General features: G+C 40.5%; 52 protein-coding genes, 1 rRNA gene and 2 riboswitches (1 of these 55 running past the window's edge). Of the genes, 44 read left to right on the top strand and 9 right to left on the bottom strand.

What is annotated here, in order from left to right; translation table 11 throughout:
• Positions 1-134 precede the first annotated feature (134 nt).
• The 12 genes from rrf (at position 135) to ACFPA1_RS18680 (ending at position 13,220) form a co-directional block, all read left to right on the top strand.
• Positions 135-251 (top strand): 5S ribosomal RNA (rrf, locus tag ACFPA1_RS18625).
• Positions 252-474: 223 nt separating this feature from the next.
• Positions 475-2,097, top strand: coding sequence for a chaperonin GroEL (gene groL / locus ACFPA1_RS18630; protein ID WP_213145339.1), 1,623 nt, complete (start codon positions 475-477; stop codon positions 2,095-2,097).
• Positions 2,098-2,343: 246 nt separating this feature from the next.
• Positions 2,344-2,799 (top strand): tripartite tricarboxylate transporter TctB family protein, encoded by a 456-nt coding sequence (locus tag ACFPA1_RS18635; protein ID WP_213145340.1) that lies wholly within the window; start codon positions 2,344-2,346, stop codon positions 2,797-2,799.
• A gap of 15 nt (positions 2,800-2,814) precedes the next feature.
• Positions 2,815-4,341 carry a tripartite tricarboxylate transporter permease gene (locus tag ACFPA1_RS18640; RefSeq protein ID WP_213145341.1) on the top strand — a complete coding sequence of 509 codons (1,527 nt, stop codon included), beginning with the start codon at positions 2,815-2,817 and terminating at the stop codon, positions 4,339-4,341.
• A gap of 90 nt (positions 4,342-4,431) precedes the next feature.
• Positions 4,432-5,451 (top strand): Bug family tripartite tricarboxylate transporter substrate binding protein, encoded by a 1,020-nt coding sequence (locus tag ACFPA1_RS18645; RefSeq protein WP_378584666.1) that lies wholly within the window; start codon positions 4,432-4,434, stop codon positions 5,449-5,451.
• A gap of 46 nt (positions 5,452-5,497) precedes the next feature.
• The gene (locus ACFPA1_RS18650) at positions 5,498-6,985 is read left to right on the top strand and encodes a carotenoid oxygenase family protein (protein WP_213145343.1); all 1,488 of its coding nucleotides are present in this window, start codon (positions 5,498-5,500) and stop codon (positions 6,983-6,985) included.
• A gap of 229 nt (positions 6,986-7,214) precedes the next feature.
• Positions 7,215-8,201: an NAD(P)H-quinone oxidoreductase gene (locus ACFPA1_RS18655; RefSeq protein ID WP_213145344.1), complete on the top strand. Its 987-nt coding sequence runs from the start codon at positions 7,215-7,217 to the stop codon at positions 8,199-8,201.
• Between the two features lie 53 nt (positions 8,202-8,254).
• Positions 8,255-9,088, top strand: a complete 834-nt coding sequence (locus ACFPA1_RS18660) for a 3-keto-5-aminohexanoate cleavage protein (protein ID WP_213145345.1) — start codon at positions 8,255-8,257, stop codon at positions 9,086-9,088.
• Positions 9,089-9,116: 28 nt separating this feature from the next.
• Positions 9,117-9,821, top strand: a complete 705-nt coding sequence (locus ACFPA1_RS18665; protein ID WP_213145346.1) for an alpha/beta fold hydrolase — start codon at positions 9,117-9,119, stop codon at positions 9,819-9,821.
• A gap of 74 nt (positions 9,822-9,895) precedes the next feature.
• Positions 9,896-11,332, top strand: coding sequence for an NAD-dependent succinate-semialdehyde dehydrogenase (locus ACFPA1_RS18670; RefSeq protein WP_213145347.1), 1,437 nt, complete (start codon positions 9,896-9,898; stop codon positions 11,330-11,332).
• 18 nt (positions 11,333-11,350) lie between these two features.
• Entirely contained in the window at positions 11,351-12,286 is a 936-nt protein-coding gene (locus tag ACFPA1_RS18675; RefSeq protein ID WP_213145348.1) for an amidohydrolase family protein, read from the top strand.
• Between the two features lie 109 nt (positions 12,287-12,395).
• Positions 12,396-13,220, top strand: coding sequence for an IclR family transcriptional regulator (locus tag ACFPA1_RS18680; RefSeq protein WP_213145349.1), 825 nt, complete (start codon positions 12,396-12,398; stop codon positions 13,218-13,220).
• 56 nt (positions 13,221-13,276) lie between these two features.
• On the opposite strand, the gene ACFPA1_RS18685 is transcribed toward ACFPA1_RS18680, so the two are convergent.
• Positions 13,277-14,290: an alpha/beta hydrolase gene (locus ACFPA1_RS18685; RefSeq protein ID WP_378584973.1), complete on the bottom strand. Its 1,014-nt coding sequence runs from the start codon at positions 14,288-14,290 to the stop codon at positions 13,277-13,279.
• A 267-nt stretch (positions 14,291-14,557) separates the two neighbouring features.
• Here ACFPA1_RS18685 and ACFPA1_RS18690 point away from each other — a divergent pair, with 267 nt between their 5' ends.
• The 9 genes from ACFPA1_RS18690 to map all read left to right on the top strand — a co-directional run bounded on the left by ACFPA1_RS18690 (position 14,558) and on the right by map (position 23,919).
• Positions 14,558-15,538 (top strand): NADPH:quinone oxidoreductase family protein, encoded by a 981-nt coding sequence (locus ACFPA1_RS18690; protein ID WP_378584671.1) that lies wholly within the window; start codon positions 14,558-14,560, stop codon positions 15,536-15,538.
• A 92-nt stretch (positions 15,539-15,630) separates the two neighbouring features.
• Positions 15,631-16,374: a glucose 1-dehydrogenase gene (locus ACFPA1_RS18695; protein WP_378584673.1), complete on the top strand. Its 744-nt coding sequence runs from the start codon at positions 15,631-15,633 to the stop codon at positions 16,372-16,374.
• A gap of 316 nt (positions 16,375-16,690) precedes the next feature.
• Entirely contained in the window at positions 16,691-17,797 is a 1,107-nt protein-coding gene (locus ACFPA1_RS18700; protein ID WP_378584675.1) for an iron-containing alcohol dehydrogenase family protein, read from the top strand.
• Positions 17,798-17,822: 25 nt separating this feature from the next.
• Positions 17,823-18,815 (top strand): ABC transporter substrate-binding protein, encoded by a 993-nt coding sequence (locus ACFPA1_RS18705; protein WP_378584677.1) that lies wholly within the window; start codon positions 17,823-17,825, stop codon positions 18,813-18,815.
• 222 nt (positions 18,816-19,037) lie between these two features.
• Positions 19,038-19,835: an ABC transporter permease gene (locus tag ACFPA1_RS18710; protein WP_378584679.1), complete on the top strand. Its 798-nt coding sequence runs from the start codon at positions 19,038-19,040 to the stop codon at positions 19,833-19,835.
• A 1-nt stretch (position 19,836) separates the two neighbouring features.
• On the top strand, positions 19,837-20,664 hold the full coding sequence (locus ACFPA1_RS18715) for an ABC transporter ATP-binding protein (protein ID WP_378584974.1): 828 nt from the start codon (positions 19,837-19,839) through the stop codon (positions 20,662-20,664).
• Positions 20,665-20,699: 35 nt separating this feature from the next.
• A complete protein-coding gene (locus tag ACFPA1_RS18720; RefSeq protein ID WP_378584680.1) occupies positions 20,700-21,902 on the top strand; it encodes a PLP-dependent aminotransferase family protein in 1,203 nt (400 codons plus the stop codon).
• A 322-nt stretch (positions 21,903-22,224) separates the two neighbouring features.
• Positions 22,225-23,049: a dienelactone hydrolase family protein gene (locus ACFPA1_RS18725; RefSeq protein ID WP_378584682.1), complete on the top strand. Its 825-nt coding sequence runs from the start codon at positions 22,225-22,227 to the stop codon at positions 23,047-23,049.
• Between the two features lie 129 nt (positions 23,050-23,178).
• A complete protein-coding gene (gene map / locus ACFPA1_RS18730; protein WP_378584684.1) occupies positions 23,179-23,919 on the top strand; it encodes a type I methionyl aminopeptidase in 741 nt (246 codons plus the stop codon).
• 48 nt (positions 23,920-23,967) lie between these two features.
• Here the strand turns inward: map and ACFPA1_RS18735 are convergent, their stop codons facing one another.
• Positions 23,968-24,096: a hypothetical protein gene (locus ACFPA1_RS18735; RefSeq protein ID WP_277398144.1), complete on the bottom strand. Its 129-nt coding sequence runs from the start codon at positions 24,094-24,096 to the stop codon at positions 23,968-23,970.
• Positions 24,097-24,309: 213 nt separating this feature from the next.
• Between ACFPA1_RS18735 and ACFPA1_RS18740 the strand changes: the two genes are divergently transcribed.
• On the top strand, positions 24,310-25,614 hold the full coding sequence (locus ACFPA1_RS18740) for a sensor histidine kinase (RefSeq protein ID WP_213145359.1): 1,305 nt from the start codon (positions 24,310-24,312) through the stop codon (positions 25,612-25,614).
• A 37-nt stretch (positions 25,615-25,651) separates the two neighbouring features.
• On the opposite strand, the gene ACFPA1_RS18745 is transcribed toward ACFPA1_RS18740, so the two are convergent.
• Complete coding sequence (locus ACFPA1_RS18745; RefSeq protein WP_213145360.1) at positions 25,652-26,422, bottom strand: sulfite exporter TauE/SafE family protein; 771 nt, start codon at positions 26,420-26,422, stop codon at positions 25,652-25,654.
• 201 nt (positions 26,423-26,623) lie between these two features.
• Positions 26,624-27,511 (bottom strand): 4-hydroxy-tetrahydrodipicolinate synthase, encoded by an 888-nt coding sequence (gene dapA / locus ACFPA1_RS18750; RefSeq protein WP_213145361.1) that lies wholly within the window; start codon positions 27,509-27,511, stop codon positions 26,624-26,626.
• A 112-nt stretch (positions 27,512-27,623) separates the two neighbouring features.
• Positions 27,624-27,804, bottom strand: a riboswitch (Lysine riboswitch).
• Positions 27,805-28,019: 215 nt separating this feature from the next.
• Between dapA and ACFPA1_RS18755 the strand changes: the two genes are divergently transcribed.
• The 4 genes from ACFPA1_RS18755 to ACFPA1_RS18770 all read left to right on the top strand — a co-directional run bounded on the left by ACFPA1_RS18755 (position 28,020) and on the right by ACFPA1_RS18770 (position 31,879).
• Positions 28,020-28,952, top strand: a complete 933-nt coding sequence (locus tag ACFPA1_RS18755; RefSeq protein ID WP_378584686.1) for a D-2-hydroxyacid dehydrogenase — start codon at positions 28,020-28,022, stop codon at positions 28,950-28,952.
• A gap of 22 nt (positions 28,953-28,974) precedes the next feature.
• Positions 28,975-29,862 carry an NAD(P)-dependent oxidoreductase gene (locus ACFPA1_RS18760; RefSeq protein WP_378584688.1) on the top strand — a complete coding sequence of 296 codons (888 nt, stop codon included), beginning with the start codon at positions 28,975-28,977 and terminating at the stop codon, positions 29,860-29,862.
• A gap of 166 nt (positions 29,863-30,028) precedes the next feature.
• Entirely contained in the window at positions 30,029-31,045 is a 1,017-nt protein-coding gene (locus tag ACFPA1_RS18765) for an NADP-dependent oxidoreductase (protein WP_378584690.1), read from the top strand.
• A 165-nt stretch (positions 31,046-31,210) separates the two neighbouring features.
• Positions 31,211-31,879 carry a phosphatase PAP2 family protein gene (locus ACFPA1_RS18770; RefSeq protein WP_213145365.1) on the top strand — a complete coding sequence of 223 codons (669 nt, stop codon included), beginning with the start codon at positions 31,211-31,213 and terminating at the stop codon, positions 31,877-31,879.
• Positions 31,880-31,908: 29 nt separating this feature from the next.
• Here ACFPA1_RS18770 and ACFPA1_RS18775 read toward each other — a convergent pair whose 3' ends face one another.
• Positions 31,909-33,240 carry a solute carrier family 23 protein gene (locus ACFPA1_RS18775; RefSeq protein ID WP_213145366.1) on the bottom strand — a complete coding sequence of 444 codons (1,332 nt, stop codon included), beginning with the start codon at positions 33,238-33,240 and terminating at the stop codon, positions 31,909-31,911.
• Positions 33,241-33,422: 182 nt separating this feature from the next.
• Here ACFPA1_RS18775 and ACFPA1_RS18780 point away from each other — a divergent pair, with 182 nt between their 5' ends.
• The 12 genes from ACFPA1_RS18780 to ACFPA1_RS18835 all read left to right on the top strand — a co-directional run bounded on the left by ACFPA1_RS18780 (position 33,423) and on the right by ACFPA1_RS18835 (position 45,528).
• On the top strand, positions 33,423-34,400 hold the full coding sequence (locus tag ACFPA1_RS18780; protein WP_378584976.1) for a Rieske 2Fe-2S domain-containing protein: 978 nt from the start codon (positions 33,423-33,425) through the stop codon (positions 34,398-34,400).
• A gap of 131 nt (positions 34,401-34,531) precedes the next feature.
• Positions 34,532-35,431 (top strand): formyltetrahydrofolate deformylase, encoded by a 900-nt coding sequence (gene purU, locus ACFPA1_RS18785; RefSeq protein WP_213145367.1) that lies wholly within the window; start codon positions 34,532-34,534, stop codon positions 35,429-35,431.
• 118 nt (positions 35,432-35,549) lie between these two features.
• Positions 35,550-35,687, top strand: coding sequence for a hypothetical protein (locus ACFPA1_RS18790; protein ID WP_378584693.1), 138 nt, complete (start codon positions 35,550-35,552; stop codon positions 35,685-35,687).
• Positions 35,688-35,725: 38 nt separating this feature from the next.
• Positions 35,726-35,869, top strand: coding sequence for a hypothetical protein (locus ACFPA1_RS18795; protein WP_378584695.1), 144 nt, complete (start codon positions 35,726-35,728; stop codon positions 35,867-35,869).
• A gap of 127 nt (positions 35,870-35,996) precedes the next feature.
• Entirely contained in the window at positions 35,997-36,998 is a 1,002-nt protein-coding gene (locus ACFPA1_RS18800; RefSeq protein WP_378584697.1) for an LLM class flavin-dependent oxidoreductase, read from the top strand.
• Between the two features lie 293 nt (positions 36,999-37,291).
• Positions 37,292-37,693, top strand: a complete 402-nt coding sequence (locus ACFPA1_RS18805; RefSeq protein ID WP_378584699.1) for a hypothetical protein — start codon at positions 37,292-37,294, stop codon at positions 37,691-37,693.
• A 176-nt stretch (positions 37,694-37,869) separates the two neighbouring features.
• A complete protein-coding gene (locus ACFPA1_RS18810; RefSeq protein WP_213145372.1) occupies positions 37,870-38,322 on the top strand; it encodes an OsmC family protein in 453 nt (150 codons plus the stop codon).
• 86 nt (positions 38,323-38,408) lie between these two features.
• Positions 38,409-38,610, top strand: a riboswitch (cobalamin riboswitch).
• A 138-nt stretch (positions 38,611-38,748) separates the two neighbouring features.
• A complete protein-coding gene (locus ACFPA1_RS18815) occupies positions 38,749-41,037 on the top strand; it encodes a ribonucleoside-diphosphate reductase subunit alpha (protein WP_378584701.1) in 2,289 nt (762 codons plus the stop codon).
• A gap of 15 nt (positions 41,038-41,052) precedes the next feature.
• Entirely contained in the window at positions 41,053-42,090 is a 1,038-nt protein-coding gene (locus ACFPA1_RS18820) for a ribonucleotide-diphosphate reductase subunit beta (protein WP_378584703.1), read from the top strand.
• The gene (locus tag ACFPA1_RS18825) at positions 42,087-42,542 is read left to right on the top strand and encodes a flavodoxin domain-containing protein (RefSeq protein WP_378584705.1); all 456 of its coding nucleotides are present in this window, start codon (positions 42,087-42,089) and stop codon (positions 42,540-42,542) included. Before ACFPA1_RS18820 ends, ACFPA1_RS18825 begins: the two co-directional genes overlap by 4 nt.
• Positions 42,543-42,702: 160 nt before the next feature.
• The gene (locus ACFPA1_RS18830) at positions 42,703-44,412 is read left to right on the top strand and encodes a bifunctional metallophosphatase/5'-nucleotidase (protein WP_378584706.1); all 1,710 of its coding nucleotides are present in this window, start codon (positions 42,703-42,705) and stop codon (positions 44,410-44,412) included.
• Positions 44,413-44,601: 189 nt separating this feature from the next.
• Positions 44,602-45,528: a DMT family transporter gene (locus ACFPA1_RS18835; RefSeq protein ID WP_378584708.1), complete on the top strand. Its 927-nt coding sequence runs from the start codon at positions 44,602-44,604 to the stop codon at positions 45,526-45,528.
• A 139-nt stretch (positions 45,529-45,667) separates the two neighbouring features.
• Here the strand turns inward: ACFPA1_RS18835 and ACFPA1_RS18840 are convergent, their stop codons facing one another.
• Positions 45,668-46,990 (bottom strand): M14 family zinc carboxypeptidase, encoded by a 1,323-nt coding sequence (locus ACFPA1_RS18840; RefSeq protein WP_378584710.1) that lies wholly within the window; start codon positions 46,988-46,990, stop codon positions 45,668-45,670.
• A 529-nt stretch (positions 46,991-47,519) separates the two neighbouring features.
• On the opposite strand from ACFPA1_RS18840, the gene ACFPA1_RS18845 reads away from it, so the two are divergent.
• The gene (locus ACFPA1_RS18845; protein ID WP_378584711.1) at positions 47,520-48,806 is read left to right on the top strand and encodes a Zn-dependent hydrolase; all 1,287 of its coding nucleotides are present in this window, start codon (positions 47,520-47,522) and stop codon (positions 48,804-48,806) included.
• 54 nt (positions 48,807-48,860) lie between these two features.
• Here the strand turns inward: ACFPA1_RS18845 and ACFPA1_RS18850 are convergent, their stop codons facing one another.
• Positions 48,861-49,934, bottom strand: coding sequence for a sulfite oxidase (locus ACFPA1_RS18850; RefSeq protein ID WP_378584713.1), 1,074 nt, complete (start codon positions 49,932-49,934; stop codon positions 48,861-48,863).
• 268 nt (positions 49,935-50,202) lie between these two features.
• On the opposite strand from ACFPA1_RS18850, the gene ACFPA1_RS18855 reads away from it, so the two are divergent.
• The 3 genes from ACFPA1_RS18855 (at position 50,203) to ACFPA1_RS18865 (ending at position 53,356) form a co-directional block, all read left to right on the top strand.
• Positions 50,203-51,717 (top strand): zinc-ribbon domain-containing protein, encoded by a 1,515-nt coding sequence (locus ACFPA1_RS18855; RefSeq protein WP_378584715.1) that lies wholly within the window; start codon positions 50,203-50,205, stop codon positions 51,715-51,717.
• A 183-nt stretch (positions 51,718-51,900) separates the two neighbouring features.
• Entirely contained in the window at positions 51,901-52,074 is a 174-nt protein-coding gene (locus tag ACFPA1_RS18860; protein WP_378584716.1) for a hypothetical protein, read from the top strand.
• A 136-nt stretch (positions 52,075-52,210) separates the two neighbouring features.
• On the top strand, positions 52,211-53,356 hold the full coding sequence (locus tag ACFPA1_RS18865; protein WP_378584717.1) for a DUF3800 domain-containing protein: 1,146 nt from the start codon (positions 52,211-52,213) through the stop codon (positions 53,354-53,356).
• A 122-nt stretch (positions 53,357-53,478) separates the two neighbouring features.
• On the opposite strand, the gene ACFPA1_RS18870 is transcribed toward ACFPA1_RS18865, so the two are convergent.
• Positions 53,479-54,951, bottom strand: a complete 1,473-nt coding sequence (locus ACFPA1_RS18870) for a DHA2 family efflux MFS transporter permease subunit (protein ID WP_378584719.1) — start codon at positions 54,949-54,951, stop codon at positions 53,479-53,481.
• A 168-nt stretch (positions 54,952-55,119) separates the two neighbouring features.
• On the opposite strand from ACFPA1_RS18870, the gene ACFPA1_RS18875 reads away from it, so the two are divergent.
• Both ACFPA1_RS18875 and argH read left to right on the top strand, forming a co-directional pair.
• On the top strand, positions 55,120-55,665 hold the full coding sequence (locus tag ACFPA1_RS18875; RefSeq protein ID WP_213145384.1) for a TetR/AcrR family transcriptional regulator: 546 nt from the start codon (positions 55,120-55,122) through the stop codon (positions 55,663-55,665).
• Between the two features lie 139 nt (positions 55,666-55,804).
• Positions 55,805-57,295 (top strand): argininosuccinate lyase, encoded by a 1,491-nt coding sequence (gene argH / locus ACFPA1_RS18880; RefSeq protein WP_378584722.1) that lies wholly within the window; start codon positions 55,805-55,807, stop codon positions 57,293-57,295.
• Positions 57,296-57,397: 102 nt separating this feature from the next.
• On the opposite strand, the gene ACFPA1_RS18885 is transcribed toward argH, so the two are convergent.
• Positions 57,398-57,671, bottom strand: partial view of an NAD(P)/FAD-dependent oxidoreductase gene (locus ACFPA1_RS18885; protein WP_378584724.1) — the final stretch only. 950 nt of this gene lie beyond the right edge of the window; 274 of the gene's 1,224 nt are visible here — the last part of the coding sequence; the start codon falls outside the window, past its right edge; its stop codon occupies positions 57,398-57,400.

Genomic DNA, 57,671 nt, shown 5'->3' on the forward strand with positions numbered 1-57,671 from the left:
CACGGTGACGTGTGGAGCTGACTGATACTAATCGATCGAGGACTTAACCGATTCATAATTATGTAAGGCGAACTCGTTCTTATAATACTTCTTCTACATTATCTAGTTTTGAGGGAATGAAACCTCTAAAATAGTCCGGTAGCAATGGCGAGAAGGTCACACCCGTTCCCATCCCGAACACGGAAGTTAAGCTTCTCAGCGCCGATGGTAGTTGGGACGCAAGTCCCTGTGAGAGTAGGACGCTGCCGGGCAACAAAAAAAGACAACCTGAAAAATTCAGGTTGTCTTTTTTTAGCAATAATATTGTTTTTCTTAAATAATATACTAAAACGATAAATCTAAAATTTCAGAATTCTAATTGACAATTAACTTTGTAATAACTATATTTATTTTATATACGGAATTAAATTCCGGATATAAAAATTACTTTTTTAATAGATATAGTAAGAATATCATTAAATTTAGGGGGTAAAAATGGCTAAAGACATTAAATTTAAAGAAGAAGCCAGAAGGTTAATGCTGGAAGGTGTTAATAAGCTGGCTGATACGGTAAAGGTAACCTTGGGTCCAAAGGGAAGAAACGTGGTCATTGAACGAAGCTTTGGCTCACCGTTAATCACGAATGATGGAGTGACAATTGCCAATGAAGTAGAGTTAGAGGATCCTATAGAAAATATGGGAGCCCAGTTAGTAGCGGAAGTGGCTTCAAAGACCAATGAATTGGCTGGTGATGGAACAACAACGGCTACTGTTTTGGCCCAGGCAATGATTCAAGAAGGTATAAAAAACGTAACAGCCGGTGCGAATCCTGTCGGTATTCGAAAGGGAATGGAAAAAGGCGTAACGGCTGCTGTTGTAAAATTAAAAGAAATTTCTAAAGAAATAGATGATAGAAATTCGATTGCTCAAGTAGCGTCGATTTCTTCCGGTGATGACGAAATAGGAGAATTGATTGCTGAAGCCATGGACCGTGTCGGTCATGATGGTGTCATTACAATTCAAGAGTCAAGAGGATTTATGACAGAACTCCATTTTGTTGATGGTATGCAATTTGACCGGGGGTATACCTCTTCCTATATGGTTACAGATCATGAACAGATGACCGCTGTATTAGAAAATCCTTATATTCTTGTGACAGATTATAAAATCAAAATAATCCACGAGATTCTACCGATCCTTGAGGAAGTAGTTCGTCAAAATAGACAGCTTTTGATTATTTCGGATGATCTGGAGAGTGATGTGATTGGTGCGTTAGTTGTCAATCGCATGCGTGGTACATTCCATGCAGTTGCTGTTAAGGCACCAGGGTTTGGCGAACATCGAAAAGCTATGCTCGAAGATATTGCTCTTCTAACAGGAGCAACGTTGATCACGGAAGATATTGGCCTTGACTTGAAAACAACGAGTCTCACCCAGTTGGGGAATGCAGGCAGAGTAATAGTATCAAAAGACAATACAACGATCATCGATGGTGCTGGAGAAGCAGAATCCGTCAGAACCAGAGTACAGAGTTTACGGGTTCAGTTAAAGGAAACAGCTTATGAATTTGATAGAGAGAAGCTGCAAACTCGTATTGCAAAATTAGCTTCCGGTGTTGCAATCATTAAAGTTGGTGCCCATACAGAAACTGAACTGCAGGAGAAAAAGCTTCGCATTGAAGATGCCTTAAATGCTACAAGGGCAGCGGTTGAAGAAGGAGTCGTGCCGGGTGGAGGCACAGCGTTGATGAATGTTTATGCATCAGTAAACGAGGTCCTGAATACAGTTCGTGGTGACGAAGAAACAGGAGTGAAAATAATTCTGAGAGCTTTGGAGGAGCCTGTTAGGCAAATTGCAGAAAATGCAGGCGAAGAAGGCTCGGTAATTGTAGAACGATTAAAGCAGGAAGAGCTTGGAGTTGGCTTCAATGCGGCCGACGGCACATGGGGAAGTATGTTGGATTTGGGTATTATCGATCCTGTAAAGGTAACACGCTCCGCCCTTCAGCATGCGGCTTCCGTTGCCGGAGTGTTTTTGACGACCGAAGCCGTTATTTCTATTATTCCGGGAACAGAGAAACATGATGATTCCATGGGCGGAATGATGCACCATCATTAATAAGTCAGGAAAAGGGTGTAGGCATTGTTTGAACTGGTGAAAATCAATCAGATTCTCACCAGTTTTTTATTAGTATAATTTTTGATAAAATATTTCAAACATTCTAATAATTCGTTTGACAATCTATAAATTAAAGACTTATAATTGTCATATAAGGAAAACGTTTCCGTATATGACAATTGATGAGAGGGGATTTAATTGATTTTCAATCTATGAAAAGGAGCTAAAAAGAAAGGGGAGGTTAAATTGTCATTAAAGAAAACTTCACTATTTTTATTGATTGGTATCCTCATTTTGGGAGTTGCTTATTACAAAACTGCAAGTGGTTTTCACAATATAGGGGGCTCAGGAGCCGGTGATATTGGGCCAGGATATTACCCAAAAATATTGGCTCTTATTCTAATCGGACTAACGATAATAAGTATTTTCCAAACAATAATGGATAAAAAAAGCGAAATCATTAATTTAGGAAATATCAAAATGGTAGGGATTACTCTGCTGCTGACGTTAGTTTATATTTTCATCTGGGCGAAGTTAAATTTCTTTTATATTCCAACATTCCTGTATTTGTTTACATTGATTCATATTTATCAGCCAGAGAAAAGTTCAAAAAAAGTGCTGATAATGAATCTGATGTCTACTTCTGGTGTACTTTTAGGCATATACCTATTCTTCGATTTGCTGTTGCAAATAGATTTTTAAAAAGGAGGGGAAAAGATGGGAATCCTTGATTTTGATTTCAGTTCTTTGTTTACGCTTACAAATATGGTTGTCATTATAATTGGGACTATCGTTGGTCTTGTAATAGGAGCTTTGCCAGGTTTAGGCGCGACGATAGCGATCGTTTTTCTTCTTCCGTTTACCTACTCCATGTCACCTGTAGCAGCCGTATTATTATTGCTGTCAGCCTATCAGGCAGCTGAATACGGGGGATCTATTTCCTCTATCACCTTGGGGATACCGGGAACACCAGCTGCAGCTGCTACTTTAGAGGATGGTGTGCCTTTAGCAAGAAAAAAATCGCCTGGGAAGGCGCTGGGGTACTCATTGACAGCTTCTACAATAGGGGGAATCTTTGGTGCTTTATGTTTGATCTTTCTAACAGAGCCTATTGCCAATTTTGCACTTAAACTATCTGACCCTGAATTCGTATTGCTTGGGATTATGGGATTGATTGCCGTGGCTTCTATCAGTACTAGGGGGACAATGACAAAGAGCCTAATTTCGGTCGTTCTTGGTTTGATGGCAGGAACAATCGGAATGGATATGTTTGTTGGGAGCCCTCGGTTTACGATGGGGCAATTAGATTTAATGGAAGGTCTTGGCATTGTGGCTTTGCTAATAGGGTTGTTTGCGATTCCTGAAATATTAAGAGTTGTAAAAGATGAATTGCATATTAAATTTGCTTCCAACTCTAGTAATCTTTCTACAAAACTAGAATTGAAAGAGATAAAGAGCGTCGCAAAGCCAATCGGAATTGGTTCAGTAATAGGAACAATCGCTGGAATTTTACCAGGACTAGGTACGGTAGCGGCATCGTGGTTTTCGTATATCGGGGCAAAAAAAGTATCAAAAAGCCCTGAAACATTTGGTAAAGGGAACCCTGAGGGGATTGCTGCACCAGAATCCGCTAATAATGCTTCAGTTGGTGGCGCGCTCATTCCACTATTCGCTTTAGGTATTCCAGGTTCAGTAGGAATCGCCATCGTTATGGGGGCGTTCATTATTCATGGCATACAGCCAGGTCCCAGAATTTTTGCTAAAGATCCGACCTTAACATATGGAATTCTTTTTGGATTTCTCCTAACTACTGTTTCGATGTATATAATTGGAAGATTACTAACACCGTTATTTGCTAGGATGCTTGTTGTTCCTAACTCATTTCTCATGCCGATTGTGCTAGTCATCGCTCTCGTAGGCGGCTTCTCAGCCTCCACTAAATATTTTGATTTATGGTTTTCCCTAATCCTGGGTGTTCTCTCTTTTATCTTCATAATGGGACGATTTTCGATGGCTGCTTTTGTCATGGCATACGTATTAAGCCCGATAATTGAAAAGAGTTTGCGAAGAACCCTATTGCTCACAGAGGGCAGTTATTCCGCCTTTGTGACAAGACCAGCTTCACTAGTTTTATTGCTTATTATTATACTGATGCTGATATCACCGCTATTTTCAAAAATAAAGAACAGGCGAAAAGAGTCCAAGTTGGCTGAAGATAGCACAGCAGCTGCTGTTAAGGGATAAATACATGGCTGGTAAGGAGGTGTCCACCAAAACAAACGAAACATAGTTTTAGTTTGAAATGATTAAAAATTACAGAAAAGGGTGAGATGGATGAAAAAATCTATTCAATTGTTATTGTTCTCTCTGGTATTAATCCTAGCTTCGGCATGCTCAAACACAAAAGAGAGCGCTTCCCAAAACAACAGTAAAGGAGGTGATAAGGAAGCAAAAGTAGAATCAAAGTTTCCTGAAAAACCAATTAAAATGATTGTTCCTTTTGCCCCTGGTTCCATCAACGATAATAGCGCACGACTTTTAGCAAAACTTGCCGAAAAGCATCTTCCACATAAAGAATCCATCACCATCGAAAATGTTGAAGGGGGAGGCGGAATTATTGGAATGACACAATTAATGAACGCAAAACCAGATGGCTATACCATCGCATATGGAACTGTCTCCCATGTAAGCGTTCTGCCTCATTTTGGTGAAGCTTCCTTTACACATGACAGCTTCCAGCCAATCATGAAAAATACAGCTTCGATTCCAATGCTGGTAGTGAGAACAGATTCCAAATGGAATACATTCGAAGATTGGTTAAAATTTGCACAAGAGAACCCAGGGAAATTTTCTTATGCAACTACTGGACCAGGAAGTATTTCGAATTTAAATATGGTTGCAGTTGCCGAAAAAGTAGGAGTTAAGGTAAAGAACGTTCCATATGAAGGCGGTGCCCAAGGGATTACCGCATTACTAGGCGGCCATATTGATGGAGCTGTTGTTATGCCTAGTGATGCATTAGAACATATTAAAGCTGGTACATTAAAGCCTTTAATTGTATTTGGCACTGAAAAAACGGAATATGACGGGGCGGTATCACTTACAGATTTAAAGATGGAAGGTGGAATTGAAGCATTTTCAATGCTGTTTGCACCTAAAAAAATCTCAAAAACAGAATTATCCATATTAGATGAAGCTTTCCATAAAGCACAACAGGATCCAGAATATGTGGATTATGTAAAAAATAGCAATTCACAAATTTTGTATTTGGACCCAAGTAAGTCTCAGGCTGAAGCAACACGTACCTTTAAACTTGCTGGTGACCTGTTAAAAAAATTAGGGATTATTAAGTAATGATTTTTATCCATACATTTAAGCAAAATTTAGGGAGGTTACTATTTTGATTAAAATTGAAAATGAGGTAAAAATCACTATACGCGAAGATAATCTAAATCCATTTCTGAAAGATCATTTCGAACCAGTAGGAAAAGAATATACAGCTGACACTGATAGTTTAGAAGTAATTGGCGAAATTCCAAGAGATTTACATGGAGTTTATGTTCGTAATGGTCATAATCAGGTTCATGAACCAATGGGGGTATTTCATATTTTTGATGGAGACGGAATGCTTCATGCTCTTCATTTCGAGGATGGAAAGGCAACCTATCGAAACCGATTTGTCCGTACCACTGGATTTTTGGCAGAGCAGGCTGCCGGTAAATCGTTATGGCCGGGGATGCTCGAGCCTCATCTAGCTACTCGTCAAGGCTGGGGCAGTATGCGAACCATGAAAGATAATGCAGGAACAGATGTTATTGCTCATGCAGGAAAGCTATTAGCGACAATGTCACAATGTAGTGAGGCGAATCGCTTAGATCCTATTTCATTAGAAATGCTCGAATCCGACGGCTGGAATGCAACCATTGCACCTGCAGGTATATGCTCTCACTTTAAAGTAGATAACGATACTGGAGAGCTAATGTTCTTCAATTTTAGTGAAACGTATCCTTATATGTATTATGGTGTAGTCGATCAGAATAGCCAACTAAAACATTATGTTCCAATCGACTTGCCAGGTGTTCGTTGGCCGCATGATTTAGGGATCACAAAAAACTATTCCATCTTGCATGATTTGCCGTTCATTTTCGATCCAGAATTGTTGGCTAAAGGGGAGCGTAAAGTTACCTTCTTTACGGATATGCCTGCTCGTTTTGGTATTATCCCTAGATATGGTGATAACAGTAAAATCAAATGGTTTGAAGCAAGGCCTTGTTTCATCCTGCATTTGTCAAACTGCTATGAAAACGGCGATGAGGTAGTGATGGAGGGCTGTGTTACCTTTAATCCGCGAAAACCAGCGGTAGGGAAGCAGGGTGCAGATGCAATCGATAAGATGAAAAATCAATTTGACAAAAAGCAAACAGGTTATCGCATGTATCGCTGGCGTTTTAACCTTAAAACAGGAAAAACGAAAGAGGAATTCTTAGATGACGAAATAACAGAATTCCCAGTGGTGAGCAATGACTTTATCGGGAAGAAATACAGATATAGCTATAACTCTACTTTCGATAACTCCAAAGCATGGTGGCTGAGTGGTATCAAGAAATATGATCTTTTAGATGGCACATTTCAGCGCTACGAATACGGTGAGGGTAGAGTAGGCAGTGAGCCGCAATTAGCAAGAAGACTTAATGCTGTAGAAGAGGATGACGGATACTTAATTACGTTAATTACTGATATGAATGAAAATCGGTCAGAATGTCTCATTCTTGATGCGAAAGATTTTTCAATTGGACCAGTAGCACGTATTATTCTCCCACACCGAATTCCAATTGGCGCTCATTCTTGTTGGGTAGAAGGTGACCGTATTAAGGGAGAAAGAGTATAAATTTTTCAAACAAAAGAAGAACTTCAAATGGGGTTGTTTGAAGTTCTTCTTCCATCATCATCTTGTTGATAAATTTAGATATGAAAATAGGTATGGGAATTCACTTTTTTATGGTTTAGTGCTAAGAATGCTTCGTGCATGTAGGTGCTAAAGCATTTGGTAATTCCCATTTTAATTGCCAGCAGGAAGTATCATGTCTTAATAAGACATTGATATAAGGAGTGATGAAATGAAGGTAATTCTAATGAAGGATTTCGGTTCGGCCGATCATCTTTATATTGGCGAAGCAAAAACCCCTGCTGTAAACCCTGGAGAAGTATTGGTGAAAGTAAAAGCAACGGCGTTAAATCGTGCTGACCTGCAGCAACGGCGTGGAATGTATCCGCCAATACCAGGAGAGTCAAACATACTTGGTCTTGAAATGTCAGGAGAGGTTGTAGAACTCGGGGCTGGTGTTTCATCTCATTCAATTGGTGACCGAGTTTGTTCTTTATTACCTGGAGGCGGATATGCTCAATATGTAAGTGTACCAGAAGGTTTATTAATTAAGATTCCAGATACCATGACATTTGAACAAGCTGCTGCTTTTCCTGAAACGTTCCTAACCTCGTATCAAAGTCTTTTTTCATTGGGGCAATTAAGGAAAGGGCAAATAGTGTTAGTTCATGCAGGCGCTAGCGGTATAGGGAGCGCTGCACTTCAATTAATCAAATTGGCGGGGGCTACTGCGTTAATTACAGCAGGTAGTGATAGGAAAATTGAGTATTGTGTGCAGTTGGGGGCAAAGGCAGGCTGGAATTATAAAAAGGGACCATTTTTACCTTTTATTAATGAGTACACCAATGGTAACGGTGTTAATATCATTCTCGATTGCATTGGAGCTCCTTATTTTGCACAAAACATACAATCATTGGTTCCAGACGGAAAATTGGTTATCATTGGGTCTCTTGGTGAAAAGATTGTGAATCAACTGGATTTAGGAACACTTCTATTAAAAAGATTCCAGCTGTTACGAACTACCTTAAGGTCGCGGCCGCTTAATCGGAAAATCGAATTAACCAAGGAACTATTAGAGTTTTTAGGAGACCATTTTGCTAATGGAAGAGTGGTTCCGATAATAGATACTATTTTTGACTGGAAAGAAGTTAGAGAAGCCCACCAGTATATGGAAGCCAATAAAAACAAAGGGAAGATTGTGCTCCGTGTAACAGAGTAAAAGGATATTTTTAGATAAGACGTATTTATACAAATAAAAAGGGAGAGGTTTTTATGGAGAAATTGATTATTACAGTGGCGCCGACGGGGACGAATACTACAAAGATAGACACACCGTATGTACCTCTAACACCAAAGGAAATTGCCGACGAAGTTTATCTCGCCTGGAAAGCAGGCGCTGCCATCGCCCATCTGCATGTTCGTGAAGCAGATGGTTCACCGTCCATGGATGTTAATTTATATCGTGAAACTGTGGAACGTGTAAAAGAAAAATGTGGGGATGAACTGATCATTAGTTTAACTTCTGCGGGCAAGCATGGCCTGTCAGACGAAGAGCGGCTGGCGTTTTGTGAATTGGCGCCTGATTTTGCTTCATTAGATACTGGATCATTAAACCTAAGAAACATCGTTTTTATGAATTCCCCGCAATTTTTGCGGAATTTAGCTGCTAAAATGCAGAAATATCAAATTAAGCCTGAAATAGAAGTATTCCATCCAGGCATGATTACAAATGCAATAAAGCTTGTCGATGAAGGCTTGATTACGGGTGATTTGCATTTTCAAATTGTATTAGGAGCTGATGGCGGCATGCCGGCAACTCCAAAAAGCCTGCTGTATATGTTGGACTCTTTACCAGAAGGAGCAAGCTGGGGATGTGTAGCATTTCAAAATCAATTCGCAATGAATACACTGACCATTGGTCTCGGCGGCGATGTTCGAGTGGGTATGGAAGACCATGTTTACATACGGCCAGGAGTTCTTGCAAAATCGAATGCAGAATTTGTAGAACGGATTAAAAACGTTTCTTATGAATTTGGGCGTGATGTCGCTACACCAGTTGAAGCCCGAAAAATTATGAAGGTAGAACAAAAAGCGGCAAAGTTTTAAAACAAAACTATAAACAAGGAGTATTACTATGTCTGAATATGTAAAAAATCTTGTGTTAATCCCCGGGCTTAACAATACAAAACAAATTTGGGACGAAGTAATCGAACACTTGCCTTCATCGATTGAATGCTACCCGATTACTGTTCCGGCGATTGCTAACTTAGATCAATTAGCTGAGGAAGTATTAAAGGGTTTACCTGATCAGTTTCATCTTGCCGGATTTTCATTTGGCGGCTTCCTGGCACTGGCAATGTTAGAAAAGGCGCCTGAACGGATTACCGGCTTATCTCTTATTGGCACGAGTGCTGAAGGGGAGTCAGACGCTTCAAGGGAGCTTCGGAAAAAGTCCATTGCCCGTGCTAAGTCCGGTGAATATGAAGAAATGGTAGCAGCAGGTGTGAATCGGACATTTTATCCTAGCAATGTCGAAGATAAAAAGTTTCAAAAGATTAGAAAGCAAATGCTTACAGATTACGGGCAAGACCGCTATATAGCCCATGCAACTGCCACGATGGCAAGAGTCGACCGTCATCACTTATTGGAGAAACATGATATCCCATATTTATTTGTTGCAAGTGTCAATGATGTCGTTGTTCCTCTGGAGAAGACGAAGCAAATGACCAATTATGCAAAAAATGCCCAGTTTGCTACTGTCGATAGAAGCGGTCACTTAATACCGCTTGAGCAGCCTAAAGAGTTAGCGGAGTTAATGGAACCTTGGCTGGAAAAATAATCATTCCTGAAATTTAGAGAGCCACCATATAAAGCAGGTGGAGAATTCATGTAATATATTGGAGGATAAAATTCATGTATATAAATGGAAGTTGGGTTAAATCAGATCAAGTTTTAGAAGTAAAGAACCCTGCAACTGGTGAATTGGTAGATGTTGCATATCTGATTGGAGCAGAAGAAACAAACCAAGCTATCCAAGCCGCAAAGAATGCCTTCCCGGTATGGTCCTCTTTAACAGCAGAACAACGCAGCGATTATCTCTACCAAATTGTTGATAAATTGCAAGAAAAAAAGGAACATCTCGCTAAAATCATAACAAAGGAAATGGGGAAATCAATTCATAACGCACGGTATGAGGTTGGCAGTACGATTTCATTTTTCAAATGGTTTGCCGAAGAAGCAAGGCGGGTATACGGTGACGTATTGCCGATTTCAACAGCGAATAAACGAGCGCATGTTATTAAACAGCCAATTGGAGTAGTAGCTGCCGTTACACCTTGGAATTTCCCGCTTTCGATGGGTGCCAGGAAATTAGCTCCTGCACTCGCTGTTGGGTGTACTGTGATTGTCAAGCCATCATCAGAGGCGCCGTTATCATTGATTGAACTTTTTAAGATATTTGATGAGGTTGGACTTCCAAATGGAGTAGTGAATCTCGTACTAGGCCCTTCCGCTGAAATTGCGAAAACATTAATGGATAGCCAAGATGTACGCAAGATTTCATTTACAGGGTCCACGGAAGTAGGTAAAACATTAATCCGCCAATCAGCCGATACAATCAAGCGTGTTTCGATGGAGCTGGGAGGGCATGCTCCTTTTATTGTCTTTGAAGATGCCGATTTAGATTTGGCAGTGCAAGGAGTTATTTCAAGTAAATTTGCCTCATCCGGGCAGCAATGTGTCTGTACGAACCGCGTTTATATCCAGGAATCCATCTATGAGCAGTTCGCTGAGAAATTCCAGAAGGCTGTTAGGCAAATGAAGGTGGGGAACGGAATGGATGAATCCAATCAAATGGGGTCTTTAATTAACGCAAATGCCATTAATAGTATTCATGGCCAAGTAAATGATGCCCTAGAAAAAGGTGCTCGGGTACTTTGTGGAGGTGTCAGATTAACAACTGAGGAATATGCAAATGGCTATTTCTATGCACCAACCGTATTAGCTGACGTAACAGAAGAGATGGTCATTACAAGGGAGGAAACATTTGGTCCCGTGGCCCCGCTCATTCGCTTTCAAACAGAGGCAGAAGTAATAGAGAAAGCTAATAACACGAATTATGGCCTTGCATCCTATTTCTATACGAATGATTTGTCACGGATGTATCGCGTTTCTGAGAAATTGCAATATGGAATGGTTGGTGTGAACGATCCAGCACCATTCTCCATGCAAGCACCGTTTGGTGGGGTAAAGGAAAGCGGCTACGGCAGAGAAAGCGGCAAATATGGTTTGGAAGATTATCTGGAAACAAAATCAATTTCCATTATGATTAAGCAATCACCTGTTGGCTAAATGGGGAAACATGAGATCATGAAGGATGTTCACTCGCATTTTATTCCAAAAGAAGCTCTATTGTGGCTTGAGCAGCATCAGCATCTTGTTTCTGTAAGACGGGAACAGCTAACAGACGATCGGCCAGATGTCCTTATCATTAATGATACTTGGCCGTTCTCATTATCTGAAGCCTTCATTGATGAAAACCAGCATGCAGCTGCGCAAAGAAAAGCTCAAATTGACCATACATTAGTGTCACCTCTACCACAATTGTTTTTATATAATACTGACCCTGCTATTACGTCTGAATTTGCCGCAGTATACAACCAAGGGCTGATTGATATGATGAAAAGAAGCAACACTAGATACTCTGGCTTATCAACAGTTCCCCTAAATGATCCAATTAAAGCAGCATCAGAATTAAAGTCTACAATGAAAAAAGGGTTGTTAGGATCGATTATTGGCACCGGCATAGACGGTACTTTATTAACTGATGAACGGTATATTCCATTTTGGGAAGAGGCTAATCGTCAAAAAGCGATTATTTTTATTCATCCGCTTCTTAGTCAGGACAAAAGGATGAATAAAGGAAAGATGTCGACCTTAATGGGGGTTCTATGGGAGACAACAGTATGTGCTGCAGATTTATTACTACAAGGCTATTTAGACGTTTATCCAAACGTAAGGATTCTCTTGGCGCATGGCGGGGGCTTTCTCCCTTACCAGATTGGGAGAATGTCGAAGGGATACCAGCAGTGGGAATCTGTTTCAAAAAATTTAAGCGCATCTCCGGGGGACTATTTGAGAAAGTTTTGGTTTGACTCCGTACTTTGGAATGATGATGCGCTTTCCTTCTTAGTCAAATTGGCAGGTGAGGATCGAGTTGTGCCTGGATCTGACTTTCCGTTTGAGCTAAAAGATTTCCCCCCAATCAATAAGAATCTATCAGGATGGGATTCTTTAATATCATAAATACATGGAATACCCCTTCAAAATAAATGGCAGTTTTTTTTTACAGTATTTTGAGGGGGAATGTGAATTTCATATTTGAAATTGTTGTTTAATTATGGTGTAATTATGAATGGACATTCATTTAGGGAAGGTGGAAGGTTTGACAGGAATGGGTCAAAAACAGAGTTTAGTGCCTGCATTGGACTCATCTATTAAAATCTTAGAATTACTTGCAAAACAGGAATTTCATTCAGCTACACTCACTGAAATCGCGAATGCACTATCAATCAATTTTAGCACTTGTTTGAGGATCCTAAGAACGTTAGAAGAAAAAAACTATGTAGTATTGGAAAGCAGCTCGAAAACTTATTCATTAGGACCACCTCTAATTGCTTTAGGCAATCGCGCAAAGGAGATTAATAACTATATAGAAGTTGCCAGTATGTATTTAAAGGACCTTGTGAAAACGGGTTTAACTTTTGTATTAGTAAAAAGACTACGTGAAACACATCTGATGTATGTTGCAAAAGAAGAACCCCCGTTGAAAGTTCGGTTAACTGTTTCTACAGGTGATTCCTTTCCTATTACAGCAGGGGCGCTTGGAAAATGTTTTTTTGCATTTTTGCCGGAAAAGGATTCCAATGATGTCGTCACAAAGCTATTAATTGATCACCAGCTTCCTCAATATACGTCAAACTCAATTACGGCCATTGAAGATTTGAAAAAGCAAGTACCGAAAATCCGTGAAGAAGGTATTGCGGAAAGTCACGAGGAATACTCGCTTGGCATTTCAGCTTATGCTTGTCCAATATTTGATAGTCAAGGCAATATCATTTTGGGACTTGGCTCATATATGCCTAAATCGTTAATTGAGCATATCCACGAGGAAGAACTGAAAGCGATTATGAAATCGAAAGCACAGGAAATTACGCAAGCAATTAGTTCTTTAGTATAATATTTTTTCTCCTGAAAAATCCTCCCTTTATTTTAATAGGAGGATTTTTTTTATGATTATTTCATTGCTGGAATGGTAGAAGAAAAATCTTTCTTCAAGTGCTGCGTAAACCATTTAAGAGCCTCGTTACTGTATATATCAAATTTCTCGATGTAAGGTGTAAAATGGTGACCGTCAATAATCACTAATTTTTTCGGCTCACGAGCTTCCTCATAAGCAGCAAGTGTCAAATCGGTAGGTGTGACAATATCATCTGCAGCAACAAGAATGAGTAAAGGAGTAGGAGATATCATGGAAATATATTTCCCAGGCTCGTATGAACGTGAAAGATCGATGGAACGGATTGTCACTTCATTTCTCCAATTGGGTGAACGTTTACCAGCCTTTAAATACCACTTTACAGCTTCTTCATTTTGATAAATCCCTTGTTCGTCAGTAGTTTCAGCAACAATCTTTTTATAAGCAGGCTTTCCACCAAGCATTCGATTTTCTCGATCATCATAGAAAGTATTTAACAATGTTGGCACCTCATCAGGCTGCACTCTTCTAAGTGCCGCTTGTGAACCGCTAACCGTAGGAACCTGCGCAACAACACAGCTGATTCTTTTGTCCATAGCGGCAACTTGTAAAACATGACCTCCGCTGTAGCTCGTTCCCCAGATCCCGATTCGTGAACGATCAATTTCCTTCAATGTACAGATAAAGGTAATGGCATGCTGAAAATCAAGTACCTGCTCATAGGGATTGATTTCCTGCCTTGGAAACCCATCGCTATCCCCAAAATTCCTGTGATCATAAACAAGAACGGCAAAACCGTTATTGGCAAAATGCTCAGCAAAAGCATCTAGGTACATTTCCTTTAGCGATCCATATCCATGCGACATAATGATAGCAGGAAAATTCTCTTCACTAGTATTAGGGGTGTAAAGCCAGCCCCTTAACATGGCACCTTCTGCATTAAATTCAATATTAATTCTATTAAATAATGATGGACTTTTCATTAGTAAGGCCTCCCTATAATTGTAGTTAATATGTCCGATTTTTCTAAAAATTGTATATAAATAATTTATACTTCATTTTATTATATTTGTAAATTGTTTTTATATATAAAAAATTTATAGTATGACTTTTTTTTAGAACGATTAATTTCCGTGTTCAAGCAAACTATTTTATTAATCAGAAAATATAGAATATAATAATTATATGGATTGTCCTTTTTATTAAAATACTGACTGGTTAGTATTTTAATAAAGTACAGTCTAGACACCTTCAGAAAATAAACTAATTTTCAGCAATTTTATTTTGAAAAAATTATATTTTTTTAGGAGGAAGTAGAAATGAGAAGTTGGATTGTAAATGAATTAGGGGATCCGAAAGATGTGTTAAACCTGGAGGAAAAATCTGTACCTGCCCTTGAAGAAGGAAAAGTGTTAATTCAAGTGGAGGCATCCTCTCTTAACTTTTTCGATATATTGCTCTGCCAAGGGAAGTATCAGGAAAAGCCGCCTACCCCGTTCACGCCGGGTGCTGAGATTTCGGGGATTATCAGGGAAGTGGGGGAAGGAAGCCGGTTTAAGGTAGGACAGCGAGTTATAGCCACACCTCCACTGCCAAACGGGGGATTATCTGAATGGGTCAGTGTACCTGAGAATTCTGTTTATGTCATTTCCGAGAAGATGTCTCCTAGCGAGGCTGCATCAATGTTTATTACATACCAAACTTCTTATTATGCTTTATACCATCGTGCTAATCTTCAAAAAGGGGAAGTTCTTTTAGTACATGCCGGTGCCGGCGGTGTGGGATCGGCTGCCATCCAGCTCGGTAAGGCAAGAGGGGCGAAAATCATCGCCACTGCTGGTGGACCGGAAAAGGTTCAATTATGTAAAGAACTTGGCGCAGATATTGCCATCGATTATTTGACCGAAGATTTTGTTGATTTTGTGAAAAAAGAAACTAGCGGGCGCGGTGCAGACGTCATCTATGATCCGGTTGGCGGTGATGTTTTTGACCGTTCCAGAAAATGTATTGCTTTTGATGGACGTCTCTTGGTCATTGGATTTGCTGGCGGACGCATTCCGGAAGCCCCTGCGAATCATGCCTTAATTAAAAATTATTCAATCGTCGGAGTGCATTGGGGCTTATTCCGCCGATTGTATCCGGAGAAGGCGGTCGAAATTCATGAGGATTTAATGAAACTCTATGACCAAGGCTTAATCAAGCCTCTCATTTACCGTGAATTTGATTTTACGGATGTTCCTTCCGCATTGGAAGTTCTCGGTGACCGTCAAACTTATGGGAAATTGGTTGCACTGCCATAATGAAATAGTTAAGACAAGACGCTTTAGATAGATTTTACCCGATGATATAAGCAGGAAGTGTGCCTAAATAAAATGGAAAAAGGGTGAAAAATATGCGTTTAAAAGATAAGGTAGCTATTATAACAGGAGGCGGCGGAGGGATTGGCAGAGCTACAGCAATTCGCTTTGCACAAGAAGGAGCCCGGTTGGTCATTGCCGATTATAGTGAAAAAGCGGGAGCAGAAACCGTTCAGCTGGTCAATGAAATTGGCGGCGAGGCTAAGTTTATTCAAACTGATATGACCAAACCCGAAGATGTACAGATTATGGTTCAAGAAACCATAGATACTTATGGCAAATTAGATATTTTATTTAATAATGCTGGTGTAAAAAGCGGCGAGAGTAAGATTCCAGATGTTTCGTTTGAAGAATGGCAGCAGGTGTTTGATGTAAATACAAATGGAGTTTTCTTAGGCTTAAAATATGCCATTCCCCAGATGTCTTCAGGCGGTTCCATCATCAATACAGCAAGTATTGCCGGCATCAAAGGTCAAAAGCTGGTCGCGGCTTATTCTGCATCAAAAAGCAGTGTAATGGCCCTTACGAAAACAGCGGCAACTGAGTTTGGGAAAAAGAATATTCGTGTGAATGCGATCGCTCCAGGAATCATTGATACAAATATGGTTGAAGATTGGAAGAAAACAAAAAAATGGCCTGTGTTATCTACAGCAAATGCACTGAACCGAATTGGTTATCCTGAGGAGATTGCTAACTTAGTTTTATTCCTTGCTTCAGATGAAGCATCCTTTATTACCGGCGAAACGATCGTAATTGATGGAGGTACATTGAACTTGTGATTTGTGTGTAGAACTTAGATTGATATTCGATAAAATATCTTGCGTTAGTAAACTTCCATTTTGGATTTTTACTAGCGCTTTTTTAAACTCTTTTTCAAAAAATCACCTTTGCAAAGTTCATATGGAGACTATAAATATTATCAGAATAATGAAAATGGAAAATATATCAAGAAAGTTAAATGCGTGAATAATTATAAATTGAACGTTATAAAAATAAGTTTTAGAAAATTCCTATAACTATATTGACATAAAATGGACAAACATTTATATTAGTAGAATATTATTCAAGCTCAGGAACTAAAAGGGGAAATTGTAAATGAAAGTAATTGTCGGCCCGGGTCAATATGTCAGAAACCCTGGGATTCTAGCAGATGCAGGATTATACATAAGAAACTTTGGAACAACCGCTATTCTGATTGGCGGGAATATCAGTCGCCAATTAATTGAGGAACCATTACGACGAAGTATAGAAGAGCAAGGGATCAAGTTGAAACAGTCTCTCTGGTATGGTGGTGAATCCTCCCAATCGAATATTGATAGGTTAATAGAACAATTAAAACCTGAAACCTTTGATGTTCTGATTGCTACAGGCGGAGGTAAAGCATTGGATACTGTGAAAGCGGTGGCGTATCAATTGGAGAAACCGCTCGTGGCTATTCCAACAATTGCAGCCACTTGTGCTGCGGCAACACCCATCAGCATCATTTACAGTGATGAAGGGGAGTTTCTTGAAATCAGCCGCAAAGCCAAAGCACCGGAAATCGTGATTGTCGACTCGAACGTCATCCTTGAAGCACCTGTCCGTTATTTAGTGGCTGGAATCGGTGATACATTGGCCAAATGGTTTGAAACGAAATGCTCGATTAAGAAAGCTGTACCAAACGCCATCAACCAAACAGCTATTGCGATTGCGGGGCAGCTTTATCAAACCTTGCTGAAAACGGGAAAAGCAGCTGTTCAATCAATTCAAGAGCAAACACTGACCAAAGAATTAGAGGACATTATTGATGCCGTCATTTTAGTCAGCGGTAGTGTCAGTGGCTATGGCGGTGATGATTGCCGGACTGCAGCAGCCCATGCGATTTACTCAGGGTTGACCATCTTCCCGGAAATACATGATACCTATCACGGCGAAATTGTCGCTTTTGGTATTTTAGCGCAGCTTTGTATGGAAGGATTTGAAACTGGAGAGGTAAGGTCTTTAATCGAATATTACCAAGAAGTTGATCTGCCATATACGTTGCAGCAAATGGGAATAAAGGAATTAACCGCAGAACAATGGAAACAGCTAGGTGAAATAACTGTGACCATTGAAGATATGGAGAATATGCCATTCGCAGTTACACCGGAAATGGTTGTGACATCTGTTCAAAAAGCAGATGAAATTGGAACAACAATGTTAGCTGCTACAAATCAAAGATAAAGAAAATCTTAGGGGGAATTTAATTATGAAAAAATGGCTAGTTATGCTTTGTTCAATCATGTTAGTACTAGCATTAGCGGCTTGTGGGAAAGACGAAGCTGCAAGCAGTGGCTCAAAGGAAAAGAAATCATCAGAACCGTTAAAGGTAACATTGCCTACCTGGACAGGTTATGGTCCATTATTTTTGGCAAAAGAAAAAGGCTTCTTTAAGAAAAATGGCGTCGATGTGGATCTTTCCATCGTTGAAGGCTTGGGAGAGCGTAAGCAGGCATTAGCCAGTGGCAAAATCGACGGCATGGCAACAGCATTAGATGTTCAAGTAACACTTGCTGCAGCTGATATTCCGGTGCAAGTTGTTTGGTTATTGGATGATTCTTACGGCGGGGACGGAATTCTTGTTAAAAACGACATCAAAGATGTAAAAGATTTAAAAGGGAAAAAGGTTGCGTTTGAAGTGGGCTCTACCAGCCATATGCTTGCTTTAACCGCATTGAAGCAAGGCGGCTTAACTGAAAAAGACGTGGAAGTAGTTCAAATGTCTGCAGGTGATGCTGGTGCCGCTTTTGCAGCAGGCAAAGTGGATGCCGCTGTAACTTGGGAGCCATGGTTATCAAAAGGATCTGAAGCAAACGGCAAAGTTTTATTATCAACAAAGGATCTTCCAGGAATTATTGTAGATACCATCAGCTTTAAAGAAGATGTCATTAAAAACCGTCCAGACGATGTAAAAGCATTTGTTAAGGCGATGGGTGAAGCAATGGCTTACTGGAAAGAGCATAAAGATGAAGCAGACGAAATCATGGCAAAAGGATTAAAGATTGATACAAAAGAATTTGTTGCCACCGAATCAGGCTTGAAGTTTTTCACAAAAGAGGATAACACCAAATTATTTGGTTCAGAAAGCAGCAAAGGCTCCATCTATCAATCAACTGAAAATGCCATTAAGTTTTACAAAGAGCAAAACATTATCAAAAAAGAGCCAAAAGCGGAAGATGTGCTTAATCCAAGCTTCCAATAAAGTGAAACTTCCATCAGTGGGGGAATCTTCACCTCCCCACTGATGGTTAGTTGAACCATTCGGACCTTTAACGGGCAGTTGATTCCCCACCTATTGTCAGTGGGGGATCTTACTGCCCGTTAAGGCGGGATAAAGGATAGAGTAGAAAGCCTAATATATGAGGCGGGTTCGGTTCTCATATATTAGGCCTTTTTAAGAGATTAAGAGAATTGGGTGAGAAAAATGATTGCAAAATTATTAACGCCGAATAAGGACATACCAAAAAAGCTATATAGTACGGCAGGACTTGTAACGTTTCTTTTATTTTTGTTAGTTTGGTCAGTACTGACCCATGGCGGGATTGTGAACCCGCTGTTTTTGCCGACACCTACTGCCGTGTTGACTACGGGTGTTGATTTATTTGTCAATGGAGACCTGTTGTCTGATATTGGCATCAGTTTTACAAGGGTATTGGTTGGATTTTTGGTTGCAGCTCTAATTGGTATTCCTCTCGGGATTTTAATGGGTTCATTAAAAATTATGGAGGGAGCTTTTGAACCAATCATCGGATTCATTCGTTATATGCCGGCATCCGCTTTTATTCCTTTATTGATTTTATGGATTGGCCTTGGTGAACCGGAGAAAATGAGCGTTATTTTCTTGGGAACCTTTTTCCAGCTGACTCTTATGATCATGGACGTTACCAAAAACGTTCAAAATGATTTAATTGAAGTTTCCTATACATTAGGAGCAAAACGAGGGCAGTTGTTTACAAAAGTTATTCTGCCAGCAGCGTTGCCGGGGATTGTCGATACACTCCGGATTACATTTGGCTGGGCGTGGACTTATTTAGTTGTAGCCGAAATTGTCGGAGCATCAAGCGGTTTAGGCTACATGATTATGCAGGCATCCCGTTTCCTGCAGCCTGATAAAATTATCGTTGGAATCTTAATCATCGGAATTCTCGGCTTGTTAACCGATATGATTTTTAAAGCCATTTATCGGACTTCGTTTTCATGGATGAGAAAGGATGGGGTGTAATATGGTCATTCAAGCGGCGAAAAAGATAATTGAAAACAATGCCCCTCAGGCAAAAACACTAAAGCTTGAAATTAAAGAAGTCGGTAAAGTTTTTAAAACAAAGAGCGGTGAAACGACAGCATTGGAGAAGACTTCTTTTTCCGTTAGCGATGGAGAGTTTGTCACCATTTTGGGTCCTTCCGGATGCGGTAAATCAACAGTGTTGAGGATTGTTGCGGGGTTGGAGGAAGCGACCTCTGGACAGGTTCTCATCGATGGACAGGAAGTAAACGGTCCGGGACCAGACCGGGGGATGGTGTTTCAGTCATACACCTTGTACCCTTGGTTGACGGTAAAGGATAATATTTCCTTTGGATTAAAATTAAAAGGGGTTTCTCAAAAGGAACGTGACGATGTAGCACGGCATTATCTGCAATTGATTGGTTTGGAAGGGTTTGAAAAACATTATCCAATCCAATTATCAGGCGGGATGAAGCAGCGTGTTGCCATCGCTCGTGCACTAGCCAATGACCCTAAGATTCTTCTGATGGACGAACCGTTTGGTGCTTTAGATGCCCAGACTAGAAATATTATGCAGGAAGTGTTATTAAAAGCGTGGGAGGAATCTAAGAAGACGATTTTGTTCATTACCCACGATGTCGAGGAATCGATCTTCTTGGCCGATTCGGTTTACGTTATGACGGCAAGACCAGGCCGCCTAAAGAAAAAAGTGCCGATTGCTTTGGAGAGACCGAGAGAGTTCAGTGTAAAAGGGTCGGTTGAATTTGCCCAGTATAAAGAGGAATTACTGTCACTCATCAGGGAAGAGAGTTTAAAGGCAATTAACTAATAGATTGAGTTCGTAGTGAAAGGTGTTTGTTTAACGTGAAAATTGATTCTTTTTTTCCTGACAATGTGAAAGCGGCGTTAAAGAACGACCAGCCTGGGGAATGGATGCCTGCATTGCCTAAGAAGTGCATCCGTTTAAGTTCGGGGTATCCTGCGCCTAAACTTGTTCCTTCAGGTGAAATAAAGGCGGCAGCAGCCCGCTTGCTGGATGAGGAACAGGATTTGCCGCTTCATTATTTGGGCACCCCACGGATGGAGAAATTAAAACAGCAAATCCAGAACCGCTTGGCAGAGCGCAACATAAAAGTCCAAGGGGATGAACTGTTAATTACAGCAGGGGCATGTCAGGCAATTGATTTAATTGCACGTGTGCTGCTTGACGAAAATGTGGCTGTTGCTGTTGAAGCGCCAACTTATATGGAAGCTTTGGAGATTTTCCGCAACTACACGAATCAAATTATCAGCATCCCGATTGACGACCAGGGACTTCGGACGGATGAACTTGCTAAGGTCCTTGCCGAAAGAAAAAGTACAGGGCTGACTTTGCCCCGCCTGCTATACACGATTCCAACCTTTCAAAATCCTACTGGGACAACTTTGAGTGGAGAGCGTCGGAAACAGCTATTGGAGCTCGCCGCTGAATACGACTTCCTTATTTTAGAAGACGATGCTTATGGTGAACTTTCTTTCGGAGAAAGCCCAACAACATTAAAAGCATTGGATACAGAAGGCCGCGTATTGCATGTCGGTTCTTTATCCAAAGTCGTTGCCCCAGGTATGCGGGTTGGCTGGATAGTGGGGGAGAGTGAATTTATTACTGCTTTTTCATGGTTTAAAAAGGATTTGGACCACCCATTTGCTCAAGCGACAATGGCTGCCTATTTAGAAAAAGTTGATCTTGATGAAAGGCTTGCGGAGTTAAAAACCGTATACCGGAGCAAAAGTGAAAGACTGGCTCAGTATATTGAGAAGTACTTTCCCGAATCGGTTTCTTGGTATGTTCCTCAGGGTGGTTACTTTGTCTGGGTAAAGGTTCCGGGTGTCGATACAGCTGAAATGTTAGAGAAGGCTTTAGCTGCAGGTGTTTCGTATGTGCCTGGAAGGTTCTTTTTTGCAAACCAACAGGAGGGCATCGAGTACCTAAGGTTATCGTTCAGCTATGAGTCTGAAGAGCGAATGGAAGCGGGCGTTCAGATTCTTGGAGAGCTAATTGCTTATTACTTAAAGAAAACAACCTAAAAATTGTAGGTTGTTTTTTTTATCCAAAATGCGCATTGTTTTTGTTTTCGTCTCTGCCTTCTTCATCAAACCTGTGGTTTTAAATGTTGGAATTGGCAGTTGACGAGTAAACGTTAAGAATAGGCGAGTAAATTCTAAATTTCGGCTTCAGTAAATCAACAAAATAGACAATAAACCTCGAAATCAGGCGAGTAAAAGTCAAAAATAGACGAGTAAATCCTGTAATACCTAAAATTATCCAGATGGGGCGGTTCACTTTATTTAAAAAACAGCTTTATTATGGTAAATTGGGATAGAAAAAATACATAAAAGAGGTGTCGCGATGCCAGTACAATCAGAATGGAGAACATTTACAGGGACAAATGGGGATATTCGTGCCTATTTTGCAGCAATTGAACCTGTTACCGAACCAAGGCCGACGGTTATTGTAATTCAGGAAATGTGGGGTGTTGACGCCCATATTAGAGATGTGGTTGAGCGTTTTGCGGCCGCAGGCTATGTGGTCATTGCACTAGACCTATTTGCAGAAAATGGAGTAAGGCCCGAGGCACTTAGTGAGGAGAAAGTGAAGGACGCCAAACAATTTCTCCATTCTATTCCACATCAAGCGTGGTTTAACCCAGAAATTCGGGACGAGGAAATTTCGAAGCTGCCTACCGAACGGCAAGAAATATTACGTGCAACGTTAACCAAGCTTCTTGGAGTCTTAGATCCAAGCAAATCCGAAAGTTTTGTCAATCTCTTAACAGCGACCGCCGATTATGCTCGAAATAACTATTCCAATACAAAGGGAATGCCGGTCACCTCTGTCGGCTTCTGTTTGGGAGGCGCCCTATCAGCTGCACTTGCCGTTAACGACCCCGAGCATGCCGGTTCCGTTGTGTATTATGGCCGCCCTCCAAAAGAACATATAGACAAAATTCAATGTCCAATTCTTGGCTTTTATGGCGGAAATGATCCGAATATCACGAACTTGATTCCAGCGTTTGAGGAAGAAATGAAGAAGTTGGGCAAATCCTTTGAAGCGATTGTCTATCCGAATGCACCGCACGCATTTTTTAATGATACGAATCCAACTTATAATGCTCGCTATGCACGAGATTCTTTTGCTAAAACACTTACGTTTTTAAACCAGATAAAGTCCTAATAATTTCAAGAAACAGGTACTAGCCAAATCATAGTACCTGTTTTTCACTTGTTTTTTTTGAAAAAGAAAGGCTACAATAGAATTTATAAGTCTTTAGACAAACAAAACTAACATAAGTAGGGGAATTGCATGATTGTTAAAACAGAAGAAGATATCAATGGAATAAAGGAAATTGGTCGGATTGTTGGTGCCATTCGTGATGAATTGGTTGAACGGACAAAGCCTGGTATTACTACGAAAGAGCTTGATGAAATTGCCGGTCAGTTTTTTGAAAAAGAAGGAGCTATATCGGCTCCAAAAGGGGAATACGATTTTCCTGGCTATACTTGCATCAGTGTCAATGAGGAGGTAGCCCACGGAATACCGGGCAATCGGGTCATTAAGGAAGGGGACCTCGTTAATATTGATGTGTCAGCCTCAAAAAATGGTTATTTCGCTGATACGGGCATTTCCATTGTTGTTGGCCAAGGAGACGAAGTGCTTACAAAACTCTGCGAAACGGCACAAGCGGCCTTTGATGCCGGGTTGAAAAAAGCAAAGCCGGGTTCAAAAAAGAGCGGTATTGGGAAAGCTGTTTATCAAACCGCTAAGCAGCATGGCTTCACCGTCATTAAAAACCTGACCGGACATGGAATTGGACGGAGAATTCACGAACGTCCAGACCATATCTATAATTACCATGAGCCATGGGATGATGAGCTTTTAAAAGAAGGAATGGTCATTGCCTTCGAACCGTTTATTTCTACTCATGAGGAAGAAGTTTATGAAAAAGGCGACGGCTGGACCTACATTACGGAAAAAAGCTTTGTCGCTCAAATCGAGCATACGTTGATTCTGACGAAAAATGGGCCGATCATCGTAACTAAATAGTAATGAACGAAAAAAGGATAACCCTTGGAGAAGAGTTATCCTTTTTTCTTATTGATTTTTCTTGTTTTGCCTTGCTGCATTCTTACGCTCTTTTTTACTTAAAGTTGATTCGGAGCCAAATTCGGCATCGTTGCTGCCAGTATGAGGCTGGTTACGATTGTTATTTCGATTTGTCATGGGTTCTCCTTTCATATGTACCTTTGTTAATATGGCAAATTAGCCATTCATATAATGCAATTATTTTTGAAAAAATATTCATTCAATTTTATTGATATACGACTCAGGAGAAATTTTCCTTTAATTACTAGTATGATAAATGATATAATAAATGGGCTGTGTTTTCTCTATTTTAACCTTGGAAATGCACAAAACATGAAGGGGCTGCCTGCAATGGATTTTGTTTATATTAATCACAATGTTTTAGATAATGTGTTTTATATAATAGTCAGTCTGTTAATGTTTTTTGTGTTAGTTGATAACGTCAAAAAATTTAAACAGTATCGAAAAGCCCTTCTGACAGCCTGCATGAGTTTACCTATCATATTTTGTATGAAATTTCCGATTTACATTGACGAGTATTGTGTACATGATTTAAGGCAAATTCCCGTATTTATTGGAACACTTTATGGCGGATGGCCAGTCGGGGCTGTTCTATTGGTGATTATGTTAACATCCCGCTTTGCCATTTACGGAATGAATAGTATTACATTAGTTGTATATATTGTTATATTTGTGGCAACAGCCCTATTTTCAGGAAGATTTAATAGGTTTAATCGAAAAAGTAAATTGATCAGTTCCGTATTGCTGACCATTGTCCTTGAGGTTTTTACGACTTATGTCGCCTTATGGATGTCTGATATTTTCGTTGTGACAGAAGCATACATTTTTTATTTTATTTTTCTGCCTCCTATTCTAATGTTTTTTATGGTATATATCATTGAATTATTGTCTGATGCTATGTATATCCGATCGAAAATAGTTAAGTTTGAAAAAATGGAGGTTGTCAGCCAACTGGCGGCAAGTATTTCACACGAAGTTCGAAATCCTTTAACCGTTGTAAAAGGATTTATGGAATTGCTGAAATCTCCTAATCTATCTCTAGACGAAAAGAAACGCTATATTGAACATATAGAAAGAGAACTTCATAATGCCGAATCGATTATTAGTGATTACCTGGCCTTTGCAAAACCAGCAATCGAAAAAGTAGAACCACTTCTAATCGAACAAGAGATCCGCAATGTCATTGATATCATGAAGCCTTTAGCAAAAATGAGTTCCGTGATTATTACAGATAACCTTGGTCAAGGAACCATTCAAGGGAATAAGAATTATTTCCGCCAATGCTTTTTAAATTTAATAAAAAATGCGATCGAAGCAATGCCAACTGGCGGGGAGCTTCAAATAGTTTCAGCGCTTGAAAAAAATAAGGTCACCGTTAAAATTGTTGATACCGGTGTCGGCATGAGCAAAGAGCAAATAAACCGCTTCGGTGAGCCATACTACAGCAGTAAAACAAAGGGCACAGGATTAGGTTCCATGGTCGCGGTGAAAACCATTCAGACGATGAACGGGAAGCTTGATATTGAGAGTATCTTAAATGTCGGAACGACCATTACCATCACATTACCTGCCTTTATAACAGAATATAAAATGGTTCAGAAGGATAGCCAATTAAAGTTAGAAACCGAATTTTAGCAAAAAAAGAGCTTAAGACGTTTAAGCTCTTTTTTCTTTATAAGCCAATCAGTTTTAACGCGCTAAAAATGATGACCGCTGAGATGACCGTACGAAGGGGCTTTGTCGGTACTTTTGAAGATAAGGTACTCCCTACTAAAACGCCCGGGATCGACCCGATTAACAGGTTCCCTACAAGCATATAATTGACAGTTCCGGCATTCGCGTGAAGGAGTCCGGCAACAGTCACTAATAAAAAGGCATGGGCAATATCGGTGCCAACCAGCTCAGATCCTTTCAAGCGGTAGAGATATAGCATGGCAAGGGCAAATAATGATCCTGATCCAATTGAAGTGAGGCCGACAATAAAGCCGAAACCGGCACCGATTAAAATTGTTAATGTTCGTTTTTCCTCAATCGGCCTTAATTGCCAGCGGTTCGGCCTAATTTTATTATCAAAAAATGTCTTAATTAAAATGGCTGTGGCCACTAGGATAAGGACATAGCCAAGTCCATGTTTGATAATTTGTTCCTGATTGTGGAAATATTTTTCAAAAACCTGAAGGATGAGAATGGCTCCTGTTGCACTTGGGACACTTCCGATTGCAAGATACTTCATGAGTTTAAAGTTAATTGTTTTCTGTCTCCAATGCTGAATGACTCCAAACAGTTTGGTAATGGAGTTGTATACTAGGTCCGTTCCCACCGCAATGGAAGGCTGAATTCCGACCATGATGAGCACTGGGGTTAACAATGCTGCCCCTCCAACCCCTGTTAAACCTACCAATAACCCAACTAATAATCCCATTAATGCAATTCCTATGCTCATGTTGGGGGCCTCCTTCTTTTGTGACTAATTCCGAGTAAATATATGTGAATTATAGAGTTTGGAGAGGGTTTTGTAAACACTTTTCTGAATTTATTAAAGAAATATTTTTGCAGTGAGGATAGAGGGGAAAAGCAGAAATTAAAAAAAGCAGGACAAATCGAACGGGAGCCCGCTCGATTTGTCCTGCTTTCGGGTATCACTCTAAATAACTTCCAGTTCGCTATTCTGCAATAGGACATTCTGAAGTGTTCTGGTTTCCTCTTCGTTTAAAGGAATTAACGGCAAGCGCAGACCGCCGACATTGATCCCTTTCATATTTAGGGATGCTTTTACAGGTGCTGGGCTTGGTGCTGCAAATAAAGCTTTCATAATTGGCAGTAATTCACGGTGTGCATCAGCGGCGCCTGCTAAATCCCCATTTTTAAAGCGTGACACCATATCCTGCATTTCATTCCCGATAATATGAGATGCAACGGAAATCACACCAACGCCGCCAATCGAAAGCACCGGCAAGGTCATTCCATCATCACCGCTGTATAAAGAAAAGTCATCATCAGTTTGTTTAATAATTTCGGCCATGTCATCCAAGTGGCCGCTAGCTTCCTTAACCGCTACAATATTAGGAATCTGAGAAAGGCGGATGACCGTTTCAGCAGATATATTGACGACACTGCGTCCTGGAATATTATAAAGCATTACCGGAAGAGAAGTAGATTCAGCAATCGCTTTAAAATGCTGATACATGCCTTCCTGGGATGGTTTATTATAGTATGGGGCTACGAGCATAATGCCGTCTACAGCGACTTCTTCTGCTAGCTTTGTTAGACTGATTGAGGCTCTTGTGTTGTTTGAGCCAGTCCCTGCAATAACGGGAACTCTCCCGTCCGCAACTTCAACCACAAATTTAAATAAAGCCACTTTTTCCTCAGTTGATAAGGTAGGGGACTCACCGGTTGTTCCACAAACAACCAACCCGTCAGTACCATTCGCTAATAAATAATTTACTAAATCTCTCGTCGCATTAAAATCAATTTCGCCATCCTGATCAAACGGAGTCACCATTGCTGTTAAAACTTGGCCAAAGTACATAAATTTCACCCTTTTAAAATTATTTTTAAAAAGAGGTAAGGCCAAACGCAAAAAGCAGCTGCGGGAAGGGCCCACTAGCTGCATCAGAAACGTTAATTTTACAAGTTCCCCTGCGTGAGATAGCCCTCCATATAGTTTCCTATATGACAATTCTGTATTTATTCAATAACAGAACCAGCTCCCGGAACAATGAGATCCTCAGAAGCTTCGGCAAATTCCCCTTTCCGCCACCGTCAACGGGTCCCATTACCCTTGGATGGTTTACTGATGGTCTTTGCGCCTCTATCCTCACTTCATAAGGTATGAAGTAAGAAGTATGTAATTAAAATTAATATAACAGAATATTCCTATTTGTTCAAGGGGTTTTTATAAAAAACACTAAAATCGTATATTTATTGATAGTTATATAGCATGGGGAGGGCAGCAGAGATTAACAGCCCTACGATTTTTTTTGAGTTTTTTCCCAATTATCCTTAAAATGGAGTTAATGTTGAAGAGGTGAATTATTGTGAAAATCGAAAATATTTTAATTGTCAGCCCCATGTATCAGGAGCTTCGGGCATACATCCAAAATGCGGGCGTCCAAAAGAATATCCGTTATATCCCGGAGGATGAAGCCACTCAGGAGAATTTGAAATGGGCGGATGCACTTGTATCTTTTAATCTCAAATCGGATTACGATTACAGTCATTTAAAATGGGTGCACTCGCTCGGTGCGGGAGTTGACCGCTTTTTATATAAAAAGACCTGGGACGATCGTGTACTTTTAACAAGGACAGTTTGTACGTTTGGTCAAAGAATCGGAGAGTATTGTTTAAGCTACATATTAAGAGACTTACAATGTCACGAGGAGTTTCGGGAATTACAGCTACAGAAAAAATGGCAGCAACGGACTCCGAAGCTATTAAATGAACTCAAAGTGATGGTCTATGGAACCGGTGAAATTGGGCAGGCTGTCGCCAAGCTTTTGTCTGGTTTCGGAGTGGAGGTTTACGGCGTCTCCCAAAGTGGAAAAGAAAAAGAGTATTTTAAAGAGGCTATGACTGTTGAATCTCATTTTATCATCCTAGGGGAAATGGATTTGATCATCAACACGATGCCGCTGACGGAAGAAACGGCTGGATTTTTTAATAGTCAAGTCTTTCAAAAAGTAACAAATGCCGGTTTTATTAATGTAGGGCGGGGAGCATCGGTGGATGAAGATACATTGCTGCAAGCTTTGGAAGACGGGCAGGTCCGTTATGCTGTCCTGGATGTGTTTACACAGGAGCCGCTGCCGGAAAATCATCCATTATGGATACATCCTGGCGTACTGATTACCCCTCATATTTCAGCGGTAACGACACCTGAAGAAGGGGCGGCGTGTTTTTTGGATACACTCAGAAACTTGGAAGAAAACAAACCTCTTAACAATAGAGTAGATACCAATAAGGGATATTAGAATAACAGGAGGATGAAGGAAAATGACACGAGTAATCGGCTTTATCGGCCTTGGAAATATGGGAGAGCCTATGGTCATGAATTTATTGAAGGCAGGTTTTCAGGTGAAGGTTTACAATCGAACTCCCGAGAAAACAAAGGCAGTTGTTGAAGCTGGCGCCGAGCAAGTGAACAGGCCAGCAGACGCCGCAGCACCTGGCGGAATCGTGATTACGATGGTGGCAAATGATAAGGCAGTGGAAGAACTAGTATTGGGACCAAATGGGTTTGGGGAAGTGCTGGGTCAGGGCGGTATCCATTTATCAATGAGTACGATAGCTCCAGCAACTTCACGTAAATTAGCAGCTTATCATCAGGAGCACGGCAGCCAATATGTCGCCTCTCCTGTTTTTGGCCGTCCGGAAGCAGCGGCAGCTCAAAAATTGAATATTCTTAGCTCAGGGTCCAGTGTGGCGAAAGAGCGGGTAAAACCCATCCAGGAAGCGCTCGGCCAGCGTGTTTTTGATGTTGGGGAGGAGCCTGAAAGTGCCAATGTCATCAAGTTAGGCGGAAATTTTATGATTATGGCAGCAATGGAAGCCATGGCCGAAGCCTTTAATTTAGCTGAGAAAAATGGTATTGACCGGCAGCTGGCTGCTGAAATTTATGCATCAACTTTATTTAATTGTACAGTGTATCAAGGCTATGGCCAGATGATTGCCAACAAGCAGTTTGAACCGGCGGGTTTTCAGCTGGCGCTTGGTCTTAAGGATTGCAACCTAGTTTTGGAGGAAGCAAACTCGACCCAGACACCGATGCCGTTAGCGGGTCTATTACATAACCGCCTGCTCGCCTCAGTGGCCAAAAATCGCGGAAATCAGGATTGGGCTGCACTTGCTAGAATTGCTCTTGAAGAAGCGGGATTGGAATAACAGGGTGCAGCGAAGGATATTGACGAAATAGTAAGAAAAGTAGGATAAATTGAAGGTATACGCGCATTAATTTTGTGTTCTGGCAGGAGAATGGCCGTAAAAGTAGAACATTATAATCAAGCACCTAGAATTGCTTCTTGGAGTAGATAAAACAGGGAGTGGTTAGATGACAAACCTTTTGAACAGAAAAATTTTATTGGCTAGCCGGCCAGTAGGAATGCCAGATGAAAGCAATTTTGAATTTATTGAGGAGAATGTTCCTGAACTTCAGGATGGTGAAGTGCTAATACGGTCACTATATTTGTCTGTTGACCCTTATATGAGAGGCCGGATGTCGGATGCCAAATCTTATGCCAAGCCATATGAAGTAGGTCAGCCATTTAAAGGCGGGGTCGTTGGAAAAGTAATCGAATCGAAAAATTCTCGGTTTGAAGCGGGGCAGTATGTAGATGGCCTTATGGAATGGGCTGAGTATAACGTTTCTGATGGAAGCGGTATTCGCAGACTTAACCCAGAATTGGCACCTGTGACTACTGCACTGCATGTGCTCGGAATGCCTGGATTAACTGCTTATTTTGGATTGTTATACATAGGGGAGCCGAAGGAAGGGGAAACGGTCGTCGTTTCAGGAGCATCTGGAGCTGTTGGAACAGTTGTCGGTCAAATCGCTAAATTAAAAGGCTGCCGAGTCGTTGGTATTGCAGGCGGAGACGATAAATGTGCCTATTTAACCGAGGAACTAGGTTTTGATGCTGCGATTAACTATAAAACAGCAGACAACCTTCGCAAAGCATTGAAGGAAGCCTGCCCTAACGGTGTCGATGTTTATTTCGACAATGTTGGGGGTACTGTAAGCGATGCGGTGATGTCCTTAATTAACTTCCAGTCAAGGACCGCCATTTGCGGACAAATCTCTCAATATAATGCGGATAAGCTGCCTATCGGTCCAAGAGTGGCTGGTCAGTTGTTGACAACCAGTTCCTTGATGAAGGGCTTCATTGTTTCTGACTATGCCCAGCACAACAAGGAAGGCTTAACACAGCTAACCCAGTGGGTAAGGGAAGGAAAAATCAAATACCGTGAAACGATTGTCGAAGGCTTTGATAACACTGTAGATGCCTTCCTAGGACTTTTCCGCGGTGACAACATTGGTAAACAGCTGGTGAAAGTGGCTGAGGAATAAAGAAGAAAAGAAGTGTCCCTTTTGGGGCACTTTTTGTGTTTTGTCCGGAGCGGGTATAAAACGGTATTAGAAGTAACAAACAAGTTGCCTATTTTACCCGAAGCTTTATGATATAAACAGAAATAGGGTAAAATAAAGGAAATTTTATCTGTGAGGTTACCAGTAATGAACTTGAAGTTTCAGCTAACACGTGCATTCATCCTAAGCGTCATCTCCCTTGCAGCCTTTGCTCTGATGGCTACGCTTATCGAGGCTCATAAGATTGTCCAATTTGATAGCACTTTAATAAGTTCGGTTCAAGGTCTTGAGTCACCTGCGTTAACAGCCATCATGAAATTTTTCACCTTCATCGGGTCGACAAAAATAGTGGTGATTCTCAGCCTCCTTATTATCTTCTTTCTCTATAAGGTGCTGCACCATCGGCTAGAACTGATATTATTCATTGCCGTGATTGCGGGAACCCCGATTATCAATTCCATATTAAAATCAATCTTTCACCGAGCACGGCCCGAATTCCATCGCTTGATAGAAATCGGTGGTTATAGTTTTCCGAGCGGGCATGCGATGAATGCATTTTCTGTATATGGAATACTTGCCTTCCTGCTTTGGAGACATATTGCTACCAGAACAGGCCGCATACTGTTGATTATTTTTAGTACCATTATGATTTTGATGATTGGCATCAGCCGTATCTATTTGGGTGTTCATTATCCAAGTGATATTATTGGCGGCTATTTTGCGAGCGGGTTTTGGATGACAACAGCAATCTGGTTTTTCCAATGGTATGTAGAAAGGAAGCCGCAATTAAAAGGCAGACAGCTGAAAAGGACGTAAAAAAACGGGTGGCGCGCCACCCGTTTTTTTTATGCTACAACCTCAGTCGTTTTGCTCTTTTCTGTCTTTTCTTCAGGAATCAAAAGGTTCAAAAGAAGTGTCGCTAACGCCCCAACTGTCATGCTAGAAGAAAGGATATAGTTAACCCAGTCAGGTGCACCCGCTAATGCCTCTTTAGGCAAGATTGTTACTGCAATGGTTAAAAGGATAGGGATCCCGATAATCATCATATTTCGATCGTTGATGATAATTGGCTGAATCACCTTCATGCCATTTGTCACAATTGCCACGCAGACAATTCCGAAAATTCCATTGATAACTGCTTCAGGGATACAAGTAATTACTGTTGAAAGCTTTGGAACTAGACCAAGGCAGATTAGGATTCCGCCGCCAGTCATGATCGCCATTCTGCTTGCTACACCAGTAATCGCCAATAAGCCTGCGTTAGAAGAATAACCTGTCATCGGTGTGCTGCCAAACAAGGCTCCGATAAAACAACCAAGACCTTCACCAAAGGAAGCACGGTTAAGGCGTCTTTCATCCAATTCCTGTCCGGTAACAGTGGATACTACAAACCAAGTTCCTGTTGTTTCAATTAGAATAATGAAATAAACAAAAGCAACAGTAATAATAGCGCTAAGATCAAAGACCGGCTTTCCAAACGGGAAAAAGGATGGGAGTGAGAACCATGCTGCTTCCTTTACAGGTGAAAAATCTACCTGCCCAAAAATAGCGGCAGCAATTGTACCAATAGCGATTGCTAGTAAAACAGAGACGAGACGGAAAAAGGTTCCAAATCCGTGCATTTTACGACCCAATAGCATGCAAATGACTAGTACCCCTGCAGAAATCGCTGCAATTAAAATGTTCGTGCCAATTTTTCCTTCGGCATGATAGATGCTGTTCATTCCCACTGGCATTAACGAAATCCCAACAATGATGATTACCGTTCCCCCTACAAGCGGCGGAATAAATTTTTTCACGGCTTTGGCAAACCATTTTAGTGGATAACCGAGAAGGGAAATAAGAATGGCACCGGGAATCAAACTTCCGGCAATGGCCCCTAAGCCAAGCTTTCCGCCAATCGCGGCAATGGCGCCGATCGGAACATAAGAAGGACCTTGGACGACAGGAAGCTTAATCCCGAAGCCTGTTTGGACGATGGTCGCTATTCCAGTTGCCAGGAAACACATTTGGATAAAGAAGGATGTGTTTTCCGTACTTAGTGAAAGTAATCCTGCGATAATGATTGGCGCTATATATAAATCCATCGCCAAGACGTGTTGCATGCCTAAAATAAGGGCTTTGCCAAAACTTATTTTCTCATCTACACCTACAATAATATTATTCTGTTTTTCCAAGGATAAATCCCCCTCGTTCGTATTCAAAGGTATATTCAACTAGATTATATAGGAGTATTCACAAAATGTACACAAAAAAGACGAACGTTATTATAAAAAAATAAAATTTTATTCGTGTTTTTATTGACCTTTGAGCTCGCTGTATATAGAATAAAGGTGAGTTGAAAGACAGGAGGAATACAATTTTGGTAACTGATAAGGTATTGCAGGAAGATTGGCTGGTCGCTTGCCGCTCAAGCGATGTAGGGGAGAAGCCGATTCAAGTTATATTAATGGGCGAACGGATTGCCGTATTTCGGACAAGTGAAGGCGTTCATGCATTTAAGGACCTTTGCATCCACAGGGGTGCAGCCCTTTCACTTGGCGAAGTGAAAAATGACTGTCTGGTGTGCCCTTACCATGCGTGGGAATATAATACGAGCGGAGAATGTGTTTCTATTCCACAATTGCCGGAAGGTCGTGCTATTCCTAAGAAAGCCAAGGCTATTAAATATGCTTGTATCGAGAAGTACGGATTCATTTGGATCAATCTTGCCGATAACACTCCGGAGCTTTTTTCCTACCCGCAAGCGGAGGCAGTAGAATACCGCAATGTTATCTGGGGACCTCAGGAGGTAGCAGCAAAGCCACCGCGGATTATTGAAAACTTTTTAGATGTTGGCCATTTGGCAGTTGTCCATGAAGGATACTTAGGAGATACTAGCCACCGGGAAATCGGTGATTACCAGGTGCATTGGGAAGAAGATCGCATCTATTCAGATGAGATTGCCATTTACCAGCCGGATCCGGATGGATCGGGGATACCTAAATATGTTTATTACACATATGAAATTCTACGGCCATTTACCGTACTTTTTACGAAAAAGGATAGGGAAACGAATCAAGAAATGACGATTCTATTAACGATTCGTCCGGTCGATGAAAACAAATCCATTGCCTATGGAATTCTTTCTTTTAACTATGATCCAGGTTTATCTGATGAAGAAATCGTCCAGTTCCAAAATTTGATTTTTGCACAGGATAAGCCGATTGTTGAAAATCAAAAGCCAGAGGAGCTGCCGCTTGATCTGCAGGTGGAGCTTTCACTTGTGTGTGACCGTATGAGCATTGCCTATCGGCAATATTTAAAAAAACTTGGCGTAGTGCTGGGGACTGCTTAAGAACAAATTGGGAGGCCGAACCTTAGGGGTGGCCGCCTTTTTTGTTTTCTAGTAATTTTAGAAGTGACAAAGCCTCACTTTAAATTGTATAATAATTCACAATAATTAAAATGAGGGTTGAGGTAGCTATTATGAGTTCGTTTTTTAAAAATCAGCTAGAACAATTTCAAGAGAAGAATCAAAATCGCGGCAGGCTATTAGTCAGTTGTCCGGATCAACCTGGTATTGTGGCCGCCATTTCGCAATTTTTATTTTCCTACAATGCAAATATTATTGAGTCAAATCAGTATTCTACTAATCCAGAGGGCGGGCGTTTTTTCATCAGAATTGAATTTGAATGCCCCTCTTTAAAAGATAAAGCTAAGGATATGAAACAGCAATTTGTAGAGATAGCTGCGCAGTTTTCAATGGAATGGAGCTTTAGACCAGTTTTTGAAGTGAAAAGAACGGCGATTTTTGTGTCAAAGGAATTGCACTGTTTGCTTGAACTCTTATGGGAATGGCAAAGCGGTGATTTGTTGACAGACATCGCTCTTGTCATCAGTAATCATGAAGAGGCTAGGGATGTGGTCGAAGGACTGAATATTCCGTTCTACTATATTCCTGCTAATAAAGACATTCGTGCGGAGGTTGAAGCCAAGCAACTGCAGCTCCTCAAAGAACATGATATTGATGTCATCGTGCTGGCCCGCTATATGCAAATTTTGACACCAAACTTTGTGGCTGCTAACCCGAATAAAATTATCAACATCCACCACTCGTTCCTGCCAGCCTTTATTGGAGCGCGGCCGTATGAACGGGCATATAGCCGAGGTGTAAAATTAATCGGGGCCACCTCCCATTATGTGACCAATGATTTGGACGAGGGGCCTATTATCGAGCAGGATATTGCCCGGGTTGACCACCGTTCGAATGTGGAGGCACTAAAGAAAATCGGCCGTTCAATCGAGCGGAGTGTTTTAGCGCGTGCAGTCAAATGGCATTTAGAAGACCGGGTTATTGTCCATCAGAATAAGACGATTGTCTTTTAATGCGTAGTTATATATTCTTAACAGCCATCCCGTGATAATGGATGGCTTTTTTTGCGTTAGTCTGGAAGAATGAAGCATTCAATTCAGTTCATAATAAGAACGAAAAGGAGTGATTTTCATGGATAAGAAATATAACACAAACGTTGATGCAACGGTGGAATTAAAGAAGGCACTCAATAAAACCAAGCCGCCGCAAAACCGGATGAGCGAAGCGGAGAGAAGAATGAAATATGGTGAAAAGGGAAATAAAGTTTAAACTTACCTGATTCCTATAAAAAATAGAGGTGAAAAAAGATGGCAGATAAGAATCCAATTGTGTATTCAGGAAAGGTTTTGGATCAAAGAAATACCCTGACTGGTCCGGACGATTCAGGAAAAACGGGTTATCCGAAACCTCCAAAGCATGTATCAATACAGCAGAAGAATAATAACGATTAAGTTTGAAGGGAAAGGGTGTCGGGATGGTGCGGCACCTTTTTCTTTTTGTATAAGCATTTAATTTTTGTTCCTAAACTGTCATTGTTACTATAGTAGTGTATCTGTTTAAAGAAAGGACTTATAAATAATGACAAATATTCATATACCAGTTTCCGTATTAAACCTTGCCCCAATTCGGGAAGGACAGGATTCGAAACAAGCGATTGATGCAATGGTGGATTTAGCACAGTCAGTTGAGAAAATGGGATATAAACGTTATTGGATTGCGGAGCACCACAACACCCCGACGCTGGTCAGTTCTGCAACTGCCATTTTAATAAAACATACCTTAGAACATACAAATGAAATTAGCGTGGGCTCGGGCGGGATTATGCTCCCGAACCACTCCCCTTTGGTAGTTGCTGAACAATTCGGAACAATGGCAACCATTTATCCGGGGCGGGTTGAACTTGGTCTCGGCCGCGCGCCTGGAACAGACATGATGACAGCAAATGCACTAAGACGTTCGAAAAATGATTCTGTCTTTACGTTTCCTGATGATGTTAAAGCGTTGCAAACGTATTTTGGACCTGAAGACCAGCAAGGTTATGTCCGTGCATATCCTGGGGCAGGAACGAATATCCCTATTTATATTCTTGGTTCCTCGACAGATTCTGCTTACTTGGCGGCAAGTCTGGGACTTCCATATGTTTTTGCCTCCCACTTTGCGCCAAGATACATGGAGGATGCGATTTCGATTTATCGCAGCCGGTTCCAGCCGTCTGAGTATTTGGATCAGCCATACATGATGGTTTGTTTAAACGTGGTTGCTGCCGAAACAGACGAGGAAGCAAGTTTCTTATCAACTACGATGCGGCAATTTTCCCTAAATGTTGTTCGCGGTTCCCGCATGCCATTGCAGCCGCCGGTTGAAAATATGGAACAAATTTGGACTCCAATGGAGAAGGAAATGGTGATGTCCATGTCCAGAATGACGATGTTGGGAAGTAAAGAGACCGTCCGGGAGCAGTTGTCAGCATTTCAGGAAAAATATAATGTGGATGAACTTATGGCTGTTACCTATATCTATGATGTTGAAAAACAAAAACGGTCGTATGAGATATTAAAGGAAATTGTGGACGGGAAATAGGAAATAAAAAGCGCAAATATCTTGCGGGTAGCCGCAGCATATTTGCGTTTTTTTTTATAATCAAATTTGTAATAGAATAATGGAAAAATGTGAAATTAGGAGGTGGTACACAAAATGTCATTAAAAAAATGAGAATGCGGAAAAGGTTATGTTTCAAATAAGAATTTTTTGCGACGTATTTCTTGCTAATATTACGATTTTTCAAATATAAGTGTAAAATAAAGATAGGAAAAATACTCCATTTTGATTCGCCATACGATTTTTCCAAATCAAAACGAAAGAAGATGGAGAAAATGGACAAAACGAAGGTTTTATCCAACATGGCCGGCATAGTGTTGACATTGGTGGGGACTGCAGCGATTGCGGTTGGACTGGGGCTGATTGTGGCGCCCGATGGAGATGGTTTCAAGCTATCAGTTGAGCTCTTGAAAAATACTCCATTCAGGGACTATTTCATTCCCGGTATCGTTTTGTTGACAGTGATTGGAGTAGGCAGTTTATTGGCGGCAATTCCAGCATTTAAGCTTCATCGGTTCGCAGGAGCAGCGACCTTGCTGCTTGGCTTGGCACTCGTCCTGTTTATTGTGGCCCCAAGTCTATTGGATTGGAACAGGAAGCGGTTTATTGCCGATTTTAATGATTGTTGGGATTGTGGAGATAGGCTTAGGAGTTTTGATCATGGCAGTGGATTCTAATCATCAAATGTTCCACCGCCATCATAATCACCATGCACATTAAAGGGAAAATTGGAGGAATTTTACATTGAAAAGTGTAAGATTCCTTTTTGTCATTTTTTGCAGGGTTTTCGGAATTTTTGTTGAAAGGTTAATAAGGATGGTTTCATAAAAAATGATAAAGGGGTATTTGCAAAATGGAAAGTTTTCACTTTAAAGTAAATGGCAGCTGGCAGGGAGATCGGAATGGGAAGGGGCATATTCAGACAAACGGTGGTCTTGATATCGCTGTTTCGGCACCGGCGGATATGGAGGGTCCAGGAATCGGTTCAAATCCAGAGGAGCTGCTTATTTCTTCTTCCAATAATTGTTATATGATTACACTAGGGGCGATGCTGGGGAATCGAAAAATTGAGGTAGAAAAACTCGAGGTTGTTTCTGAGGGTGTTGTCGACAGGGAGGATGGTAAATTGAAGTTTAAACAAATTATCCATCGCCCAGTTTTTTATATTAGTAGTGACTCTGGAATCTCTCCAGAAAAATTGCAAGAGATTGCAGTTCGAGCTGAAAAAGCTTGCTTTATTTCGCAAACATTGCGGCCGAGCATCAATTTTTCAGTTGAACCAAATGTTGTTGTTGATGGAAAATAATACTTGACCAAAAAATGGGCATGTACTAATATTGATATTAGTTTTTCTATATGTTGTTTGATTTGTAAAATCGAAAACTATATATTGTGTTAGCCTTAAGGGAAGATGCCGAACACGGCTTAATAGGGAATCCGGTGTGATGCCGGAACTGCCCCCGCAACTGTAAATGCTGACGAAATGAGCAAACCACTGTATAAGAATGCTTATGAAAATAGGTGCTTATACGGGAAGGGCTTAGAGTAGAGTGATGCATAAGTCAGGAGACCTGTCTTTCTTAAGATGTTTCAACTTCTTCGGGGATTGAGAAGAGGAAACGACGGCAACAAAAGGAAGACATGGCCTGGTTATTCCCTTTTGTTGTGTGCTCGTTTCATCCGCTCGGTTCTCGCCGGAGCGGATTTTTTATTTTTTTAGGAGGAAAGTGACATGACCACACAGGTTAAGACAGAAATAAAGGAAGTATTTGAGACGATTAGGCAGGCATCCGATAAATACGGAGTGGATACGATGGAGCTGCAAAAACAAATCATGGAGCTGGATGGGTCAGCATTGGAGGCAAATCAGCAGGGATTATTATATGCAGTCAACAAAATTGCAATGGACCAGCCGGATTGGACTTTTGTTGCGGCCCGCTTATATCTGTATGAACTCTATATTCATGCAGCAGAGAATAGAGGCTATGATTCTTCACTAAAATATGGGGATCTACACGGCTTAATTATACATTTAAGTAGTATAGGGATTTATTCTAGTGACCTATTAAATCTATATACGAAAGAGGAAATAGAGGAATTAGCGAAAGAGATTAATCCTGAGCGGGATGAGTTATTTAATTACATAGGGTTATTCCTATTGGCAGACCGTTATCTTGCCCGGGACCATAATCGAAACATTTTCGAACTACCGCAGGAACGTTTCATGATCATTGCCATGACAATCATGAAAAATGAGGACAAGGACCATCGATTAAAGCTTGTGAAGGAAGCCTACTGGGCACTTAGCAATTTATACATGACTGTAGCCACACCCACCTTGGCGAATGCCGGAAAAAGCTTTGGCCAGCTGTCTTCCTGCTTCATTGATACGGTGGACGATTCGCTTGATGGCATCTATTTAAACAATTGGGATATTGCTAGATTGAGCAAAGATGGCGGTGGGATTGGGATTTACTTTGGAAAAGTCCGGGCACTGGGTTCTGATATTAAGAAATTTAAAGGAAATTCCTCTGGTGTTGTACCATGGATCAAACTAGTTAATGACACTGCAGTAAGTGTTGATCAATTAGGGCAGCGTCAGGGCGCGATTGCCGTTTATATGGATTTATTCCATAAGGATTTGATGAACGGATTTCTGGATTTGAAAACGAACAATGGGGACGAACGCCGGAAAGCACATGATATTTTTACAGGAGTCTGCGTGCCGGATCTTTTTATGAAAAAACTGCAGGAGACCGATGGGGATGGCAGAAGCATCGGCGAGTGGCATACCTTTTGTCCTCATCAAGTGAAGCAGGTAATGGGCTGGAAAGATGCCGATGGGAATCCGCTAGGGCTAGAGGATTTTTATGATGAAATTGACCGGAAATATTTTAGGGATAAATATGAAGAGGCTGTTAACCATCCCTTATTGCCGCGAAAAACATATAGGGCTATGGAGATTATGGCGCGAATCATGATGGTGCAATTGGAAACAGGGACCCCGTACATGTTTTATCGGGACGAAGTCAACCGGCAAAATCCCAATAAACATCTATTAGGAAAGGGCCGCACATCGATTTTCTGCAGCAACCTTTGTACGGAAATCACGCAAAATATGTCGGCGACGAAAATTGTTAACGAATACCAGGATCAAGAAGGAAATGTAGTAATTGTTCGAAAACCTGGTGATTTCGTGGTATGTAATCTATCGTCTATTAATCTTGCAAAAGCAGTCCCGGCTAAGGTAATGGAGCGTTTGGTCCGTATCCAGGTCAGAATGCTGGATAATGTCATTGATTTAAATACCATTTCGGTAGGACAGGCGCAGCTGACGAATCAAAAATTCCGGGCTATCGGTCTCGGTACGTTTGGATGGCATCATCTTTTAGCGTTGAAGGGGATACACTGGGAATCGGAGCGGGCTGTTGAATTTGCGGACGAGCTTTATGAGGAGATTGCCTACTATACCATTCGATCCTCAATGGAATTGGCCCGTGAAAAAGGAGCTTACAGTCAGTTCCATGGTTCGGAGTGGCAGACCGGGGAGTATTTTGAGCGTAAAAATTACCGCTCTGAACGGTGGCTGGAGATAAAAAAGGAGGTAGCTCAGCACGGGCTCCGGAATGGCTGGTTGATGGCCATCGCTCCGAATTCATCAACAGCTAAAATTGGAGGCTCAACCGACGGTATTGACCCAATTTACTCTGTTGAATTCGCGGAGGAAAAGAAAAACTTTAAGTTTAAAGTAACAGCACCGGATTTGAACCATCGAACGTATCTCTATTACCGCCGGGCAAGGCACGAGCTGGATCAGCAGTGGAGCATTCAACAAAATGCTGCCCGCGCTCGCCATATTGACCAAGCAATCAGCTTTAACCTTTATGTCCGACATGATATCAAGGCGAAAGAACTGTTAAACCTTCATATGGAAGCATGGAGGCAGGGGTTGAAGACGACGTACTACGTTAGAAGCACTTCGCAAACGGAAATCGAAGAATGCGAAGCTTGTCATAGCTGACAGGAGGAAATAGAGATGAAACTTTTGAAAAAAATTAAACTTTTGAATCCAGAGTTTCCCAATAAGTCAACCGGCATCATCAATGGCCAGTCGTCGGGTTTGCTGAATTGGAATGATATTGCTTATCCGCAGATGTATGATTTATATCAAACTTTGTTATCAAATTTTTGGAAAGCTCAAGAGATTAATATGCAGGATGACATAAAACAATGGGACCTGCTTAGTGACATTGAAAAAGATGTATTTTTGCGGATCAATACCCAGCTAGCATCACTAGACAGTCTGCAAACACCAACGATGACACAAGTAATGGATTATGTGACCGATTCCAGCTTTAAAGCAATTTTTGCAGTGATTGCCCAGCAAGAGGCAATCCACAATGAATCCTATTCGTATATTTTGAGCTCGCTAGTTCCGTTAAGAGAGCAGAATGAGCGGTTTAATCAGGCGAAAAGTGACCCGATTGTACAAAAACGGAACCAGCTGATTTTAGATGCGTATGAACGATTTCGTGAAAAGCCCACAGCACAACATTTATTTGAATTAAGTGTAAACTCAATAAATCTCGAGGGGATCTATTTTTATGCGGGCTTTGCCTTTTTCTATCATCTTGCCCAGCAGCAGAAAATGCTGAAAACGAGCACGATGATCAGCTATATTCAGCGGGATGAAATGCAGCATGCCTACTTCATGGCCCAGTTTATTCGGATTCTATTAACTGAAAACTCGGAGCTGTTTACCCAAGAGAATATGGACTATGTCTATCGATCGATTGGACAAGCTGTTGCGCTGGAAAAAGAGTGGGCTTCATTCATTTTGAAGGATATTAACGGGATTGATTTGGGAGAATACGAAGAATACACGGAATACCTTGCCAATAAGCGCCTGCGTCAGCTTGGCCTTGAAAATTTATACAAGGATAGGACCAATCCGATGCCGTGGATCCATGTGTATAGTGATGAAATGCTGAACGGAACAAAATCTGACTTCTTTGAGCAGAAGCCGCGGACCTATTCCAAAGTCACCCAATCAAATGGGTTCGATGAGTTATGAAAATAGCCATCATATATGCTTCAAAAACAGGGAATACGGAGGAATTAGCCTATTTGCTGTGGCGTTTATTTTTACAGATAAATAGCGATACAGCCTTATTCCGTGTCGACCAATTTCCGGTTTGGGATTTAGCGAGGTTTGATACGATCGTGATTGGAACCTATACGTGGGGAAATGGGGAAATCCCATATGAAATGATGGAACTGTACCGCGCTTTTGAAAAATTGGAGGTCAGAGGTATGATCACGGGAGCAGCAGGGACTGGCGACAGCGGGTACCCAAGGTTTTGCGGGGCAGTTGATGAATTCAGGGATATGCTTTATGTTCAGACGAACTTGGCGGCCACTCTTAAAATTGAAGTGATTCCGCAGGCGAAGGACTTAGAGCGATGCAGGAAGTTTGTGGATGCTATTGTACAACGAATCAACCAAAGAATTGCTTTGGGTTCGTAAACAAAGAAATGCGAGAATTTAAAAATAGTTCTCGCATTTTTGAATTTAATTTTAGTCCTATCTTAAAAGGAAGGAAATTCCTTGGAAAATTTGCTAGAATAAAAGTGGTGTAATATTTCATACGCCAAGGTAAAAAATTTATATGTAAAGAGGCGATTGGGTGAAAGTTCAAAAAACGCTTTACCGTAAGTTTTTCTCTGTATTAACTGCCGCCGCCATGATGACAACTGCCACTGCTGCTCTTGCAGCCCCTAAAGAACTTCCCGTACTGCCAGCAAAAGCACAAGCTAATGCCTCTTATGAATCTACTCTACATAATAATGACAAAAGCAACTATGCGTTGACTATCATGCACACCAATGATACCCATGCACATTTAGACAATATTGCAAGAAGGATAACTGCTATTAAACAAGTGCGCGAAGCACATCCAGGTTCACTTTTATTGGATGCTGGGGATGTTTTTAGCGGCACACTTTATTTTAACGAATATGAGGGACTTGCGGATCTAGAGTTTATGAATCTTGCGGGCTATGACGCGATGACATTCGGCAACCATGAGTTTGACAAAGGAACTGCCACCTTGGCGAATTTTGTGAAAGAGGCAGGATTCCCGTTTGTCAGCGCCAACGTTGATTTTAAAAAGGATGGAAATATAAGCCCGTATTTTAGCGATGAAATAAAAAACAATCCCAAGCGAAATGGCGAAATTTACAATGGCATTATTAAAAAGGTAAACGGGGAGAGAATCGGGATTTTTGGATTGACGACTGCCGAAACCGTGGACATCTCCAGCCCAGGTCCTGATGTGGCTTTTCAAAATTATCTAGAAGAGGCAAAACAAGCAGTCAAATCGTTCAAAGAAAAAGGCGTCAACAAAATTATTGCTCTGACTCATATCGGGTACGATGATGGCGGCGGGGATAACGACCTGATATTAGCCAAGGAAGTCGACGGAATTGACATCATCGTCGGCGGCCATACCCATACTAAACTGGACCAACCGGTCATGGTAGAGGCCGGCAAGGAGCCAACGGTTATTGTCCAAGCCAATGAATACAGCAAATTTTTGGGTACACTGGATGTTCAATTTGATAAAAAAGGAAAAATCGTAAATTTTGGTGGCAAGCTTATTGACCTTGATCAAAAAGTGAATAACGCTTATGTCATCCCGGATGACCCCGAGGCCGCACAGATACTCGAAACTAAATACAAGCCAGCTGTAGTAGAAATGCAAAAGACCGTGATTGGTAAAACAACGGTTGACTTAATCGGCGGCAATCCGCCTGCCCGAACAGTTGAAACCAATCTGGGTAACTTAATTACGGATGGAATGCTGGCCAAAGCAAAAACAATCAATCCTGATACCGTCATAGCTTTCCAAAATGGCGGCGGGATTCGGGCCACGGTGCCTGCGGGGAATATTACCTTGGCGAATGTATTCGAAATTATGCCGTTTGGAAACTCACTGGGCATCATGAAATTAACGGGTGCGGAAATTAAAGAGGCTCTGGAAATCAGCGTGAAAGACGCACCTAAGGCATTTGGAGGGTTCCTGCAAGTATCCGGTTTGAAATTCACCTATGACAGCAGTCAACCTGTTGGCCAAAGGGTGAAATCGATCGATGTAAAAGAGGATGGCGTTAATTATGTTCCTGTTGATCCGAATAAAACTTATGTCGTTGCCACGAACACCTTCACAGCAAAAGGCGGAGACGGTTTTACTGTTTTCGCGAAAGCGTACAGTGAAGGCCGTGTCAGCGAGCCGGGATATGTGGACTGGGAAACCTTTACTGAATATGTAAGCGCCCAAGAAGATAAAACCGTCAATCCAAGTTTGGAGGGGCGCATCGTAAATCTGGCAAATTAATAGCTGGACGTATTTGAAGGCTAAAAAAGAAATCCAGAAAAACTATGTTAATACAGTTGGGAATTTTACTTATGGTAAGATTCCCCTTTTTATGTAAAAAATATAGAATTCTAGCAATAAAAATACGTTTCGTGTCACGAAACACCATGCTATAATGGATAACATGATTATAGTAAATTGGAAAGGTTCGTGTACATCCTTATGAATGTCGGCCAAAATAAAGCTTTTATCAGCTTGTTTTTAGTCTCTGTCTTTTGGGGCTGTAATTATCCCATCAGTGCTTATTTGCTTCAAGGGTTTTCCCCAGTATTCTTATCAACTGTCCGAATTTGCATTACGTCACTTTTTCTCATCATTGTCGCGCTCTTTTATAAGGGCATAAAGCGGCCAACAACCTCGGAGTGGAGATATCTTGTTGGTGTTGGGATTTTTGGTACGCTTTTAAACCAGACGTTTTATTTTACCGGCCTGAAACATACAACACCTGCCAATGCTTCGTTAATTATTTCGCTGGCACCAATTGCGACAATTATCCTCGAACGGATTATTTTTAAGGTGAAATTAACAGCTAAAAAATCTTTAGGGGCTATCATCAGTTTGATTGGTGTTTTTTCAATTATTGGGGTTGCCGGAGGATCATTAGGAATCTCTTGGGGAGATTTTAATATTTTTATAGCAATGATTTGTTTGTCGATCAGTATTTTATTTATCCGCGGTTTATCCCAAACCATGCCTTCTTTAGTGGTCACGGTTTATGCGACCGTTTTAGGGAGTGTCTTAATGATTCCTGCTGCAGGGGTGGAAGGGATGGTGAGCGGGACTGCCATCAGTCATTCTGTCTTCATGTGGTCGTTGCTAATTTTTGCAGCGATATTTGCCCAAGGAATGGCCGGTTTTTGGTGGAATAGCGGGGTGGCCAAAGTGGGGGCAGGAACGGCTTCCATGTTCATGAATGTTCAACCGTTTGTCGCCATTCTTGCTTCTCACTTCATATTAGGGAACCCGATTATGCTGTCGCAAATCTTAGGAGGAATCTTAGTACTGCTGGGGGTTTATATCGCCAACATGCCTAGTCTCAAACCAATCATGGCAGTTGATTCGAAGAAAGGCATTTAAATATAGTCGTAATTTTAATATGGCAGTAAACATTAGATACTGATCTTTTTTTGGATTAATCTTAAAAGGAAAAACCGCAGATTCACAGTGAACTGATCTGCGGTTTTTTCTCATTTTTCCAGAGATTTAATAGAAAGGATTAAAACGCCATATCATTATCCCTGGTTGTTGGGTCACTAATTCTGTTCGAGGATTCTGGAACATCGTCGTAAATTTTAGTGTCAACATTGTTTATAGAACCGTCGGCCAGCCCTTTAAAGACCTCATATAAAGGCACTTTAACGGTTTCCTTTAACATACCAGACTGTTTTTGTCCAAGAGTCTGGCTCTGTCCTTTGATTTCAATTAGCATAATCGCAGTGTCATTTAACGCGAATGCCCCAAGTGCCGTTCCAGGCAAGTTCACATCCGGGTATTTTTGAATCGCTCCATAATGGGATAAGCCGCGTTGCAAGGCCAAGTAGGAAAGGGCGTTTACTTGCTTGCCAAGCTTAAGGACATCTTCGTCCACTTCATAGTGTTCTCCTGTAAAAGGATCTGTATATGGATCAGCTACTACTGCCGCAATTTGCACAGGAACGGAACGGTTATCTTCATCGGAAACAGTATTGAAACCGCGGTGATGAACATCGACGTATACGTCTGGTTTAAACTCTTTAAAGACGGAGGAAACGGTTCGGGCCTCAGCGGTGACAAAAAAACCACCATTGTTACTGTTATTTGTTGCCTTGCTGTTTAAAAACTGGGCAACCTCAGCCGGATCTTGATTTTCAACTCTAAAATCTAAATTAGGATTGTAGTCACGGTTTTGGTCGTACCCCGGAATACCATAAACTACCGTGCCATTGTTATTCTGGGCACGTTCACTGCCTAAAGCATTGTAGTACCAAGGTGCTTTTGTATCAAATGGGAGGCCGATTTTTTCTGGAAGCCATGTTTGAAGGGTGTAACGGGTCGGGTACCATTTTCCTTCAAATTGGTTATCGGCACCTTCCGGGTTGATGCGCGGCATAATCCAGATTGATACCTTATCTAGTATTTCGTCTACTTCCTTTCCTCCGCTTGATAGTTTTTGGATGATATCAATGGCTGCTTCGGTGCCGATTTGCTCGTTGCCGTGGATTTGTGTAGTGATAAGGATTCGTTTCTTATTTTGGTCCGCGTCACCAAACTTCACAACATATAATGGATCGCCCTTTTCTTCTTCGGTTTTGTAACCATCAAGAGTCCAGTTTGAATATCCCGCAATCTCCAGCTTCATTTTTCCTTTTGAAGAGGCTTCGAGTTTTTGAAGCGTTTTCGCTAATTCTTCATTAGACATGTAGCTCGATAGTGAGATGTTTTGCTCGTTTTCTACATAAGGTCCGTTTGGATTTGATTGCGGCTCAGCAAGGGCTGTAGAAGACACCGCCATTGTAAGAGCCATTGCCGTTGGAATGACTAGCCTTGAAAATTTTCTCATCAACACTTCCCCCTAATAATTATGTAATCCCGGATTTTTCATTTATATTTAACAACTCTTTCGGGACTCTAATAAGATAATAATAGAAAATGAACTGGAAGTTTAGGAAAATGTTAGTAAATTTGGAAAATTAAATCTTTTGTTCTAAATAAAATAATAGAGGGTTTCTATCGAACTATATTTTGATAGGAGAAGGATAGGAGTTTTGCCTTATTTTAAAAAATGCATATTTTAGGGTGTTACTGATTCGATCAGGCAAGACCCAAAATGAGCCATCAGGAGGAGTTTGTCCTTCCTATCGACCGTTTAGGTCTTTTTTTATTGTTTAACATATCCACAAAAATTTTGGTAAAATTTAAGAGAGTTCTACATAAAGTGGACATTGTGATGGGGACATTTGGAAGTCCCTCCGGAGGATTAGCTGTTTTTTAAAAAGGGTGCTTTGACACCTCTTCCAACGCTTAACAAAGTAAAGGAAACCCTAGGAAGATAGTGGGGAACAATAAGAAATCTATATAGGAGGGTTTGTATGTCAAAAGAAAACCTTATATCAAAACTATTAAAAGACTATGATTTTGCACTTAATCACTCGGGTGTAAATGGGGAACGATTAGGGCAAAGATTGGCCATGCTTTCGGAAATTGGTGCCACTGCTGACGGTGGCGTCAATCGCCCCGGCTTTTCGGCAGAGGAAAAGCAAGCAAAAGAACAAGTGAAAGTATGGATGAAAGACGCCGGTTTAAAGGTTTGGGAGGACGGAGCAGGCAATGTGTTCGGAAGGTTATCGGGATTAGCCGATTCTATACCAGCAGTTGCTTCAGGTTCACATGTCGATAGTGTCCCTAATGGAGGGAATTTTGACGGCCCACTTGGCGTATTAGCTGCTCTTGAAGTGGTTGAGGCGTGGAAGGACACGGGATATCGTCCGCAGCATCCATTTGAAGTTGTCATTTTTTCGGATGAAGAGGGAGCTCGGTTTAATGGCAGTTTAACAGGAAGTATGAGCTTGATGGGAACGATTGATCTCGAAAAACAGCTTCAATTGACTGATTTTAATGGGGATTCATTTGAAGCGGTGCTTGAAAAATACGGGACAAGTCTCGACGACTTGAAAAAGGCTTCAAGCCACAAGAAGGACATTGGATTATTTGTTGAGGTACATATTGAACAGGGAAAGCGACTTGAAAAGGCTGGGCTCCCTGTTGGCATTGTCAGCGGAATAGCCGGGCCATGCTGGCTTGAGATTATTTTTTCAGGAAAAGCGGGCCACGCCGGAAACACACCGATGAATGATCGTAAGGACGCGCTTGTTGCTGCAGGTGAATTTGTGGTTGCGGTGGAGACATTACCTGAAAAAGTAAGCTCTACTGCCGTTGCAACGGTTGGTAAGCTTTCTGTTCATCCAAATGGGATCAACGTCATCCCTGGAGAGGTCTCTTTGTTTGCTGATATTCGGGATATTTATGAGAATACCCGGGATGAACTTGTCTCGCTTGTTACTGAAAAAGCAAAATCCATTGCTGAAAAGCGAGGGCTAGAGGTATCGATTAATGTGAACACTTCTGTCAAGCCTGTACCGATTGATGAAAGCATTCAAACGAAGCTCGAAAAAGCATTTCTAGAAAATCAAATTGAGCCAATGAGATTACCAAGCGGTGCTGGACATGATTCGATGATTGTAGGAGAGGAGATCCAAGTCGGCATGATTTTTGTAAGAAGCAAGGACGGAATCAGCCACAATCCAAAAGAATGGTCCTCCCTAAATGATTGCGTAATAGCAGTGCATGTGTTAAAAAGCTTTATTGAAAGCTTGTGAAACGCGGGGACGGTTCTTCTGCTTTTGAGTTAGAATAACCGTCCCAATTCATCACTATTCTACTTTTATTTTAATCTGTGACACCGCATTGTACCCATATCCCTTCCGGTTCCAGAAAGCGGTATCGGGCTGCAAATGGCCGTTTGAATCATAGGCTCGGACCTTGATGGAGTATTCGCGATTTTTTTCAAATACAAAAGAATATGACCACTTAATCCATTGATATTGTCGGGGCTGATCACGGAGAGTGGCTTGCTTCCATGTTTCACCATCATCCAAACTAACCTCAACGGAGATAACCACACCTTCGCCAGTCCAAGCGAGACCCTTTATTTCATGCTGGCCAGACTGCAAGATTTGTCGGTCATGCGGCTGCTGAATAATCGAATTCACATGGCTCACTGTTACAGGGACGGCCTCTTCATTATTGTTTTTGTGGGGATAATAGACATAATCATCTGTCTGGAATGGCCCGGAAAAAGGGTGGTCCACTACACGAATGGTTTTTAGCCACTTGACTGACGCCATTCCGTACCAGCCAGGAACGATTAAACGAAAAGGAAAACCATGCTTTGAGCTGATCGGTTTATGGTTGTGTTCCCAGGCGACTATACAATCGTGTTCCATCGCTTTTTTGAGCGGGAGGCTTCTTGCGAAAGGAACATGTTGACCTTTCTTGACCCCAGAATCATTACCCTCAAAGACCACTTCAAGGGCACTATCCTGAATCCCGGCAATCTGCAGCAGATAGAAAAGGGGCACCCCTTTCCATGTTCCTTGACTAATAGCCCCATCATTCCATTGCTCTCCAAACACTTTTGGTCTAAAGTGGGCCCGTTTGTTCCCAGAACACTCAACTACAGCGGTCACTGTTCGAGATGGCATTGTAATGATTTGATTGTATGGGATGGAAATGGGATTTTTCACTGAGCCTGTGATGGTTAGATAGTACGATTTGGTGGAAAGAGTAGGAAATGGAAAGTGATTTCTTCGATAGGTTAATCGGGTCGGGGTTTCACTGTTTTCAAGAAAATGGATCGGTGTTTCTTGATTTTCGGGCTTTAAACTATGCGTGGTTAGGTAAGGCTTTATTTTAATAAAAGGATCCTCGCGATACAAAAAAATCACTCCTTTCTTCTTATCAATATTTACGTGAAAAATAATAAATTTATCCATAAAGAAATTAGGTCTTAGTAGGCAGTTTTACTTCATGTCCGACCTTTTAGAATAAATAAATCTTGCTATCTATTAAATAATTAGTTATTTGTACAAATTTTTTTGAAGATTATATAAGAGAAAGTAAAAAAAATTTTTACTATAATACTAATAGGAATATAATCCCATTTATTCTTTGTTAGAAAAAATAATCATTTTTTAAGAAGGGGAGTAAGTGTTTATGACAATATTAGAAGAGCAAGTATTAATATATTTAAATGGGAGAACGATTAAACATTTTGAAGGGTTAGGGTATGAAATACCGAGATATTTGGACTCCCAAGGCAGGTTAAATATCAAAAAGGGAACTAATATTTTAGTAAAAGTTATTGATTTACAACCTTATAGTGAAGCAGTATTAACAAAAATTTGCGACGAATGTGGGAAGAAAATTGAAAATCAGGCTTATAAAACTATATTGAAAAACAGAAAAAATGGTTTGGATTTGTGTTATAAATGTGCAAAATTAAAGCAGGGTAATAAAATTAGAATAAATGTACCCTATAAACGGTCTTTGGAATATTATGCGAAAACTAATAATATTGAATATATATTGTCCGAATTTAGTGATAAGAATATTAAAAATCCAAAGGAAATATCCTATGGAACTAGAGACGTCTATTGGTGGAAATGTCCCCAATGCAATAGTGACTATGAAATGTCTGCAAATGCACGAACGAATAAGGAACATAAAGGTTGCCCATTTTGTGTTGGAAGAAGGGTTAATCACACAAATTGTTTATGGACCACACATCCTAACATTTCAAAATTATTAAATAATAAAGAACGGGGATATAAAATAACAGCAGGTACTAATAAGAAGGAAGATTTTAAATGTGAGATTTGTGGATATTCCAGGTCTATCTTAATTACAAGTGTTGTAGCGGGAGGATTTACATGTCCTAAGTGTTCAGATGGGATTAGCTATCCAGAAAAATTTGTGTTTTCTTTACTCTCCCAACTTAATATTTATTTTGAAAAAGGAAAGGTATTTAATTGGTCTAAAAACTACAAGTGTGAAAAAAGTGTTTTGGATGGGAAAAAGATATATGATTTTTACATTCCATCAATTACTTGTGTTATAGAAGTACATGGTAGACAACATTATGATGAACGCCAGGGTTTATTTGCTACTACAAGAGATTTAGATTTTGAAAAAAATAATGATTCGATAAAAAGGGTGCTTGCTATTGAAAACGGTATTAAAAACTATATAGTCGTAGATTGTAAATTTTCAAAAATGGAATATATTAAAAATAATATTTTAAATAGCGAAATTGGTAACTTAATTGATTTAAGCAATATTGATTGGTTACAGTGTCACAATGATGCGCTTAACACATTAGTAAAGAAAGTTTGTAACTTATGGTGTGATGGAAAAAGGAATCTTACTGAAATTGCTTATAGTTTTAAGTTGTCAAGAAATACAGTTAACCTCTATTTAAAACAAGGTGCTAAATTGGGATGGTGTGATTATAGCCCCAAAAATTTTATTGGAGATAGGACTGGTAAAAGTATTGTTCAATTGAATCTAAGTGGGGAGTTTATTAAGTGTTGGGATACCATGGCCGATGCATACAAGGGAACTGGAATTTCCGTAACAAATATAAGTTCAGTTTGTAGAGGTAAAAAGAAATCAGCAGGCGGATATAAATGGATATATAAGGATGTATATGAAGAGATACAAAATAATTAAATCAATCGTTTTTTTGATATTGGAGATTTGTTATCCTTTTGGGTTTATTTATGCATCCTAAAAGAAGGATTTAAAGAATAAACATATTAAAAATCTATTGAAATAACAGTATGGATGATTATTTTATCAGCATTGTTGGGAAGAATGGTGGATGAGAAATATATATAATTAGGGGGGGCATCCATGATTGAACCATTAGATTATCCATACATACTTTACAACGAAGTAATAATGTATATTGAAGCGAAATGGAATCGTCGCTTAGATGATACGGAACGTCAGGTGCTAATCGAAGGATACCGATACGGACGCATGGTAGAAGCGGAAAACGAAATCAAAATTTTATATGCCGATTAAACTATAAAAGCCATTCTTCAGTGAATGGTTTTTTTACAATTAGGAATTTCGAACATAACGTTAAGGAAATAAAAGGTTTTGGTAAAACTTTGTTGAAATAAATATTAAGATAAATTTTATTGGTGGGGTGGGGGATTTGAACGAAATTCAATTGGCATTTATTGATGAATTTGGAAATTATGAATTTGATTTTGACAACCACGACCATTCGACCCACTTTATCATCGTAGCCATACTCGTTAAAGATTCTGAAAAAGAAAACTTAGAACGACAGCTTCAGAACTATTTCCCGTCAGAAGCAGCGCCTATGGATGATGCCCAAAGATCCAAGCTTTTGGAGGATATTAAGGATTTGCCTTTTAACATATATGCGTACGTCATTGATAAGCGGAAGGTAAGGGAAGACAGCGGCATTCTACATCAAACACCTTTTATTAAATATGTTAATCGGATGGTTTATGAAGACTTGAACAGAACCTTTGATCAGCTTGATCTTGTAACGGATGAATCTGAAGGGAAGAAATTCTTGCAGGAATTTAAAAGGTACATCATAGCAAGGAGTATTCCGGATTTATTCAATTATTCTTCGTTTGGGTTCAATAACAGCCAGTCTGATATCCTGCTTCAATTGGCCGGCTTAATTGCGGAGACTTTGGGCAATAGCTACGACCGTACTTCTTATTCCGTCCATTCCCATTCATTGTTAAAAATGATTAAACATAAAATTGCCGCTCTTAATCTACTGCCTTTGGATTACCGACATTTTCTTTATGATTACAAAACAGACCCCGCCGACTCCCGATACAACGAGGTAATCATCAAACAAGCCGTCAATTCCTCCTATCAATATATCGAAAAACATCGCAAAAGTGAGGAAGAGGACGAAAGGCTCCGAATCGATTTTTTAAAGTTCCTTTTATTCAATTTGAAGGAAAATCCCGATGAATACGTCTATACTCAAGAAATTCTTGATAATTTGAATGCCATTCGAGATGTGAAAATGAATCAGCATTATTTCCGTTCAAACATTGTTTCGAAGCTGCGCGATAGCGGGTTGTTAATCGCCAGCAGCAATAAAGGCTATAAATTGCCGGTATCCTTAAACGATTTATACGACTTTGTGAATCTATCAAGTTTGACTATTTACCCAATGCTTCAACGAATTTCAAAGTGCCGTGACCAGATTCTCCTTGCGACAAACCAGGAAATAGACATTCTCGACCCGAAGGAATATGGATACCTGAAAAAAATAATTGAAATGGAAAAATTAAAGGCTCAATAAAAAAACCTTTTTAATGGATGGTTACCGTCACCTATCGCAAATAAAATACCTACGAAAAAATGACTATCAAAGGATATGTTTTGATAGTCATTTTTTATTAGCAAATACCAATTATGTTCAGTCTAACTTTCCTCGGCCATTTTAGATGATGATGCAGTTTCTTTTTTACCAGCAGCACTTTTCCGTGGCATAAATAATGTTAAAACGAGTGCAGCAACAGCTAATATCATCATAAAGTAATAGGCATCACTTGAACCTTGAATCGAAGATAGTATTGCTATTTGCTGTGGGGTAGCAGCTGCATTTTCCCCCATTATTTCTGCCGCGTGATTGGTTGCTTGTGCGGTATAAATGGTAATCACTACAGCAGTCCCGATTGCTCCTGCAATTTGACGGACCGTATTATTCACTGCAGAGCCATGTGTACCTAATTGCTTCGGCAATGCGTTCAAACCAGCAGTATTGAGCGGCATCGTAATAAAACTTAGACCAATTCGTAAAAAGATGGTACGAATCATTAAATACATATAAGATGTCGAACCAGTTAAGTCCGTTACAGCCCACATCGAAGGGATGATAAATAAAAGCCCCGTGATAAATAAAGGTTTTGCTCCTAATTTGTCATATAACTTGCCAGTGATTGGAGACAATATGGCATTGAGGATAGAGCCTGGCAATAATAATAGACCGGCTTCAAATGCCGTAAAACCCCGTCCGCTTTGAAGGTAAATCGGTAATAAGATCAAATCGGCATACATCATCATCGTTACTAAAACATTAATTAATGAAGTTAATGTAAATATCTTGTTCTTGAATACAGATAAATCCAATAAGGGTTCATTTGAGCGTATTTGTCGAACGCAAAATAAAATTGTAAACACTAATCCAATGATTAACGAAAAAATAACAACAGGCGACTCCCACCCTTTATTACCTGCGTTACTGAAGCCATATAAGATAAAGCCAAAACCAATTGTTGAAAGAAAAACACTTACTATATCTAGTTTTGTTTTGGCTGTTTCGGATACATTCACTAAATATTTCAATGCAAATAAAATAACAATCAGCACAAAAGGCACTAAACCAATAAATAGCCATCGCCATGATCCATATTCAATAATATAACCTGCCAAGGTAGGGGCAATGGCAGGGGCAAAGATCATGGCAAACCCAATCAAGCCCATGGCGCTGCCTCTTTTTTCAACTGGAAATATAAATAAAATAACGCTCATCATCAGAGGAATGATAATTCCTGCACCTGCTGCTTGAATCATTCTTCCGATTAATAATAGGCTAAAATTTGGTGCAATCGCACAAATAACGGTTCCTGCTAATAAAAACAGCATGGAGCTGATAAATAATTGCCTTGTCGTATAGCGTTTCATTAAAAAGGCTGTTATCGGAATTAATACACCGTTTACAAGCATAAAGCCTGTTGACAGCCATTGAACGGTTGTGGCTGAAACAGCAAATACATCCATTAAATTACTTAAGGCAACATTTAACAACGTTTGATTCAATACTGATAAAAAACAACCCGATATTAAAACAAATAATAAGATTCCTTTTTTAACATCTTCTCTTTTTTGTTCCATTTCAAACTCCTTTTCTTTTGTTTGCATCTTCAACACAGTGTCAATAAAATTAATACTAACAGACCCAAAAAGAATTGCCCATCTACAATTTTTTTCAAACTGTCAACTAATCAACATCTATTGGCAATCTGTTGAGGAAAGCGTTAAAAATCGATAAAGGAGTTAAAAATGTCTAATCTAAAAAAAGAAGATCCACGCGCCATTCGTTCGAAAAAAATGTTTAAAGATGCCGTTCTGTCCCTTTTAATTGAAGAACCATCAGTATCACAATTAACTGTTCAAAAAATTGCAGATCGCGCTGAATTAAACAGAGCGACCTTTTATTTACATTATCAGGATATTAACGACCTATTAAGACAGATCACCCTTGAAATCTTTGACGAAATGTCTATAAAGCTAAAACCTTTTATACAAACAGAAATCATAGACGACCGAGAACAATTAGTCATATTTTTAGACTATATTTATGAAAATCGAAAATTTTTTGCTATTTTATTTGAAAATAAAAGTGTCGAAACCAATTTATTCAACCTTATAAAAAATCTCATAGAAACTAGAAGAAATAACAAACAAAAAGAGTTACCGAAAAGTTATGTTTCCATTGATATCCTGACAGCTTCCTTAATGGGGATTATTATGTGGTGGATAAAGGATGGAATTCATTATAGCTCTGAATATATAGCTAACCAAATTTCTTTAATGTACAAGCGATGAACAACTTTTGCTCCGGCTTTTTGTGCCAATAAAGTAATCAGATGTCACTGTCAGAAAATAAATCCCGTATACATATTGCAGGGACAGTTTGGCGGGGAAAAGATTCAACCATCAAAGCCAAAAAATCGGAGTGGACTATATGAACAAGCATCATGAATTTCTCAAAAATGAAGGGAATGCATTTCCAGGAAAAACTTATATTGAAGAGCTGTTAAAGCCAATATTTAATGACCAAAGGGATTTTTTATTTGAGGCTATGTTTGATATTCATCGTGCCCATGTGATTATGCTTTCGGAACAGCAAATCATCAAAAGGGACGAAGCTAAAATCATGCTGGTGGGAATTGAAAAAGTTGCAAAAACGGATAGTGCGCTAATTTCATATAACCCTCAATATGAAGATTTATTTTTCATGATGGAGGCAAAAATTGCGGATGAAATTGGTGATGACCTTGCAGGGAAAATCCATATCGGCCGAAGCCGAAACGACATGGGGGTGGCCATGTACCGTTTGGTGCTGAGGGAGCATCTTTTACAGCTGATTGGGAATGGGTATCGGCTGAGTGAAGCATTATTGGAGCAATCGGAGTGTCATGTGGAAACCTATATGACGGCCTATACCCATACACAGCCGGCGCAGCCGACGACGTTAGGGCATTATTTTTTGGCGATTTATGATATTTTGCAGCGGGATATGAAACGGTTATGGTCTGCATATGAAACGGTAAACCAATCGCCGCTTGGAGCGGCAGCGTTAGCAACGACGGGTTTTCCTATCAGCCGTTCGCGGACGGCTGAGCTATTGGGCTTTGACCGGCTGGTTGAGAATTCCTATGATTCCATTGCGGGGGCAGATTATTTATTGGAAACAGCAACCGCCATCATGACATGCATGGTGAATATCGGTAGATGGATTCAGGATTTCTTATTATATGTAACGAGGGAATTTGACGCGTTTAAGGTAGCTGACCCCTATGTTCAAGTCAGCAGCATTATGCCTCAAAAAAGGAACCCAGTTTCAGTGGAACATTCCCGATCGCTTGCGAGCAGTTCTGTTGGTGAGGCGCTCTCTGCCATCCAAATGATTCACAATACGCCGTACGGGGATATCGTTGATACAGAGGATGATCTGCAGCCGCATTTATACCAGGCCTTTTCGAAAGCTAACCGCGTGATGAAGCTGATGTATGCTGTGATATTGACACTTCAAGTTAATAAGGGTCATTTAAAGGAAATGTCTGAAAAATCCTGCATCACGATTACGGAGCTGGCCGATACATTAACGAGGAAATATAATATCTCCTTCAGGAAGGCGCATTCGGTTGCAAGCGCAATTGCCAATAAAACATGTAAGGGAAAAAAAGAATTAAATGATTGGAAGATTGAAGAGGTTAACTCGATGCTGCATGAATTTGTCGATGTCTCGCTTACTGAGGATGAATGGAAAAACATTATTTCTCCAGAGTACTTTGTAAAGCTTAGAAGCATCCAGGGTGGACCCGATCCAGGTGAGGTGAAGAGGATGATTGTCGAAAGAAAGCAAAGTCTAGGAATGAGGTTACATGAGTACGAACAAATCGTTGACAAATTGTCCAGAAAACAGAAACAGTTAAGGGGATTTTTAGTATAAATATCAAGAGAGCAGGCCCCCAATGATTAATTAGGGGGCTGAAATTCGCCCTTTTAATAATTTTCCACAGTAATAAATTTCTTTTATGATGATTAAGTATTTTCACCCCATAATTCTCATTAGTTCTTTTTCCAATTCAGCCGGTTCGTTTGCATAGTTGTAAATTCCCAGAAACTTCTCAACAGCTTTAGGGTGAGTGCTAATCAGCTTATTGACAGCGTCTTGCTGCTCAGAAATCCGTTCATTTTTGGATATTTCGCAGCCCATATAAAAACGGACCATAAACTCATCTTCCAGTGCCTTTTGATACTCCTCTGACATTTTTGGCCATTGTTGATATTGATTTTTATATTTTACTAGTATTTCGGAAAGTATT

It is taken from the genome of Neobacillus sp. GCM10023253, from assembly GCF_042653105.1.
GTDB classification, from domain to species: domain Bacteria; phylum Bacillota; class Bacilli; order Bacillales; family Cytobacillaceae; genus Neobacillus; species Neobacillus citreus.

Excerpts from the sequence above, each read along its gene's own strand:
- groL (WP_213145339.1), top strand. The coding sequence starts at position 475 with ATGGCTAAAGACATTAAATTTAAAGAAGAAGCCAGAAGGTTAATGCTG.
- ACFPA1_RS18640 (WP_213145341.1), top strand. The coding sequence starts at position 2,815 with ATGGGAATCCTTGATTTTGATTTCAGTTCTTTGTTTACGCTTACAAAT.
- ACFPA1_RS18645 (WP_378584666.1), top strand. The coding sequence starts at position 4,432 with ATGAAAAAATCTATTCAATTGTTATTGTTCTCTCTGGTATTAATCCTA.
- ACFPA1_RS18655 (WP_213145344.1), top strand. The coding sequence starts at position 7,215 with ATGAAGGTAATTCTAATGAAGGATTTCGGTTCGGCCGATCATCTTTAT.
- ACFPA1_RS18660 (WP_213145345.1), top strand. The coding sequence starts at position 8,255 with ATGGAGAAATTGATTATTACAGTGGCGCCGACGGGGACGAATACTACA.
- ACFPA1_RS18665 (WP_213145346.1), top strand. The coding sequence starts at position 9,117 with ATGTCTGAATATGTAAAAAATCTTGTGTTAATCCCCGGGCTTAACAAT.
- ACFPA1_RS18670 (WP_213145347.1), top strand. The coding sequence starts at position 9,896 with ATGTATATAAATGGAAGTTGGGTTAAATCAGATCAAGTTTTAGAAGTA.
- ACFPA1_RS18675 (WP_213145348.1), top strand. The coding sequence starts at position 11,351 with ATGAAGGATGTTCACTCGCATTTTATTCCAAAAGAAGCTCTATTGTGG.
- ACFPA1_RS18680 (WP_213145349.1), top strand. The coding sequence starts at position 12,396 with ATGGACATTCATTTAGGGAAGGTGGAAGGTTTGACAGGAATGGGTCAA.
- ACFPA1_RS18690 (WP_378584671.1), top strand. The coding sequence starts at position 14,558 with ATGAGAAGTTGGATTGTAAATGAATTAGGGGATCCGAAAGATGTGTTA.
- ACFPA1_RS18695 (WP_378584673.1), top strand. The coding sequence starts at position 15,631 with ATGCGTTTAAAAGATAAGGTAGCTATTATAACAGGAGGCGGCGGAGGG.
- ACFPA1_RS18700 (WP_378584675.1), top strand. The coding sequence starts at position 16,691 with ATGAAAGTAATTGTCGGCCCGGGTCAATATGTCAGAAACCCTGGGATT.
- ACFPA1_RS18705 (WP_378584677.1), top strand. The coding sequence starts at position 17,823 with ATGAAAAAATGGCTAGTTATGCTTTGTTCAATCATGTTAGTACTAGCA.
- ACFPA1_RS18710 (WP_378584679.1), top strand. The coding sequence starts at position 19,038 with ATGATTGCAAAATTATTAACGCCGAATAAGGACATACCAAAAAAGCTA.
- ACFPA1_RS18715 (WP_378584974.1), top strand. The coding sequence starts at position 19,837 with ATGGTCATTCAAGCGGCGAAAAAGATAATTGAAAACAATGCCCCTCAG.
- ACFPA1_RS18725 (WP_378584682.1), top strand. The coding sequence starts at position 22,225 with ATGCCAGTACAATCAGAATGGAGAACATTTACAGGGACAAATGGGGAT.
- map (WP_378584684.1), top strand. The coding sequence starts at position 23,179 with ATGATTGTTAAAACAGAAGAAGATATCAATGGAATAAAGGAAATTGGT.
- ACFPA1_RS18735 (WP_277398144.1), bottom strand. The coding sequence starts at position 24,096 with ATGACAAATCGAAATAACAATCGTAACCAGCCTCATACTGGCAGCAAC.
- ACFPA1_RS18740 (WP_213145359.1), top strand. The coding sequence starts at position 24,310 with ATGGATTTTGTTTATATTAATCACAATGTTTTAGATAATGTGTTTTAT.
- ACFPA1_RS18745 (WP_213145360.1), bottom strand. The coding sequence starts at position 26,422 with ATGAGCATAGGAATTGCATTAATGGGATTATTAGTTGGGTTATTGGTA.
- dapA (WP_213145361.1), bottom strand. The coding sequence starts at position 27,511 with ATGTACTTTGGCCAAGTTTTAACAGCAATGGTGACTCCGTTTGATCAG.
- ACFPA1_RS18760 (WP_378584688.1), top strand. The coding sequence starts at position 28,975 with ATGACACGAGTAATCGGCTTTATCGGCCTTGGAAATATGGGAGAGCCT.
- ACFPA1_RS18765 (WP_378584690.1), top strand. The coding sequence starts at position 30,029 with ATGACAAACCTTTTGAACAGAAAAATTTTATTGGCTAGCCGGCCAGTA.
- ACFPA1_RS18770 (WP_213145365.1), top strand. The coding sequence starts at position 31,211 with ATGAACTTGAAGTTTCAGCTAACACGTGCATTCATCCTAAGCGTCATC.
- purU (WP_213145367.1), top strand. The coding sequence starts at position 34,532 with ATGAGTTCGTTTTTTAAAAATCAGCTAGAACAATTTCAAGAGAAGAAT.
- ACFPA1_RS18790 (WP_378584693.1), top strand. The coding sequence starts at position 35,550 with ATGGATAAGAAATATAACACAAACGTTGATGCAACGGTGGAATTAAAG.
- ACFPA1_RS18795 (WP_378584695.1), top strand. The coding sequence starts at position 35,726 with ATGGCAGATAAGAATCCAATTGTGTATTCAGGAAAGGTTTTGGATCAA.
- ACFPA1_RS18800 (WP_378584697.1), top strand. The coding sequence starts at position 35,997 with ATGACAAATATTCATATACCAGTTTCCGTATTAAACCTTGCCCCAATT.
- ACFPA1_RS18805 (WP_378584699.1), top strand. The coding sequence starts at position 37,292 with ATGGACAAAACGAAGGTTTTATCCAACATGGCCGGCATAGTGTTGACA.
- ACFPA1_RS18810 (WP_213145372.1), top strand. The coding sequence starts at position 37,870 with ATGGAAAGTTTTCACTTTAAAGTAAATGGCAGCTGGCAGGGAGATCGG.
- ACFPA1_RS18815 (WP_378584701.1), top strand. The coding sequence starts at position 38,749 with ATGACCACACAGGTTAAGACAGAAATAAAGGAAGTATTTGAGACGATT.
- ACFPA1_RS18820 (WP_378584703.1), top strand. The coding sequence starts at position 41,053 with ATGAAACTTTTGAAAAAAATTAAACTTTTGAATCCAGAGTTTCCCAAT.
- ACFPA1_RS18825 (WP_378584705.1), top strand. The coding sequence starts at position 42,087 with ATGAAAATAGCCATCATATATGCTTCAAAAACAGGGAATACGGAGGAA.
- ACFPA1_RS18840 (WP_378584710.1), bottom strand. The coding sequence starts at position 46,990 with ATGAGAAAATTTTCAAGGCTAGTCATTCCAACGGCAATGGCTCTTACA.
- ACFPA1_RS18845 (WP_378584711.1), top strand. The coding sequence starts at position 47,520 with ATGTCAAAAGAAAACCTTATATCAAAACTATTAAAAGACTATGATTTT.
- ACFPA1_RS18855 (WP_378584715.1), top strand. The coding sequence starts at position 50,203 with ATGACAATATTAGAAGAGCAAGTATTAATATATTTAAATGGGAGAACG.
- ACFPA1_RS18860 (WP_378584716.1), top strand. The coding sequence starts at position 51,901 with ATGATTGAACCATTAGATTATCCATACATACTTTACAACGAAGTAATA.
- ACFPA1_RS18870 (WP_378584719.1), bottom strand. The coding sequence starts at position 54,951 with ATGGAACAAAAAAGAGAAGATGTTAAAAAAGGAATCTTATTATTTGTT.
- ACFPA1_RS18875 (WP_213145384.1), top strand. The coding sequence starts at position 55,120 with ATGTCTAATCTAAAAAAAGAAGATCCACGCGCCATTCGTTCGAAAAAA.
- argH (WP_378584722.1), top strand. The coding sequence starts at position 55,805 with ATGAACAAGCATCATGAATTTCTCAAAAATGAAGGGAATGCATTTCCA.